Origin of the sequence: Hymenobacter segetis, assembly GCF_038448715.1 — a bacterium.
Taxonomy (GTDB): Bacteria; Bacteroidota; Bacteroidia; order Cytophagales; family Hymenobacteraceae; genus Hymenobacter; species Hymenobacter segetis.
Genome location: NZ_JBCEVZ010000030.1, coordinates 1 through 56,945, shown reverse-complemented (window position 1 = coordinate 56,945; position 56,945 = coordinate 1). Strand labels below are relative to the sequence as shown.

46 protein-coding genes (1 of these 46 running past the window's edge) are annotated in these 56,945 nt (G+C 62.3%); 21 read left to right on the top strand and 25 right to left on the bottom strand.

What is annotated here, in order from left to right:
* Positions 1-854 carry the 3' portion of a bifunctional heptose 7-phosphate kinase/heptose 1-phosphate adenyltransferase gene (locus AAFH49_RS13215; protein ID WP_342298806.1) on the top strand. The gene continues 145 nt to the left of window position 1, outside the view, so 854 of the gene's 999 nt are visible here — the last part of the coding sequence; the start codon falls outside the window, past its left edge; it ends in the stop codon at positions 852-854.
* 417 nt (positions 855-1,271) lie between these two features.
* Here AAFH49_RS13215 and AAFH49_RS13210 read toward each other — a convergent pair whose 3' ends face one another.
* The 3 genes from AAFH49_RS13210 to AAFH49_RS13200 all read right to left on the bottom strand — a co-directional run bounded on the left by AAFH49_RS13210 (position 1,272) and on the right by AAFH49_RS13200 (position 3,612).
* Positions 1,272-1,481, bottom strand: a complete 210-nt coding sequence (locus AAFH49_RS13210) for a zinc ribbon domain-containing protein YjdM (RefSeq protein WP_035567109.1) — start codon at positions 1,479-1,481, stop codon at positions 1,272-1,274.
* Positions 1,482-1,595: 114 nt separating this feature from the next.
* A complete protein-coding gene (gene hemE / locus AAFH49_RS13205; protein ID WP_342298801.1) occupies positions 1,596-2,621 on the bottom strand; it encodes a uroporphyrinogen decarboxylase in 1,026 nt (341 codons plus the stop codon).
* Positions 2,622-2,991: 370 nt separating this feature from the next.
* Positions 2,992-3,612, bottom strand: coding sequence for a MarC family protein (locus AAFH49_RS13200; protein WP_342298799.1), 621 nt, complete (start codon positions 3,610-3,612; stop codon positions 2,992-2,994).
* A gap of 126 nt (positions 3,613-3,738) precedes the next feature.
* On the opposite strand from AAFH49_RS13200, the gene purE reads away from it, so the two are divergent.
* Together purE and AAFH49_RS13190 are read left to right on the top strand one after the other, a co-directional pair.
* On the top strand, positions 3,739-4,308 hold the full coding sequence (purE, locus tag AAFH49_RS13195; RefSeq protein ID WP_425293332.1) for a 5-(carboxyamino)imidazole ribonucleotide mutase: 570 nt from the start codon (positions 3,739-3,741) through the stop codon (positions 4,306-4,308).
* Positions 4,309-4,485: 177 nt separating this feature from the next.
* Entirely contained in the window at positions 4,486-5,604 is a 1,119-nt protein-coding gene (locus tag AAFH49_RS13190; RefSeq protein WP_342298797.1) for an endonuclease/exonuclease/phosphatase family protein, read from the top strand.
* 161 nt (positions 5,605-5,765) lie between these two features.
* Here AAFH49_RS13190 and AAFH49_RS13185 read toward each other — a convergent pair whose 3' ends face one another.
* The 3 genes from AAFH49_RS13185 to dnaK all read right to left on the bottom strand — a co-directional run bounded on the left by AAFH49_RS13185 (position 5,766) and on the right by dnaK (position 9,270).
* On the bottom strand, positions 5,766-6,431 hold the full coding sequence (locus tag AAFH49_RS13185) for a hypothetical protein (protein ID WP_342298795.1): 666 nt from the start codon (positions 6,429-6,431) through the stop codon (positions 5,766-5,768).
* A 103-nt stretch (positions 6,432-6,534) separates the two neighbouring features.
* On the bottom strand, positions 6,535-7,197 hold the full coding sequence (locus AAFH49_RS13180; RefSeq protein WP_342298794.1) for a hypothetical protein: 663 nt from the start codon (positions 7,195-7,197) through the stop codon (positions 6,535-6,537).
* 129 nt (positions 7,198-7,326) lie between these two features.
* The gene (gene dnaK / locus AAFH49_RS13175) at positions 7,327-9,270 is read right to left on the bottom strand and encodes a molecular chaperone DnaK (RefSeq protein WP_342298792.1); all 1,944 of its coding nucleotides are present in this window, start codon (positions 9,268-9,270) and stop codon (positions 7,327-7,329) included.
* Positions 9,271-9,560: 290 nt separating this feature from the next.
* On the opposite strand from dnaK, the gene AAFH49_RS13170 reads away from it, so the two are divergent.
* Entirely contained in the window at positions 9,561-9,989 is a 429-nt protein-coding gene (locus AAFH49_RS13170) for a hypothetical protein (protein WP_342298790.1), read from the top strand.
* A gap of 120 nt (positions 9,990-10,109) precedes the next feature.
* On the opposite strand, the gene AAFH49_RS13165 is transcribed toward AAFH49_RS13170, so the two are convergent.
* The 4 genes from AAFH49_RS13165 to AAFH49_RS13150 form a co-directional block, all read right to left on the bottom strand.
* A complete protein-coding gene (locus tag AAFH49_RS13165; RefSeq protein WP_342298788.1) occupies positions 10,110-10,697 on the bottom strand; it encodes a pseudouridine synthase in 588 nt (195 codons plus the stop codon).
* A 90-nt stretch (positions 10,698-10,787) separates the two neighbouring features.
* The gene (locus AAFH49_RS13160) at positions 10,788-11,888 is read right to left on the bottom strand and encodes an MBL fold metallo-hydrolase (protein WP_342298787.1); all 1,101 of its coding nucleotides are present in this window, start codon (positions 11,886-11,888) and stop codon (positions 10,788-10,790) included.
* 33 nt (positions 11,889-11,921) lie between these two features.
* Positions 11,922-12,602, bottom strand: coding sequence for an NAD-dependent epimerase/dehydratase family protein (locus tag AAFH49_RS13155; RefSeq protein ID WP_342298784.1), 681 nt, complete (start codon positions 12,600-12,602; stop codon positions 11,922-11,924).
* Positions 12,603-12,706: 104 nt separating this feature from the next.
* On the bottom strand, positions 12,707-14,788 hold the full coding sequence (locus tag AAFH49_RS13150) for a VWA domain-containing protein (protein WP_342298783.1): 2,082 nt from the start codon (positions 14,786-14,788) through the stop codon (positions 12,707-12,709).
* Between the two features lie 763 nt (positions 14,789-15,551).
* Between AAFH49_RS13150 and AAFH49_RS13145 the strand changes: the two genes are divergently transcribed.
* A complete protein-coding gene (locus AAFH49_RS13145) occupies positions 15,552-18,800 on the top strand; it encodes an InlB B-repeat-containing protein (RefSeq protein ID WP_342298781.1) in 3,249 nt (1,082 codons plus the stop codon).
* A gap of 72 nt (positions 18,801-18,872) precedes the next feature.
* On the opposite strand, the gene fabG is transcribed toward AAFH49_RS13145, so the two are convergent.
* Positions 18,873-19,622, bottom strand: a complete 750-nt coding sequence (fabG, locus tag AAFH49_RS13140; protein WP_342298779.1) for a 3-oxoacyl-[acyl-carrier-protein] reductase — start codon at positions 19,620-19,622, stop codon at positions 18,873-18,875.
* A gap of 133 nt (positions 19,623-19,755) precedes the next feature.
* Here fabG and AAFH49_RS13135 point away from each other — a divergent pair, with 133 nt between their 5' ends.
* The gene (locus AAFH49_RS13135; RefSeq protein WP_342298778.1) at positions 19,756-20,997 is read left to right on the top strand and encodes an NAD(P)/FAD-dependent oxidoreductase; all 1,242 of its coding nucleotides are present in this window, start codon (positions 19,756-19,758) and stop codon (positions 20,995-20,997) included.
* 148 nt (positions 20,998-21,145) lie between these two features.
* Here the strand turns inward: AAFH49_RS13135 and AAFH49_RS13130 are convergent, their stop codons facing one another.
* On the bottom strand, positions 21,146-22,066 hold the full coding sequence (locus tag AAFH49_RS13130) for a tetratricopeptide repeat protein (protein WP_342298775.1): 921 nt from the start codon (positions 22,064-22,066) through the stop codon (positions 21,146-21,148).
* 220 nt (positions 22,067-22,286) lie between these two features.
* Here AAFH49_RS13130 and lpdA point away from each other — a divergent pair, with 220 nt between their 5' ends.
* Positions 22,287-23,681 (top strand): dihydrolipoyl dehydrogenase, encoded by a 1,395-nt coding sequence (gene lpdA, locus AAFH49_RS13125; protein WP_342298773.1) that lies wholly within the window; start codon positions 22,287-22,289, stop codon positions 23,679-23,681.
* Between the two features lie 78 nt (positions 23,682-23,759).
* Here the strand turns inward: lpdA and AAFH49_RS13120 are convergent, their stop codons facing one another.
* On the bottom strand, positions 23,760-25,652 hold the full coding sequence (locus AAFH49_RS13120; protein ID WP_342298771.1) for a chloride channel protein: 1,893 nt from the start codon (positions 25,650-25,652) through the stop codon (positions 23,760-23,762).
* Between the two features lie 295 nt (positions 25,653-25,947).
* Here AAFH49_RS13120 and AAFH49_RS13115 point away from each other — a divergent pair, with 295 nt between their 5' ends.
* From AAFH49_RS13115 to AAFH49_RS13105, 3 genes are all read left to right on the top strand, one after another.
* Positions 25,948-27,207 (top strand): exonuclease SbcCD subunit D C-terminal domain-containing protein, encoded by a 1,260-nt coding sequence (locus tag AAFH49_RS13115; protein ID WP_342298770.1) that lies wholly within the window; start codon positions 25,948-25,950, stop codon positions 27,205-27,207.
* 55 nt (positions 27,208-27,262) lie between these two features.
* Complete coding sequence (locus AAFH49_RS13110) at positions 27,263-27,721, top strand: hypothetical protein (protein WP_342298768.1); 459 nt, start codon at positions 27,263-27,265, stop codon at positions 27,719-27,721.
* 78 nt (positions 27,722-27,799) lie between these two features.
* On the top strand, positions 27,800-31,513 hold the full coding sequence (locus tag AAFH49_RS13105; protein ID WP_342298766.1) for an AAA family ATPase: 3,714 nt from the start codon (positions 27,800-27,802) through the stop codon (positions 31,511-31,513).
* 27 nt (positions 31,514-31,540) lie between these two features.
* On the opposite strand, the gene AAFH49_RS13100 is transcribed toward AAFH49_RS13105, so the two are convergent.
* Together AAFH49_RS13100 and AAFH49_RS13095 are read right to left on the bottom strand one after the other, a co-directional pair.
* Positions 31,541-32,599: a DUF6687 family protein gene (locus tag AAFH49_RS13100; protein ID WP_342298764.1), complete on the bottom strand. Its 1,059-nt coding sequence runs from the start codon at positions 32,597-32,599 to the stop codon at positions 31,541-31,543.
* A 42-nt stretch (positions 32,600-32,641) separates the two neighbouring features.
* A complete protein-coding gene (locus AAFH49_RS13095) occupies positions 32,642-32,881 on the bottom strand; it encodes an HNH endonuclease (protein WP_342298762.1) in 240 nt (79 codons plus the stop codon).
* 271 nt (positions 32,882-33,152) lie between these two features.
* Here AAFH49_RS13095 and AAFH49_RS13090 point away from each other — a divergent pair, with 271 nt between their 5' ends.
* From AAFH49_RS13090 to AAFH49_RS13070, 5 genes are all read left to right on the top strand, one after another.
* Entirely contained in the window at positions 33,153-33,602 is a 450-nt protein-coding gene (locus AAFH49_RS13090) for a hypothetical protein (RefSeq protein ID WP_342298760.1), read from the top strand.
* A 106-nt stretch (positions 33,603-33,708) separates the two neighbouring features.
* A complete protein-coding gene (trxA, locus tag AAFH49_RS13085; RefSeq protein ID WP_342298758.1) occupies positions 33,709-34,020 on the top strand; it encodes a thioredoxin in 312 nt (103 codons plus the stop codon).
* 86 nt (positions 34,021-34,106) lie between these two features.
* Positions 34,107-36,467 carry a TonB-dependent receptor gene (locus AAFH49_RS13080; protein WP_342298757.1) on the top strand — a complete coding sequence of 787 codons (2,361 nt, stop codon included), beginning with the start codon at positions 34,107-34,109 and terminating at the stop codon, positions 36,465-36,467.
* Positions 36,468-36,479: 12 nt separating this feature from the next.
* A complete protein-coding gene (locus tag AAFH49_RS13075; protein WP_342298754.1) occupies positions 36,480-37,349 on the top strand; it encodes a DUF4249 domain-containing protein in 870 nt (289 codons plus the stop codon).
* A 91-nt stretch (positions 37,350-37,440) separates the two neighbouring features.
* On the top strand, positions 37,441-37,872 hold the full coding sequence (locus tag AAFH49_RS13070) for a lipocalin family protein (RefSeq protein WP_342298752.1): 432 nt from the start codon (positions 37,441-37,443) through the stop codon (positions 37,870-37,872).
* 101 nt (positions 37,873-37,973) lie between these two features.
* Here AAFH49_RS13070 and AAFH49_RS13065 read toward each other — a convergent pair whose 3' ends face one another.
* Positions 37,974-38,792 carry a purine-nucleoside phosphorylase gene (locus AAFH49_RS13065; RefSeq protein ID WP_342298751.1) on the bottom strand — a complete coding sequence of 273 codons (819 nt, stop codon included), beginning with the start codon at positions 38,790-38,792 and terminating at the stop codon, positions 37,974-37,976.
* A 144-nt stretch (positions 38,793-38,936) separates the two neighbouring features.
* Between AAFH49_RS13065 and AAFH49_RS13060 the strand changes: the two genes are divergently transcribed.
* Positions 38,937-39,611, top strand: a complete 675-nt coding sequence (locus AAFH49_RS13060) for a PKD domain-containing protein (protein ID WP_342298750.1) — start codon at positions 38,937-38,939, stop codon at positions 39,609-39,611.
* 83 nt (positions 39,612-39,694) lie between these two features.
* Here the strand turns inward: AAFH49_RS13060 and sppA are convergent, their stop codons facing one another.
* A complete protein-coding gene (gene sppA, locus AAFH49_RS13055) occupies positions 39,695-41,470 on the bottom strand; it encodes a signal peptide peptidase SppA (protein ID WP_342298748.1) in 1,776 nt (591 codons plus the stop codon).
* A 613-nt stretch (positions 41,471-42,083) separates the two neighbouring features.
* Positions 42,084-43,412, bottom strand: a complete 1,329-nt coding sequence (locus AAFH49_RS13050; RefSeq protein WP_342298746.1) for a replication-associated recombination protein A — start codon at positions 43,410-43,412, stop codon at positions 42,084-42,086.
* Between the two features lie 124 nt (positions 43,413-43,536).
* Here AAFH49_RS13050 and AAFH49_RS13045 point away from each other — a divergent pair, with 124 nt between their 5' ends.
* Positions 43,537-44,469 (top strand): DMT family transporter, encoded by a 933-nt coding sequence (locus tag AAFH49_RS13045; protein WP_342298743.1) that lies wholly within the window; start codon positions 43,537-43,539, stop codon positions 44,467-44,469.
* An 88-nt stretch (positions 44,470-44,557) separates the two neighbouring features.
* Here AAFH49_RS13045 and AAFH49_RS13040 read toward each other — a convergent pair whose 3' ends face one another.
* On the bottom strand, positions 44,558-45,937 hold the full coding sequence (locus tag AAFH49_RS13040) for an MBL fold metallo-hydrolase (protein WP_342298741.1): 1,380 nt from the start codon (positions 45,935-45,937) through the stop codon (positions 44,558-44,560).
* 549 nt (positions 45,938-46,486) lie between these two features.
* On the opposite strand from AAFH49_RS13040, the gene AAFH49_RS13035 reads away from it, so the two are divergent.
* Positions 46,487-47,455, top strand: a complete 969-nt coding sequence (locus tag AAFH49_RS13035; protein ID WP_342298739.1) for a T9SS type A sorting domain-containing protein — start codon at positions 46,487-46,489, stop codon at positions 47,453-47,455.
* Between the two features lie 75 nt (positions 47,456-47,530).
* Here the strand turns inward: AAFH49_RS13035 and AAFH49_RS13030 are convergent, their stop codons facing one another.
* From AAFH49_RS13030 to AAFH49_RS13020, 3 genes are all read right to left on the bottom strand, one after another.
* The gene (locus AAFH49_RS13030) at positions 47,531-47,989 is read right to left on the bottom strand and encodes a hypothetical protein (protein WP_342298737.1); all 459 of its coding nucleotides are present in this window, start codon (positions 47,987-47,989) and stop codon (positions 47,531-47,533) included.
* Positions 47,990-48,160: 171 nt separating this feature from the next.
* Entirely contained in the window at positions 48,161-48,592 is a 432-nt protein-coding gene (locus tag AAFH49_RS13025) for a hypothetical protein (RefSeq protein WP_342298734.1), read from the bottom strand.
* A 40-nt stretch (positions 48,593-48,632) separates the two neighbouring features.
* A complete protein-coding gene (locus AAFH49_RS13020) occupies positions 48,633-49,064 on the bottom strand; it encodes a hypothetical protein (RefSeq protein WP_342298732.1) in 432 nt (143 codons plus the stop codon).
* 272 nt (positions 49,065-49,336) lie between these two features.
* On the opposite strand from AAFH49_RS13020, the gene AAFH49_RS13015 reads away from it, so the two are divergent.
* Both AAFH49_RS13015 and AAFH49_RS13010 read left to right on the top strand, forming a co-directional pair.
* Positions 49,337-50,920, top strand: a complete 1,584-nt coding sequence (locus tag AAFH49_RS13015; RefSeq protein ID WP_342298729.1) for an amino acid permease — start codon at positions 49,337-49,339, stop codon at positions 50,918-50,920.
* 128 nt (positions 50,921-51,048) lie between these two features.
* A complete protein-coding gene (locus tag AAFH49_RS13010; protein WP_342298726.1) occupies positions 51,049-51,585 on the top strand; it encodes a hypothetical protein in 537 nt (178 codons plus the stop codon).
* Here the strand turns inward: AAFH49_RS13010 and AAFH49_RS13005 are convergent.
* Positions 51,582-51,791, bottom strand: coding sequence for a hypervirulence associated TUDOR domain-containing protein (locus AAFH49_RS13005; RefSeq protein ID WP_342298724.1), 210 nt, complete (start codon positions 51,789-51,791; stop codon positions 51,582-51,584). The genes AAFH49_RS13010 and AAFH49_RS13005 overlap by 4 nt on opposite strands.
* A 189-nt stretch (positions 51,792-51,980) precedes the next feature.
* On the opposite strand from AAFH49_RS13005, the gene AAFH49_RS13000 reads away from it, so the two are divergent.
* Positions 51,981-54,029 (top strand): RICIN domain-containing protein, encoded by a 2,049-nt coding sequence (locus tag AAFH49_RS13000; RefSeq protein WP_342298722.1) that lies wholly within the window; start codon positions 51,981-51,983, stop codon positions 54,027-54,029.
* A gap of 27 nt (positions 54,030-54,056) precedes the next feature.
* Here AAFH49_RS13000 and AAFH49_RS12995 read toward each other — a convergent pair whose 3' ends face one another.
* On the bottom strand, positions 54,057-55,091 hold the full coding sequence (locus AAFH49_RS12995) for a hypothetical protein (protein ID WP_342298721.1): 1,035 nt from the start codon (positions 55,089-55,091) through the stop codon (positions 54,057-54,059).
* 149 nt (positions 55,092-55,240) lie between these two features.
* Entirely contained in the window at positions 55,241-56,875 is a 1,635-nt protein-coding gene (locus AAFH49_RS12990; RefSeq protein ID WP_342298719.1) for an FAD-binding protein, read from the bottom strand.
* Positions 56,876-56,945: the final 70 nt, after the last annotated feature.

Genomic DNA, 56,945 nt, shown 5'->3' with positions numbered 1-56,945 from the left:
CCCGCACCGAAAACCGTCTCGGCGGGGCCGCCAACGTGGCCCTGAACGTGCAGGCCCTCGGGGCCACGCCGCTGCTTTGCGCGGTGATTGGGAATGACGCGGGCGGCGACCAGCTGCTGGACCTGCTCCACGCCCACGACCTGCCGGCCGACGGGCTCATCCGTAGCGCGGCCCGGCCCACCACGGTGAAGCAGCGCATCCTGGCCCACGGCCAGCAACTGCTGCGCATCGACTCCGAAATTGAAACCGACCTCAACGCCGAGGAAGCCGCCCAGCTCCTGGCCGCCTACGACGACCTGCTGGCCCGCGCCGACGTGGTCATCTTTGAGGACTATGACAAAGGCGTGCTCAGCGAAAGCATCATTATCGAGTGCATTGCCCGCGCCCGGCAGCGCGGCATCCCCACGGTGGTGGACCCTAAGAAGAAGAATTTCCTGGCCTACCGCCACTGCACCCTCTTCAAACCCAACCTGAAAGAGCTGCGCGAGGGTCTGAAGCTGGAATTCGGCGAGCCTAATACCGACCGCGCCGGTTTCGAGGCCGCCGTGGCTCGGCTGCGGGAGGTGCTGACGCCCGAAATCGTGCTGGTCACGCTTTCCGAATACGGCGTATTTGCCCAGCAGGAAGCCGAAAAGACCTACCTGCCGGCCCACCTGCGCACCATTTCCGACGTGTCGGGCGCGGGCGATACCGTTATCAGCATTGCGGCGCTGTGCGTGGCGCTGGGCCAGCCGGCGGCCTTCACGGCGGCGCTGGCCAACTTGGGCGGCGGGCTGGTGTGCGAGCAGGTAGGCGTGGTGCCCGTAGAGAAACAGCGGCTGCTGGAAGAAGCGGGGGAGGCGGGACTGCGGTAGATAATGGCCTGGAGTGAAACTCCGCACAGTTATCTACTCAATCGCCAAATTAACGCCAGGGCAGAAAGAATTACTATAATCGCCAAGCACCCGAAAGAACGGGCTCTATCGTTACGACCGATTTTATTCAGATATGCTTTTGCGTTAGGTTCTGTCAAGAAGAATCCGCGCCAAGCATTATCAGGCTCTGAAAGCTGCCATGTAGTTCCACAGTTTTCACACTTGTAGGTTGAAAACGCGTGAAGCCTATCAATTTGGGTCTGCTTTACATAGCGCAAGCCTTTTGCAAGTTGTAATCCCTGAGTTAGCTGCAAATCAAATTCTTCAAAAGCCCAATAGCTGGGGAAGGAGAAAAATTCTTCTTTAAAGCAATTGCCGCACATTATCAGTGACTGTTGAAATGAGGGCAATGGCAAGCTAAGCCTTTTTCAGAAACTCGGTTTTCAGCACCATGGTGCTGCCGCCGGCGCGGCCTTCGATTTCGGCGGCGCTGTTGGTGAGGCGGATGTTTTTGACCACCGTGCCGCGCTTGAGCGTGAGCGAGGAGCCCTTCACTTTGAGGTCTTTGATGAGGGTGACCGAGTCGCCTTCGGCGAGCAGGGTGCCGTTGCTGTCTTTTACGTCCATAAATCGAGTTGTTTGAAGTAGGGTGCGGGGCTTGCCCCCGCCCGTGCGTTCGCACCGTTTCAACAATTCCGTTCAACGGCGGGCGGGGCAAGCCCCGCATCCTACATAGATAATCTATCCCCGCCAGGCCTTCACCGTTTCCACGAATACCCGCACGTTGTCGGGATTAGTATCGGGATACACGCCGTGGCCGAGGTTGGCGATGTGGGGGCCGCCGGCGAACTGACGGAGCATGGCTTCGGTAGCGGCTTTCACCTGCTCGGGGGTGCCGTAGAGGGCGCAGGGGTCGAGGTTGCCTTGCAGGGTTTTGTTGCCGGCTTCGAGGCGGACCTGGCTGGGGGTCTGGTTCCAGTCGAGGCCTATCGTGCGGCAGGGCATGGCGGCGAACTCGGGCACGGCCCACCAAGCCCCTTTGGCGAAGACGGTGACGGGCACGAGGGGGGCCAGGGCTTCGCAGATTTCGGCGATGTAGCGGGCCGAGAACTCGGTGTAGTGCGCGGGGGTGAGGATGCCGGCCCACGAATCGAACACCTGCACGACCTGCGCGCCGGCCGCCACCTGGGCTTGCAGGTAGGCGATGGTGGTGGCGGTGATTTTGGCGAGCAGGCGGTGGGCCAGAACGGGCTCTTTGTAGAGGAAGCCGCGGGCTTTGCTGAAGGTTTTGGAGCCGTGGCCTTCAATCATGTAGGCCAGGATGGTGAAGGGCGCGCCGGCGAAACCGATGAGCGGCACGCGGCCGTTGAGGGCTTTTTTAGTGATGCGCAGGGCTTCGAGCACGTAGCCGAGGCCTTCTTCGGGGTCGGGGATGCGGAGCTTGTCGATGTCCGCCGCCGTCTTGATGGTGGTGGGGAACAAGGGGCCGCGGGCTTCCACCATTTCGTAGGGCAGGCCCATGGCATCGGGCACCACGAGGATGTCGGAGAAGATGATGGCGGCGTCCACATCCAGCGCGTCGATGGGCTGGATGGTGACTTCGGCGGCCAGCTCGGGGGTTTCGACCAGCTCTTTGAAGCCGGAGAGGCGGGCGCGCAGGGCGCGGTATTCGGGCAGGATGCGGCCGGCCTGGCGCATGAGCCAGACGGGGGTGCGCTCGGTGGCTTCGCCCCGGGCGGCACGCAGGAAAAGGTCGTTTTTCAGCATAAGGAAGCGCAAAGGTACGGGCTGGGGACGCGGCGATAGGTGCCGTGGGCCGCAAATTCAGCGAACCACCTTTCCCCAGCCACTCACCACTCGTGAATGGCATGGGAAAGGGTTAGATATGCCCCTCACTAGTTGTGAGCGGCATATCTAACCCTTCGGCATGCCATTCACCAGTTGTGAGCGGCATGCCAAAGGGTTAGATATGCCGCTCACCAGTTGTGAACGGCATGTCGAAGGGTTCGGTATGCCCCTCACTAGTTGTGAGCGGCATGCCGAAGGATTCGGTATGCCCCTCACTAGTTGTGAGCGGCATGCCGAAGGGTTCGACATGCCCCTCACCAGTTGTGAATGGCCTGCCGAACCCTTTGCGCTACCGCGTGAGGCCGGGGAACAGCACCCCAATGGCCGAGGCCAGGAAATTGACCCCGATGGCCAGCGTGATGAAGCCCATGATGCGCGACATGGCCGCCATGCCGGGCTTGCCGAGCACGCGGGTGAGGCGCAGCGAAAAAATCAGGACAATGAAGGCGGCGAATGCTACCAGCACAAAGCCGGCCACGGTCATGGCCTTGTCGACGTAGGTGGGGCGGATGAGGCCGATGCAGATGGCCATCGAGCCCGGGCCGGAGAGCATGGGCATGGCCAGCGGGGTGAAGCTGATGTCGTCCTTCTGCTTGCTTTCTTCGAGGGCTTCGGGGCCCACCCGGTCGCGGTTGCCGCCGGGGGTGAGCAAATCGAACGCCGAGCGGATGAGCAGAATGCCGCCCGCGATGCGCAGATGCTGGATATTGATGCCGAAAAAATTCAGGATGTACTGCCCGCCAAAAAACGCTACCGTGAGCACGGCCACCATGTAAATGCAGGCCCGCAGGGCCGTGCGGGCGCGTTCGGAGGCGCGGTCGTCGGCGGTGAGGGTGAGGAAAACCGGCATCGCCCCGAACGGATTGACGATGGAAAAGAGGGTGGTGAAGGTGGCGAGCAGAATTTCCATAGGCAACAAAGGTAGGAGAAGGGGCGGGCCGGACAGAAAAGCCCTATTTTGCCGCCTCAACGGCGGCCTGTGTGTCGTCCGGTGCCGGCAGTGGCCGGTTTTACGCTCTTTTGTTTTCTCCGCCGAATGATTCCCGATACTACTGCTGCCGCTGCTTCGAGCGGTTCCGACGACCGCCCGACCACCGAAACGCCCCTGGTGGGCATTATCATGGGGTCGCGGTCGGATTTGAAAATTATGACGGCCGCCGCCGAGGTGTGCCGCCAGTTCGGGGTGCCGTATGAAATCACGCTGGTGTCGCCGCACCGCACGCCGCACCGCATGGTAGAGTATGCCGAAAGTGCCCGCAAGCGCGGCCTGCGCGTACTGATTGCGGGCGGGGGCGGGGCGGCGCACCTGCCGGGCATGGTGGCCGCGTTCACCATTTTGCCGGTGATTGGGGTGCCCATTAATAGCACCACGTCCATTCAGGGGCTCGATTCGGTGCTGAGCATGATTCAGATGCCGGCCGGGGTGCCGGTGGCCACGGTGGGCATCGACAGCGCCGCCAATGCGGCCGTGCTGGCCATTCAAATGCTGGCCATCGGCAACGCGCGGCTGGCCGATGCGCTGGAAAAATACCGCACCGCCCTCAAAGACCGGGTGATGCGCACGATTGAGGAGCTGCGCAAGGGCGGTTTTCAGGATGATGTGTAGGGGGCGGCACTGCTAATAGAGAACGTCATGCAGAGCGCCGCGCAGCATCTCGCTCGCCGCCACTAATCCCTTTCAACGATTGAATTACTACCCCAAGCGAGATGCTTCGCTACGCTCGGCATGACGTTCTTTTGGGTTCAATTGCCCTTTTAACAAATCCCACCCGCTTCCCTTTTGATGCCCACTCTTCTTTCTGCAATGCTGACCACCGGCCATTGGGCGGTATGGATAATCGGGGGCGCGGGCCTGCTCGTGACGCTGCTGCCCGTGTTCCGCCAAACCGCGTGGTGGATTCGCATCTGCGACTTTCCGCGCCTGCAAATCGTGGCGGCGCTGCTGCTGAGCCTAGGGGCGGCGCTGGCCTTGCCCACGCCGCGCAGCTTCGGCAATAGCTTGTTTGTGGCGAGCCTGGCGGTGGCGGTGGTGTACCAGTTCAGCCGCATCTGGCCCTACACGCCGCTGCACCGCAAGCAGGTGTCGGATGCCAGCCGGCCAGCCGATGACGATGCCCACCACCTGAGCATCATCGTGGCCAACGTGCTGATGTATAACCGGGATGCCTCGCGGCTGCTGGGCCACATCTCGCACCTGCGGCCCGATGTGGTGCTGGCCGTGGAAACCGACGACTGGTGGCTGAGCCAGCTCCAGCGCATCGAAAAAGACTACCCCTACACCTGCCACGCCCCGCTGCCCAACACCTATGGCATGCTGGTGTTCTCGCGCCTGCCGCTGGTGGAGCCGCAGATTCGCTACATTCTCGACCCCGATATTCCGTCGTTTCACGGCTGCGTGCGGCTGCCCAGCGGGGTCACCGTCAACATGCACTTTCTGCATCCCAAGCCGCCGGCTCCGCAGGAATCGAAAAACAGCGCCCGCCGCGATGCGGAGCTGCTGGTGGTGGGCAAGGTGATTCAGCACCATACCGGGCCGACCATCGTGGCCGGCGACCTCAACGACGTGGCGTGGTCGCACACGTCTGAGCTGTTCCGGCGGCTCTCGCGGCTGCTCGACCCGCGCATCGGGCGCGGCCTGCTGCCCACCTTCCACGCCGACTACAAGCTGCTGCGCTGGCCGCTGGACCACGTGTTTCACTCGGCCCATTTCCGCTTGCAGGACCTGCGCCGCCTCACCCACATCGGCTCCGACCATTACCCCATCTACATCCGCCTCAGCTACGAGCCCCAGGGCTGGCAGGAACAGGAAAATCTCCTCGAAGCTGCTGATTCGGATGACCACCAAGAGGCCGAGGAGAAGATTGAGGAGGGGGTGGAGGATGTGGCGGCTGGGAATGAGTAGGATTGAAATTGGCTAAAACCAGAACGTCATGCTGAGCGCAGTCGAGGCATCTCTACCGCACAACGCAATCCAATTATCAGGATTACTACTGCGGTAGAGATGCTTCGGCTGCGCTCAGCATGACGTGCTGGGCTGATGAACCTATTGAGCCCGAGGGCTTCTTACTTAGCTGCCGTCGCTTTTTTCTTCGTTACTAATTCTACGGTTTCAAAATCAGTAGGCGGCACCTGGCGGCCGTTGGCACCCACGTACATGGGGCGGATTTGCATGGTGAGGCGGCGATTGGCGGCGGTGAAATCGGTGAGGCCGGCGGCGAAGGCGGCCGGGGTGCTGCCCGCCAGCTGCGCGGGCTTCACGTTGAGGTCAACGGTGACGGGCAGGGTTTCGATGGCGCTGGATTCCAGCGTGGTGCCCGCGCCGGTGGTGCCGGCGGTCAGCTCCTTACCGTCGAGCAGCAGCTTGTAATCGAGCTGCTTGAGCTGGATGCTGGTGGTGGCGCTGGGGTTGCGGGCGTACACGCGCATTTTGAGGTGCAGGGGCAGGTTGCCTTTTTGCAGCGCGGTCTGGAGCTGGGCTTGCTGGGGCGAGGCGATGTCGGAGGCCTGGCGCACGAACAGGATGTCCTGGCCGCCGAGCGTGGCTTCGTCGATGAAATTGAGGCGGTACTGCATTAGGCTGTACGCCTCGTTTTCCAGGGCTTCAGCTGATGCGTTCTTGCCGGTGGGTTTGTCTTTTACTTGTTCGCTCACGCTGCACGAAGCGGCGGCAATCAGCAAAGTGCCCAAAGCCAGGGCGCGGGCGGGAAACAGAAGGGAAGAAACGTTCATAAAAAGAGGAGCAATAAGTCGAAACAGAAGGGGACCGGCCCTAAGCGCGTCCGTGGGCGTGCTTACGCGAAAGCGGGGCCGATGGCTGCAAAGGTAAGCCCGGCTATTGCGGCATCACCGCCACGCGCCACGCAAGCCAGAGGATGAGGCTGGCCGCGCCGAGCGTCATAATGCGCAGGCCGTGCACCCGGTCGCGGGCCGAATAGCCGGGGATTTGGCGGCCATCGTTCAGGGTTTTCTTGTGCGAGTACAGCTCCCAACCCATGAAAATGGCCCCGAAACCGCCGAGCAGCGCAAACAAATACCCCAGGCGAATGCGGCCGGTATTGTTCCGTTCCGGCTTGTTCTGTTCCACCACGCGGTGTTCGCGCAGCAGCCGAATGGTATCGGCCGATACATCGCGGCCCCGTTGCCGCAGCAGCTGCCCGGCCAGGCTCACGTCTAGCGGACTCCACTCTTCGGGCTTGGCCAGTAGCTCAAACAGCTCGGCATCGGAAAAGCTGAACAGATAATGGTCGGGGCTGAGCGTGGCCAGGGCTTCGCGGTTGGCATCTTCCTGCAAGCGGCGCACCCACTCAAAATCTGCCCCGTGCAGCTTTACCACGAAGGTGGCGTAGGTGTTATTGAAGGTGAAGGCCGGATTGAAAACGGGTTCGCCGGTATCGGTGGCGGTTTCGAAGGGAATCGCGCGCTGCCGCAGCATCGTCAGCAGCGGCTGTGCCGCCTCGGCCGATGGAAACGACTGGAAGGGTAGAAAGTCAAGCATAGAAAAGGAATTGCAGGTGCTGGATGTGGGCAACAAATAACGTAAAAAGGCCGGAAGCTCACGCCTCCGGCCTTTTTACTCAGTCACAAAATTCGTGGAATCCGAAAAATCCGAGCGAATCCGTGGTCCTTATTTATTGCCATCTACTTCTTCGTAGTCCACATCGGTGACGTGGTCGCCGGCCGGCTGGCCCTGGCCTTGGCCATCGCCGCCCTGGCCGTCGCCGCCGGGGAAACCACCACCGGGCTGGCCACCTTCGGCACCGCCAGCGGCGTACATCTCCTGCGAAGCAGCCTGCCAGGCGGCATTCATTGCCTCCATAGCAGTGTCAATACGGGCGAGGTCTTTGGCTTCATGCGCCGATTTGAGGTCGGCCAGCGCGCCTTCGATGGCCGTTTTGTTGCCACCGCTCAGCTTCTCACCGTATTCTTTCAGCTGCTTCTCGGTCTGGAAAATCATCGAGTCGGCGGCGTTCACTTTCGTGATGCGCTCGGTTTCGGCTTTGTCCGATTCGGCGTTGGCGGCGGCTTCGTCGCGCATGCGCTTGATGTCGGCTTCGGAGAGGCCCGAGCTGGCTTCGATGCGGATTTTCTGCTCTTTGCCGGTGCCTTTGTCCTTGGCGGTTACGTTCAGGATGCCGTTGGCGTCGATGTCGAAGATTACCTCAATTTGCGGCACGCCACGGGGTGCGGGCGGGATGCTGTCGAGGTGGAACTTGCCAATGGTGCGGTTCTGGCTGGCCAGCGGACGCTCGCCTTGCAGCACGTGGATTTCTACCGAAGGCTGGTTGTCCGAAGCCGTCGAGAAAGTTTCCGATTTCTTGGTCGGGATGGTCGTGTTCGACTCGATGAGCTTGGTCATCACGCCGCCCATCGTCTCGATGCCCAGCGAAAGCGGGGTCACGTCGAGCAGCAGCACGTCCTTCACTTCGCCGGTGAGTACACCGCCCTGGATGGCAGCGCCGATGGCTACCACTTCGTCGGGGTTCACGCCTTTCGAAGGCTTCTTGCCGAAGAATTTCTCCACTTCCTCCTGGATGCGGGGAATGCGGGTCGAGCCACCCACGAGGATAACCTCGTTGATGTCGGAGGTCGACAGGCCAGCGTCTTGCAGGGCCTTTTTCACGGGCTCCATCGAGCGGCGCACGAGGTCATCGGCGAGTTGCTCGAATTTGGCGCGGCTCAGTTTCACCACAAGGTGCTTGGGGCCCGAGGCCGTGGCGGTAATGTAGGGCAGGTTGATTTCGGTCTCGGTCGAGCTGGAAAGCTCCACTTTGGCTTTTTCAGCGGCTTCTTTCAGGCGCTGGAGGGCCATGGGGTCCTTGCGGAGGTCGAGGCCTTCGTTTTCGCTGCTGAACTGGTCGGCGAGGAAGTTGATGATAACCTGGTCGAAGTCGTCGCCACCGAGGTGGGTGTCACCGTTGGTGCTCAGTACTTCAAACACGCCATCGCCAAGCTCCAGGATGGAGATATCGAACGTACCACCGCCGAGGTCGTACACGGCGATTTTCTGGTCTTTGTGCTTCTTATCGAGGCCGTAAGCCAGGGCGGCGGCGGTGGGCTCGTTGATGATGCGCTTCACGTCGAGGCCGGCGATGGCACCTGCTTCTTTGGTGGCCTGGCGCTGGGCGTCGTTGAAGTAAGCGGGCACCGTGATAACGGCTTCGGTTACGGGCTGGCCGAGGTAATCCTCAGCGGTTTGCTTCATTTTCTGGAGCACCATGGCCGAGATTTCCTGCGGCGTGTAGTTGCGGTCGCCGATTTTCACGGCTACGGTGTTGTTGGCACCGGCCACTACTTGGTAGGAAACGTGCTTCTGCTCGGCGGTCACTTCGTTGAAGTGGCGGCCCATGAAGCGCTTGATGCTGGAAATCGTGTTCTGGGGGTTCGTCACGGCCTGGCGCTTGGCCGGGTCGCCCACTTTGCGCTCGCCCTTGCCCCCGTCGAGGAACGCGACGATGCTGGGGGTGGTGCGGCGGCCTTCGCTGTTGGGAATTACAACGGGTTCGTTGCCTTCCATTACGGACACGCACGAGTTGGTGGTGCCGAGGTCAATGCCGATTATTTTGCCCATGATAGGGGGTGTGTTGGGTTAAGAAGAGTGGAAGTTGTCAGGTTGAAAGCCGCGTTGCCGCCGCTACCGAGGGATTACAAGCAACGTACCAGCGTCGTTTTGGTGACAGATTGTCACCGAATGGCGGCTAGGGCCGGGGTTATGCGACGCGGTGGCTTGATTTGTTTCGGGCGGCGGGGGATTTCCTGACATGAGGGCGGAAACGGCATTTTGAAATGCTCACTCAGTCCTGCAAAACCAGTTATACTTGCGAGGAACTGTATAACTCAAGACACTAATTAGTAGCTGAAGTGATAAAATTCTTCTGTCTTCTACTCTTCGCTTCACTGTTCGGCGTCTTCAACCAGGATAGCCGAATGCATCTTGCTTGCCATAAGTGGAAGCAAGTAGGTATAAAGTCATTTGGCAAAAAATATCAAGCTGTAAGTGCTTCAGAGAAAGTGATGACTCTAGGCCGGAGTGGTAACTACGAAGAAATCCTTTATGGTCAAATGCAAATAAAGGGGCGTTGGAAATTCAATCAGGATTCAACTCGATTAGCTTTCGAAGTTTCCGAATACAATGGGGCGAAAGTACCTGGAGGGTATCTTGATAAAATGATTCCGACTGACTCGGTAATGAAGTTGACGAAGGATACGCTGATTTATGCCAGCCTTTCTTACTATGGACCGAAAAAGGTTTACGGCCATACGGATTGGTACTTTGTGCGAGAGAAATAAGCATCAGCGGCTTAAAAATGCCCACGTCTGCTACTCCCAATCGGTGGCGTAGCGCTTCCATTACTGTTCGTAGCCCACGCCGGGGTAAGTCGTGCCGGGCTTTGGAAACTTGCGCTTCAGCTAGAAACGGCGCATTACTCCGGCGGTCTGGCGCAACTCCGCCACTTCGGCTGCTGTCAAATCGCGCCACTCGCCGGGCTGCAACTCGCCCAGCCCCAACGGCCCGATGGCCGCCCGTACCAGCCGCAAACACGGCAAGCCCACGGCGGCGCACATCTTGCGCACCTGGCGGTTCATACCCTGCGAAATCTGGATTTCCAGCCAGCTGGTGGGGATGCTGGTGCGGTAGCGGATAGGAGGGTTGCGCGGCCAGAGGTGGGCAGGCTCAGGCAATGCGGTGGCTTCGCCGGGGGCGGTGAGGCCTTCTTTTATCTGCACGCCGCGCCGCAGCTGCTGCAACGCTGCTTCAGAAACAGTGCCTTCCACTTGTGCCCAGTAGGTTTTCGGGACTTTGAATTTGGGGTCGCTCAGGCGGTGCTGGAGCTGCTTATCGTCGGTGAGCAGGAGCAGGCCTTCGCTGTCGAAATCGAGGCGGCCGACGGGGTATACGTCGGGCACGGGCACGAAATCCTTGAGCGTGGCGCGGCCGTGCTCGTCGGTGAACTGGGTGAGGACTTCGTAGGGCTTGTTGAGGAGGATGTAGCGCATAGTAGCGCGGACTTTTAGTCCGCGAATAGGACCAGTGCGGGGATATGAGCAACTGAGAGGGACGGTGCAGTCGCGGACTAAAAGTCCGCGCTACTCCCACCACCGCGTCTGCGGTAATGCAGCCCCCAAAGTTACGGGCTCGCCCAGGTGGGGCGTGGTTATAACCTGCCCCAGGCGGGCGGCCTCGGCGGTGGCGCGGGTCACGGGCTCGTTCCAGGCGTGGAGCGATTCGGTGAAGGCGCCCCAGTGCACGGGCAGCATCACGGCGGCGCGCACATCACGGGCGGCCTGCACGCTTTGCTCGGGCTTCATGTGGATTTCGGCCCAGCTCTCGTTGTACTGCCCGCATTCGACCAACGCCAAATCAAACGGCCCGTATTGCCGGCCGATGGCGGCGAAGTGCGGCCCGTAGCCGCCATCGCCGGTGTAGAAAACCCGCTTGGCGGTGGCCTGCATCACCCAGGAGCACCAGAGCGTGGAGTTGCGGTTGCCCAGGCCGCGCCCCGAAAAGTGCCGGCTGGGCGTGCAGCGCAGCGTGAGGCCGGGGATTTTGGCGCTGTCGCCCCAGCTCATTTCGGTGATGCGCGCGGCCGGCACGCCCCAACGGCGCAGATGCGGGCCGATGCCCAGCGGCACGTAGAAATGACCCACTTTGTCCTTGATTTTCCGGATGGTTTCGTAATCGAGGTGGTCGTAGTGGTCGTGCGAAATGAGGACGGCGGCGATGGGCGGCAGCTTTTCGGGCGCGATGGCCAAGCTGCGGTTGTAGCGTTTGGGGGCGGCCCAGCTCACGGGGCCCATCTTGATGCTCAGCATGGGGTCGAGCAGGATGTTCTGGCCCGCGATTTCGACCAAGCTGGCCGAGTGGCCGAACCACGTCACGCGCACCATCTCGGGCGTTTTTTGGGTGATGGCGAGCGAATCGAGCGGCTGCGTGGGGAGCGGGCCGGGGGGCGCGGCCTGCGGCGATTTGCGGAACAGGAATTTCCACATCACGGCCGGCATGCTGCCGGCCGTGAGCTCCCGGGTCGGAATCAGGTTCACGAATTCTTCCTCCTTCTCGTTGTAGTGGCCCGACTTCGCGTAGGTCTGCCGCTCGGCTTTGGTGGGCTTGCCGCCCAGCTGCGGGCTGAGGCCGATGAAGCTGATGGCGGCCAGCAACACCACGCCAATCATACCGCTCGATGCCATTAGGGAGGTTTTTAGGAGTTTCCGCATTCTACATTAGGGGCGCGGGGCGGCTTGGCTGTGGGCCAGGGCCACGATGTCGCGCACTTCGAGCACGGGTTTGGTGTAGCCGAAATCGGCGGCGTTAATCATGGCCCGGCCCACCTCCTGCATGGTGCTCACGAAGTTCGGGGCCAGTTTGCGGGCCACCGGGTAGAGCCAGGCAATAGCCCCGTACCATTTCAGCACGTTGCGCTGGCCGGGCGTAATCTTCATAAAGCCCGGCCGGAACATGTAGGCCGCCTGGAAGGGCAGGGCCAGCAACTCGTTTTCGGTGCGGCCCTTCACGCGGGCCCAGTGCTGGCTGCTTTTTTCGGTGCCGTCGGTGCCCGCGCCGGATACGTAGATGAACGTCATTTCGGGGTTGAGGCGCACCAGTGTTTCGGCCACGGCCAGCGTCATGTCGTGGGTGATGCGCTCGTATTCTTCCTTCGAAATACCCACCGACGACACGCCCGCACAGAAAAAGCAGGCGTTGTAGCCCGTGAGCTGGCTTTCCGCGGCACTCAGGTTGGCCAGGTCGGGCACCAGCAGCTCGCGCATTTTGGCGTGGCTGCGGCCGGTGGGCTTGCGCGTGAGCACCAGCACGTGCTCCACAGTAGGGTTCTCCAGGCATTCGAGCAGAACGCCCTCGCCCACCATGCCGGTGGCCCCGGTCAGGATGACTCGTAGTTTCATATTGATGAGGTAAAGTAGGAGGGAGGACGCAGTGAGGGCGTTTCTACTTTACGCAGATGCCAAAAGAACGGTGTGGAGATGCGAAGGCTCGTAGCTCCCCGATGCTACACGCTGCCCGAATACTTCCGCACGGCCCACTCCACCGTCAAAAAGGCCAGAATCACGAAGAAAATCCACTTCAGGTTGATTAAGTCCTTCAGGTCTTCCTCGGCCGTAATCACGGGCTTGTAGTTGGCTTTGATGATGTCCTGGGCCAGCTTATCCAGTTGGGCCGGGTAGTACAGCCGCGCGCCGCTGCGGCGGGCGAGCTGGGCCAGCAGGTTGTGGTCGGCCTTCGATTCCAGGGCTTCGAGGGGCTGGGATTGCACCAGCAACTCGCCCGCGTCCTGCTGGGGCTGGCCGCCCAGCGTGGCCCGCGCCTGAATGCGGTAGAGGCCCGCCGGCAGCGGCCCCAGGTGCAGGGGTGAGCCATCCTCCGGGTTGGCGAAGGAGAAGCGGCGGGTTTGCTTTTTTTCGTCGGTTAAAACGAGGTCGATTTGCTGGTTGTAGAGGCGTTCGAAGACGGCGTTGTAGGTTTCGGCCCCGAGGGTCACGTCGTCTTGGGTGCCGAACACGTCCTGCGTGGGGTACACGTCGAGGCGCTTTTTGTTGGCGTTTTGGGTGAGGAGCTGGAGCGTGCGGATGATGAGGCGGTCGTAGGCTTCGGGCTTGTCGTCGTGGGCCACGGCTTCGCTCAGGCGCCATTGCCAGCTGCCATCAGTGAGCAGGGTGGCCTGACGGTGGTCGGTGGGGCCGCCAAAAACCAGCAACGGCTTCTGCGTCGCCACGCGGCCCACGCGCTGCCAGAGCGCGGCCTCGGCCCCCGGGCCCAGCCGCAGCTCGCCAAACGGCACCGGCGCGGGCGGGTACTGCGCAAAGCGGCGAGCCGATTCCTCGTCCGTCGCAAAGCGGGCGAAGCCGGGGTTGGGCAGCGGCGTCACCTCGTCCGTCTGCGCCCCGCGCGGCTGGATGGTGAGGCCCGCGCCGAGCTGATTATACGCCCCCAAATCGGACTGGGCCCCGATGATGTAGAGCGCGGGTGTTTTGCGGGCCTTCACCTGGGCCAGAATCTCATTGCCCAACCCGCCCTGCGCCGGCAGCTGGTGCAGGATGGCCACGTCGAAATCGGCGTTGGCTTTGAGCGGATTTACGCCGGGCAGGGCCAGGGTGAGGTCGAAGTTGTCGTTGGCGAGAATGGCGGCGCGCAGGGCTTTCAAATCCGGGTGCGGGGCGGCCCCGGCCAACAGCACGCGCAGCTTGCCCTTCACAATTTCGATGAAGGCCGTGCGGGCATTGTTCAGCGCCGTAAACTCGCCGGCCTGGGGCACGATGCGGACTTCGTAGCGGCGCTTGCCCGGCGCGGGCGCGGTGAGCTGGAACGTGGCGCGCACCCGCCGCCGGCCGGTGGGCAGGGCCACGCGGCGGCTGTCGAGCACCTTGTTTCCCTCGCGCAGTTCCACGGTGGCCGCGCCGCCCGCGTAGCCTTCGAAGCCTATTTCGGCCTCAATGGGGAATTTATTGCCGCTGAAGGCCACGCGGTTGTAGGTGAGGCCGGTCAGGCGCAGGTCGCGCTTGGGGATGGTGTCGCCCAGGGCCACGGTGTAAATCGGGAAGTTGAATTCGGCGGAGGCGGGGCTGCGGCCCCGGTTCACGAGGCCGTCGCTGAGGAGCACCACGCCGGCCAGGTTGCGGCCCTCGTAGGCGTCGCGGGTGCCGGCGAGCAGCTGGTCGAGGTCGGTGGTGGCGGCGGAAAAGCGGAGTGAATCGAGCCGGGCCGGGCGGGCGGGCGTGGACGTCAGGGTGCGGGTTTCCACGGTGAAGCCCTTGCCGCGCAGCGTTTCGGCCAGCTTCGTGAGGCCGTCGGTGGCTTGGCTGAGCACGTTTTTGGGCGTGAATAATTCCACCGACTGCGAGTTATCGACGGCCAGCACCAGCGCGGGGGCTTCGGTGTGCGTGGTGGTGGTGCGGATGACCGGGGCCAGCAGCAGGTAGCACAAAAAGCTCACCACCGCGAAGCGCAACGCCGCCAGCGCGTAGTTGCGCTGCTTGCTCCAGGGCGCTTGGGCCGAGTATTGCAGGGCTGCGTAGCCGGCCCCCACGGCCAGGCAGAGCAGGATAAACCAGGAAGAATATTGAGTGGTCAGCAAACGGAAATCGGATTGAATCAGCGCTAAAGGTCGGCCCGCGCCGCTAAAGTTGCAGCCGTCCGCTGCTTCAACGGCTGCGCACTGTGGGCCGTTCGGCACCGGGCACCCGGCTTGCCAACAAAACTACGCCCCCAGCGAGCTTGTGGAATGTGGTGAGAGCCGGTGGTGAGTGAGGAGGAATGAAGCCGAGTGGAAATACCTGAACGATGCGGAGACGCAATGATGCGTCTCCGCATCGTTCAGGCAACCCGAAAAATCAACTCTAACAGGAGCTTCGGAGTCTTTCTTAAAATGAAAGAATACGTGACTGATAGTATTAATACTGATAGGGTTAATGATTGAGTAAATTATTATTAATATTATCAAATAATTTGTTTTTTGAGAATTAGATATTCTATAAGTGTAACCAAGTGAAAGCCAATGACTATTCGTGAAGCTACATATTTTGCCCGTCGGGTTGAGGATGCTGAAATCCAGCATAAGCCAACGCCAGAGCCAGTCTAATTGCCGACTTCGAGGCGGGTAAGGCCGTATAAGCCCGTGCAAATGGCAGGCGTGTTCCCCACTCATTGCCAGCCCGACCCATGCACCACCGGCGGACAGGCCCCGCTAAGTCCCGGCCGCCGGCTTGCCCTTCTTCTACCGCCCACCAGTTTCGACCACTCACCCGCAGCTACAAGTGTGGGGCAAGGGGCGGGCTACTCATGTACTGTTTTTTACAACATAGAAACATGTAATTATAAATTAACCTGCTCGACGTGCCATGCTGATGCGTTATGCCCACTTCCGTGATTTGAAATGGCTGATTGCCACCTTGTGTACCGGTCTGGCCCTGCTGGCCCCGGCCGGGCCGGCGCTGTCCCAAACCCGCATTCTATTTGTGGGCAATAGTTTCACGCACGGCTACGTCGCGCCGGTGCTGAACTATAACGCGGCGGCCATTTTCGACGACAACTACGGACTGCCCGCCAACTCCCCCCGCCACGAAAGCGACGACTCGGGGCCGTGGGGCGGCGTGCCGGGCATTTTCAAGCGCTTCACCGACGAGGCGGGCCTGGCCTATGAGGTGCACATTGAAGCCATCAACGGGGTGGACCTGACCTACCACTACACCAACGCCCTCTCGGTTATCGGGCGGCCGGCGGGCTGGGACAAAGTGGTTTTGCAGGAGCTGAGCACCGGGCCCTTGCCCGCGAACAAAGGCGGCAACCAAGCTGACTTTTTCACCTATTCCACGCGGCTGGAACAGGCGGTGCATGCGGCAAACGCGGCGGCTAAGGTCTACCTCTACGAAACCTGGGCGCGCGCCGACCTCACGTATCCGGCCGGGCAGCCGTATTCGGGCCAGCCCATCACGGCCATGGGTACGGACCTGCACAATGGTTATGCCCAGGCCTTTGCGCAGAACGGGCATTTTGAAGCGGTGGCTCCGGTGGGCGATGCCTGGCAGCTGGCCATGCAAACGGGCGTGGCCATGCCCAACCCCTACAACCCCACGGCCGGGCAGCTCGACCTATGGTCCAACTATTTCCACGCCAGCAAATGGGGCTCGTATCTCAGTGCCTGCGTGCTGCTTTATCAAATCACGGGGGTTGACCCGCGCACCCTGGGGACCGGCGAAACCGCTGCCGCCGACCTGGGCATTGCGCCGGCCGATGCCGTGGCCTTGCAGCAGGTGGCCTACAACCAGGTAAGTGGCGCGACCAGTCCCGCCACGTATTCGCTGACGGTGACGGCTACGGGCAGCGGCACGGTGGCCAAAAGCCCGGACCAGGCCACGTATGCCAGCGGCGCTACGGTGAGCCTGACCGCCACGCCAGCAGCGGGCTTCACCTTCAGCGGCTGGAGCGGCGATGCCACGGGCACGACTAATCCCTTGACCGTGACGATGACGGCCAATAAAAGCATCACGGCTACCTTCACGGCCGTGCCCCCGACCAGCTACACGCTGACGACCAGCACCAGCGGCAGCGGCGCGGTAACGAAAAATCCGAATCAGGCCAGCTACGCCAGCGGCAGCAGCGTTGCGCTGACGGCCACACCGGCAGCTGGCTTCACCTTCACGGGGTGGAGCGGCGACGCGACGGGCACCACTAATCCGCTGACCGTGACGATGACGGCCAATAAGGCCATTACGGCCACCTTCACGGCTACCGGCCAAAGCGTGGTGAGCTATATTTTGGTTAATGCCGATAGCAACACGGATATTCAAGGGATTGCGGCGGGCGCGACGCTCAACCTGGCCACCTTGCCCACCCGCAACCTGAACATCCGGGCCACAACCAGCCCGGCTACCGTGGGCAGCGTCGTCTTCGCCCTCAGCGGAACGCAAACCCGAAACCAGACCGAATCGGTGGCCCCTTACGCGCTGTTTGGGGACAATGGCGCGGGCAAATACAATTCCTGGACGCCGGCAGTCGGCAACTATTCGCTCACGGCCACTCCTTACACGGCGGGCAATGGCAATGGTACGGCCGGCACGCCGCTCAGCATCAGCTTCAGCGTATCGAACCAGGCCACCCCGGCCAGCTATACCCTCACCGCTACTACCGTTGGCAGTGGTACGGTGACCAAAAATCCGGACCAGACCAGCTACCCCAGCGGCACCAACGTGACCCTGACGGCGACCCCAGCGGCGGGCTTCACCTTCACGGGCTGGAGTGGCAGCGCCACCGGCAGCACCAACCCGCTCACGGTGGCCATGACGGCCAACAAGACCATTACCGCCACCTTCACCGCCGTGGCCCCAACGACGTACACACTGACCACCAATACGGTAGGCACGGGCACGGTGACGAAGAACCCGAACACCGCTACTTACGCCAGCGGCAGCAGCGTGATGCTCACGGCTACGCCCGGCACGGGCTACACGTTCACGGGCTGGAGCGGCGATGCCAGCGGCAGCACCAATCCGCTGACCGTGACGATGACGGCCAACAAAAGCATCACCGCCACTTTCACGGCGGTAGCCCCGACTACCTACACCTTGACCACGGCCACCACCGGCAGCGGCACAGTCGTTAAAAACCCCAATCAGACCAGTTACGCCAGTGGCAGCAGCGTCACGCTCACGGCCACGCCCGCCGCCGGTTACCAGTTCAACGGCTGGAGCGGCGATGCCACGGGCACCACCAATCCGCTGACCGTGACGATGACCACCAACAAGGCCATTACGGCTACTTTCACGGCCACCAGCGGCACTGGCCTGACGTTTTATCGCGCCCTGAACATCAACGGCAACGCCTTGGTGCTGGACGGCCAGAACTGGGAAGCCGCCACCGGCGCGGCCAACTTCACCGTGACGGGGACGCGGTTTGCGAATCAGAATATCACTCTGAACCCGGCCACCGATGCCCTGCGGGCCAGCATGATTCGCTCGTCGGTGTACGGCCCCAGCATTGATGCGACGCTGCGCAACGTGCCGGCCGGCACCTACGCCGTGTACGCCTACGTGTGGGAAGACAACAGCCCGGAAATCTTCGATGTGCGCGTGCAGGGCCAGGTAGTGCTGGCCAACTACAACAGCGGACCCGCCGGGCATTGGGACCGGCTGGGACCGTACCCCGCCACCGTTACCGGCACGGGCACGCTGGTGCTGAGCACCGCCGGCGGCTACGCCAACCTATCCGGAGTGGAGGTGTGGCGGCAGAATGCCGGCGCGGCCCGAACCGCCCTGGCCGCGGATTTTAGCAGTTCCATGTCGTCGGCTCCGTCAGCCAGCATCAGCAGCCCGGACGCGGCCCGATTGAGCGGCTCCGCCGGCATCGCCACGCCCCAGGCCTACCCCAACCCAACCGGCGACGGCCGGCTGTGGGTGCTGCTGCCCGATGATTTCCAGGGGCCGGTAGCCTACTCGCTGGTATCGGTGCTGGGGGCTAAGCTGGCGAGCGGCCAATTGACAGAAGCAGCCCAGCTGCTTGATTTCTCACACGAGCTAACCACTTCTGGCTTGTACTACCTGCTGCTGAAAGGCCGGAACCAGCGCGCCCAAATCAAGCTGGTGCGGCCGTGAAGTGCAGAAACCAAAAGGAGCACCGTGCAAAAGTGCTGCGGTGCCCCTTCAGTCTTAAATGGGCTGAATTTCCTACGTCAGCATCCCGCCATCCACCTGCAGCACCTGGCCGGTGATGTAGGCCGAATCATCCGACGCCAGAAATGCGGTGGCTTTCGCCACATCCTCGGGCCGGCCGCCACGCTTGAGCGGAATAGCCTTGCGCCACTCGTCCACCTGCTTGGGGTCGAGGGCATCGGTCATTTCGGTTTCGATGAAGCCGGGGGCCACGGCGTTGCAGCGGATGTTGCGCGAGCCCAGCTCCAGCGCCACCGATTTGGTGAAGCCGATGATGCCGGCCTTGCTGGCGGCGTAGTTGGCCTGCCCGGCGTTGCCCTTGATGCCCACCACGCTGGTCATGTTGATGATGGAGCCGGCTTTGGCGCGCATCATGGGCTTGGTGGCCGCTTTGGTGAGGTTGAACACCGATTTTAGGTTTACGGTGAGTACGTTGTCCCACTGCTGCTCGGACATGCGCATCAGCAGGCCGTCCTGCGTGATGCCGGCGTTGTTGACGAGGATGTCGAGCTTGCCAAAATCGGCCACCACGTCCTCAATCAGCTTTTCGGCCTGGGCGTAGTCGGAGGCGTCGGAGCGGTAGCCTTTCACTTTCGTGCCGTTGGCCGAAAGCTCGGTTTCGAGGGCTTGGCCCTTCTCCACTGAGGATAAATACGTGAAGGCGACATCGGCGCCGAGCTGGGCAAAATGCGCCGCGATGGCGCGGCCAATTCCTTTGGAAGCGCCCGTCACGAGGGCCACTTTTCCGGTGAGTGTGTTGGTCATGGGGCGAAGGTAAGGCCGCCCGTCATTCCGAACGAAGTGAGGAATCTGAATTGTGTAGCGTCCTTTGTGCCACATTATCTCAGATTCCTCGACCTTGCTTGATGCGCAACATGCTCGGAATGACACCTTCGGAATGACAACCTACGACATCTGCATTCTGGGCGCGGGCCCCGGCGGGGCCGCCGCCGCCCTGCACCTCGCCAACGCCGGCCAGCCTTGCCTGCTGCTGGACCGCGCCGCGTTCCCGCGCGACAAAACCTGCGGCGACGCCCTCAGCGGCAAGGTCATCAATGAGTTGAAGCGCATCGAGCCCGGCCTGCACGCCAAGCTGGCCGCCTCGCCCATCCAGATTCCCAGCTGGGGCATCGACTTCATCGCGCCCAACGGCCGCAAGCTCGCCATCCCCTTCAAGCCCCAGTTCGACAAGGCCACCGACCACACCGCCGGCCACGTCGCCAAGCGCATTGATTTCGATAATTTCCTGGTGGAAGAAGTGCGGCAGCGCCCTGAAATCGACTTCCGCGAAAACGTGGACGTGGCCCGCACCGAGCGCACGCCCGAGGGCTGGCAATTATTCGACAAAGCCGGCCAGGAAATCGCCACCTGCCGCCTACTGCTCGTGGCCAACGGTGCGCAGTCCGAATTTGCCCGCAAAGTGGCTGGCCACGCCCTGGAGCCCGACCACCACTGCGCCGGCCTGCGCACCTACTATGACGGCGTGAGCGGCCTCAGCCCCGATAACTTCATCGAGCTGCACTTCATCAAGGACTTCCTGCCCGGCTACCTCTGGGTGTTCCCGCTCCCCAACGGCCAGGCCAACGTGGGCGTGGGCATGCTCTCCAAAACCGTAGCCGCCAAAAAAATCAACCTGCGCCAGCGCCTCGATGAGATTCTGGCCACGCACCCCACGCTGGCCCCGCGCTTCGCCGGGGCCACGCGGCTGGGGCCGGTCAAAGGCTTCGGCCTGCCGCTGGGCTCGAAGCGGCGGGCGCTGTCCGGCGCGGGTTATTTCCTGCTCGGCGATGCCGGTTCGCTCATCGACCCATTCTCCGGCGAAGGCATTTCGCACGCCATGGTGAGCGGCCGGCACGCCGCCATCTGGGCCGTGGAGGCGGTGAAAAAAGCCGATTTCAGCTCCGATTTCCTCAAAAACTACGACAAAGCCGTCTACAACCGCCTCGGCCAGGAGCTGCGCCTGAGCCGCGTGATGCAGCGGCTACTCAACTTCCCCAGCCTGTTCAACATCGTGGCCAACCGTGCCGTGAACAACCCCACGCTGGCCGAAACCCTGTCCATGATGTTCATGGATTTGGACCTGCGCGAGCGGCTGCGCAAGCCCAGTTTTTATTTCAAACTGTTTTTCGGCGGGAAGTAGGGGTGAGGAAGGGATAAAACAAGAACGTCATGCTGAGCAGAGCCGAAGCATCTCTACCGCGCAACTAATTTAATTTAGTAATGCGGTAGAGATGCTTCGGCTCCGCTCAGCATGACGTTCTCTTATTCGTCAGCTGAAGCTTTCCGGCCTAGTGCTGGCCGGGCTTGGGGTGCACGCCACCCGTGCGCGCCGCAGGAGCCGGCTTGATGGGCGCTTTGCCCTCATCATTGCCCACATAGCGGCGCAGGCTCTTGGCGGCTTCGGGGTTCAACTTAGCGGCCTTTTCGAGGTCGCGGCGGGCTTCGGAGAGCTTATCAAATGACGAATAGCTGATGCCGCGATATTCCCAAGCGTCGGCGTAGGTCGAATCGAGCTGGATGGCTTTAGTAAAATCGGCCACGGCGGGCTTGTACTGGTACATCTGCATCTTGGCCACGCCCCGGCCGAAGTATGATTCCTTGTCATCGGGTCGGTACTTGATGGCTCCCGAAAAGTCAGTCGAAGCGGCTTTGTACTGCTTCATCATCAGGCGGTTTACGCCCCGGTTGTAGTACGCATCGGGGTTGTTGCGCTGGTACTTGATGGCCGTGGCGTAGTCAGGCAGAGCCTCTGCGTAGTTCTTGAGGTAGCTTTTGGCCTTGGCCCGCTGCAGGTAAGCCGCCGAATTTTTGGGCTCTACTTTCAGGATGGCATCAGCGTTGGCCAGCATGTTGCGGTAGTCGAGGACCGTCATTTTTTTCTCCTTCTCGCGCTCGGCCGAAGCCGCCGTGGCCGATAGCGCGTTCGGGTCGGGCCGGTCGGCGGCCAGCGCGGCAGCCGAGGCCGCATCCGAAGCCACGGCGGTGGCGGGCGTGGCGGCAATGCCGTTGGCCTCGCTAGTGGTGCGGGCATCGGGAGCTGAAATGGCCGCGCCGGTCGAGTCCGGTCGGCGGGCATCAGACACGGGCGGCATGGTCATGAGCTGGCTGGTATTGCCCGGCTTCTCTTTTTCAGTAACAGTAGTGGCGCAGTTGGTGAGGAAAGCGAGCAACCCGAGGGCCGCCATAGGAGCGCGAAAATGTGGTTTCATGGAATGCAGAAATGTGTAGCCACGGCAAGCTGCGCCGTAACCGGGCCTTATACGGGAAAATTCAAAAATTGGCTGCTGGCCCAGACCGCGCCAAAATCTTGTTGGCAAGATAACCCACCGGCAACTACAATCCCGACGCGGCGCGGCGGCTATCTTTACGGCTCGTAATGGGTGGGCCCCCCAGCCGGGCCCGGTTTACTTTTTTCTTTCGCAGCATTCTATGGCATTGCAATTTGATTTGGTCGTGGTCGGCAGCGGCCCCGGCGGGTACGTAGCCGCCATTCGGGCGTCGCAACTGGGTTTGAAAGTGGGCGTTATCGAGCGCGAGTCGCTGGGTGGCATTTGCCTCAACTGGGGCTGCATCCCCACCAAAGCCCTGCTCAAGTCGGCGCAGGTGTTTGAGTACCTCAACCACGCCGCCGACTATGGCCTGAAGGCCGAAGGCATCGGCTACGACTTCGGTGCGGTGATTTCGCGCAGCCGGGGCGTGGCCGACGGCATGAGCAAGGGCATCAACTTCCTGTTCAAAAAAAATAAAATCGAAGCCGTGATGGGCACCGGCAAGGTGGTGGCCCCCGGCAAAGTGGAGGTAACCAAGGCCGACGGCAGCAAGGAAACGGTGGAAGCCAAATCCATCATTCTGGCCACCGGCGCCCGCTCGCGCGAGCTGCCCACGATGCCGGTTGACAACAAAAAAATCATCGGCTACCGCAAGGCCATGAGCATGGAGCAGCTGCCCAAGCGCCTCGTGGTGGTAGGTTCCGGTGCCATCGGTGTCGAGTTTGCCTACTTCTACCGCACCATGGGTTCGGAGGTGACGGTGGTGGAGTTCCTGCCCCGCATCGTGCCCGTGGAGGACGAGGAAGTGTCGCGCCAGATGGAGAAGTCGTTCCGCAAAATCGGCGTGAACGTGCTCACCAGCGCCGAAGTAACTAAAGTGGACACCAGCGGCGAAGGCTGCAAAGTGACTATCAAAACCGCCAAAGGCGAGCAGCAGATTGACTGCGACGTGGTGCTGAGCGCCGTGGGCGTGACCACCAACCTCGAAAACATCGGCATCGAAGAGCTGGGCATCAAGGTAGAGCGTGGCCGTGTGCTGGTCGATGATTTCTACCAGACCAACGTGCCCGGCATCTACGCCATCGGCGACATTGTGCCCGGCCCCGCGCTGGCCCACGTCGCCTCGGCCGAAGGCATCATCTGCGTTGAGAAAATCGCCGGCCACCACCCCGAGCCGCTCAACTACCAGAATATCCCTGGCTGCACCTACGCCTCGCCCGAAATTGCCAGTGTGGGCTACACCGAAGCCGAAGCCAAAGCCAAAGGCTACGACGTGCTGGTGGGCAAATTCCCCTTCTCAGCCTCGGGCAAAGCCAGCGCCGCCGGTGCCAAAGACGGCTTCGTGAAAGTCATTTTCGACAAGAAATACGGCGAGTGGCTCGGCGCCCACATGATTGGCATGAACGTGACCGAAATGATTGCCGAGGTAGTGGTGGCCCGCAAGTTGGAAACCACCGGCATGGAAATCATCAAGGCCGTGCACCCACACCCAACGATGTCGGAAGCCATTATGGAAGCTGCCGCGGCGGCATATGGCGAGGTGATTCACCTGTAAGGGTCTGTTCTAATCCATTAAAAAAAAGCCTCTTGCAAATAGCAAGAGGCTTTTTTGTGTGTCATGAGCTACGAATAATTACTCAATCTCCGATTTCTGCTTTTGAAACATGGCCTGGCCGCGCAGCAGCACGCGCAGGCTTTTGCGCTTGAGCGAAATATTCGGGGTGGTGCTGTCGTCATCTTCGAGGCGGTTTTTGTAGGCCGTCAGGATGTCGCGGTAGGAGATTACGCCGCTGACCAAAGCCTTGCTGCCGGGGCCCAGCACGGGCAGCACGTCCACATTCTCGCGGGCCATGCGCTCTACGGCGGTGCGGAGGCTGTCGGTGGCCAGCAGGGTAGAGGAGCGGGGCTGGAGCAGGGCGCTGATGGGCGCGTTTTCGTCGGCGTGCCAGCCGGCCAGGGCCACCGTGCTCACGATGCCCGCGAACGCCCCGTCGGGGTTCACCACTACTAAGTGCGGGCCGGTATGTTCGGCTTCGCGCTCGGTCCACTCGCGCACTTCGCCGATGGTATTGTCGGTACTGATGGCCAGCATGCCGTTTTGCAGCACGCGGCCCACGTTCACTTTGTCGAGCAGGTCGGGTTCGTAGTCGACTGGCGTTTTCACCCCGCGCCGGGCAATTTTCTCGGTCATAATGGTATTGCCCATCAGCAGAAACGACACCAGGTAGGCCGCCGTGCAGGCGCCCAGCAGTGGCAGCAGCGCCTGGGCCTGGCCCGTCGATTCCACCGCAAACACGATGGACGTGAGCAGCGCCCGCGACGCCCCCGCAAACATGGCCGCCATGCCCACCAGCGCCGCCAGCGGCAGCACAATATCTGAAGCCGGAAAGAAGTATTTAATAGCCACGCCCAGCAGCGCGCCCGTGGCCCCGCCGATGGTGAGCAGCGGCGCCAGCGTGCCGCCCGACGTGCCGCTGCCCAGCGAAATGGCCCACGAGGCAAACTTCAACAAACACAGCGTCAGCAGCAAACTCAGCGAGGCGTTGCCCGACAGCACCTCGGTGATATTTTCATAACCCACGCCCAGCGTGCGCGGCGCGAAGTAGCCAATGCCACCCACGGCCAGCCCGCCCAGTGCCGGCCACCACGCCCAGTGAATGGGCAGTTCTTCGAACAAGTCCTCAATGAAATACACGATTTTGGTGATGGCCACCGAGGCCAGTCCCACCAGCAGCCCGATAGCGCTGTAGGTTGCCAGCGCACCGTTGCTAGGGGCCAGCAGCGCGGGCATGGGAAACGCCGGACCTTGCTCAAACAGCAAGTGATGCCCCGCCGCTCCCGTGATGCAGGCCAGCGCCACCGGCAGCAGTGAGCGCGGCGAAAACTCAAACAGCAGCAGCTCGATAGCCAGAAAAACCGCCGCGATAGGCGTACCGAAAATGGCCGACATGCCCGCCGTAGCGCCCGCCGCCAGCAGCACCTTGCGCTCGTGGTGGGTGATTTTGATGAGCTGGCCCAGTGTGGAGCCCAGTGCCCCGCCGGTGGCAATAATCGGCCCCTCGGCCCCAAACGGCCCGCCCGTACCAATCGAAATAGCCGCCGACAACGGCTTCAGATACATGATGGAGGGCTTGATGCGGCTCTGGTTGGTCAGAATCTGCTCCATGGCCTCGGGGATGCCGTGGCCGCGAATGGCTTTCGAGCCATAGATGGCCATCAGGCTGACCAGCAGGCCGCCCAGTGCCGGCATGAGGATAACCCACAGGCCAAGGTGGTTATCGGCCGGGCTGTGGTATTCCAGTGAGGCACTGCCGTGGAAAACCAGATTGGTCACCAAATTGATGAGGTAGACCAGCAGGCGGGCCACGAAGCTGATGACCACGGCCACCAGCACCGCCAAGGCCGAAATACGTACCAGGCGCTGCTTGTCGGGGGCCACGCGGGGCCGCACGCCGTCATCGGCCAGGGTAGAATCGAGGGAGGGAGCAATGGGAATGCCGGCCTGGGCCAGCGGCGAGTGTTTCATAGGGAATGGGAAAGTGTGAAGCGTCGGCCAATGAATTGGCGGTGCATATTAGTAGCAACCTCATGAAAGCGGGATGAGTGCCCCGTTACTTGGGTAGCCGTCGGAATAACGGGTTGCACCTTTGTCCGGTTGTAAGTAGTTGGTCTTGCGCATTTGGCTGGTTTTATTGAATGAGCCATTGTTATGAGGCGAACTCATCTATGGACTTTGACCGAACTTTGCAGGTGAATTTTCTGCCTCGATTATCGTTTCAGCAGTTCCCCGCCTTCCTTAATACCCGCTACCTATCCCCTAAATGCGCGTCCTTCACACCGCCGACTGGCACCTTGGCCAGCACTTCCTCACCGGCCAGGAGCGCACCACCGAGCAGCAGGCTTTCCTCGACTGGCTGCTGCTGACGGTGCAGGCCCAGCAGATAGAGGTGCTGGTAGTGGCCGGCGATATTTTCGATACCCAAACGCCGTCCTACACGGCGCAGGAGCTGTATTATACGTTTTTGGTGAAGATGCAAGCCACCGGCTGCCGCGACATTGTGGTGGTGGGCGGCAACCACGACTCGCCCACCATGCTCAACGCCTCGCGGCAGCTGCTGCGGCAGCTGCGCATCCACGTAGTGGGCGGCGTGCCTACCGACCCCACCGAGCAAATTCTCAATCTCAACGGAGCCGATGGCCGCCCGGGGCTGGTGGTGTGTGCCGTGCCCTTCCTGCGCGACCGCGACATCCGCCTGGCCGTGGCCGGCGAAACCCCCGACGACCGCCAACTCCGCATCCGCCAGAGCATTGCCGGCCACTACGCCGCCCTGGCCGACCACGAATCCGTGCGGCGCCAGCGCGAGCAGGACGTGCCCGTGCTGGCCACCGGCCACCTCTACGCGGCCGGCGGCGAAGCTCGCGAAGGGGCCGAGCGCGACGTGCACATCGGCGGGCTGGGTTTGATTGGGGCCGAGCATTTCCCCGCCGCGTTCGACTACGTGGCCCTGGGCCACCTGCACCGCCCGCAGGTGGTGGGCGGGCGGGCGCACATCCGCTACTCGGGCTCGCCGGTGCCGCTGTCCTTCACCGAAGCCGATGACAAGCAACAAGTGCTGCTACTGGAATTCAATGGGGCCGGCGCGCCCACCATTACCAGTTTGCCCGTGCCGGTCACGCGGCGCTTGCAGCGCTTTCACGGCACGCTGGAGGAGGTGGAGGCCGACATTCTGGCCTTCGATAATTCCGCGTTTCAATTCGTGGCTTGGGCCGATGTGCTGGTGCGCTCCGACGAAACGCCCGCCGAAGTGCAGCGCCGCGTGCAGGCCGTGTTGCAGCTGCAAAAAGCCCAGGTGCTGGCTCCGCGTGGCGTGCGCCACCAGCGCGCCACCGAAGCCGCTGACCTGGCCGAAAGCACGATGCCGCTGGCCCTGCTGCACGAATTGACCGTGGACGAAGTGTTCAGCCGCCGCGTAGCCAGCCTGCCGCCCGAGCGGGCGGCCGCCCTCTCCGCCACCTTCGGCGAGCTGCGCCAGCTGCTGGCCGAAGCCGACCCGTTGGCCTGGGGCGGAACGGACGGATAAAACTGGTTACAGTGGATTTTCGGCGGTAGTTTTGACTTCCATATTCGTTCTACTCATGAAAAAATTAATACTGCCTATCGCTGCCCTCGCTTTTTTGCTGGGCACGGCCACCGAAGCCTGCGCTCAGGCCTACCTCATAAACGGTATTGTGGGCGGCATTCGGCTGGCTAGCCGGGCTGCCAATAAAAAAGGAGCCCCTGCCACACCGGCTGCCGCCACAGGCACTTACCGGGGCCAAACGTTCCCGATGCAGCGCACGCCGGCCGAGCTGCTGCCCAAGAAAGGTGCCGAGCAGGTGACGGCCATGGAAACCCAGCTCGACCGCTTCCACACCGCCCTGCTTGCTGATTCGACCAGTGCGCTATGCACGCCCGAGCAGCGCACTGCCATCCAGACGGCCATGGTGAACCTGGCCCGGGCCCAATCGAGCTGGGACCTCCAGCCATACCAGAAAGAAGCCACTTTCTATCTGGCCGAAGATGCCCGTCGCCAGAAGGCTGCCACCTCCAAATAACCTGCCTTTCGGCTTGGCCTGGTTCTTCGCCCGCCGCCGCCAGCCTGATGCTGGTAGCGGCGGGCGTAATTTTATCCTATGAAAATTATCAGCGTCCGCTTCGCTAACCTGAACTCGCTGCCCGGGCCGTTTCTGATTCGCTTCGATGAAACGCCGCTGGCCGACACGGGGCTTTTTGCCATCACCGGCCCCACCGGCGCGGGCAAAAGCACGCTGCTGGATGCCATTGCGGTGGGACTCTACGGCCGCGTGCCGCGCCACGACCGCCAGGTGGGCGAGATGGTGAGCCGCCACGCCAAAGACGCTTTTTCGGAAGTAGAATTCGAGGTGCACGAAACCAACCCCGACACCGGCGTGGTGGACCGCGTGCGCTACCGCTCGCGCTGGGAAGTGAAGCGCAAAGTGCGCGGCGAAGACAAAGGCGCGCTGAATGCCGATGCCATGACGCTGGTAATGAGCCCATCCAACGTGGCCGTTATCAGCGGCAAGGAGGCAGTACCGAAGCGGGTGGGGGAGTTGTCGGGGCTCGATTTCGGGCAGTTTGAGCAGTCGGTGCTGCTGAGCCAGGGCAAGTTTGCGCGCTTCCTGCACGCGCCCGAGAAGGAGCGGAGCGCCCTGCTGGAAAAGATGACTAACGTGGGCATCTACTCGCGGCTGAGCGTGGCCGCGTTTGAGAAGGCCAAGGAAGAGGAGCTGAAAACCAGGCTGCTGCGTGCCAAGCTAGATGCCACCCGGCTGCTGTCGGACGACGAGCGGGCGGAGCTGGAGGCCCAGCTCGACGTGCTGCACCAGCAAGCGGAATGGCACCACTTGGAGCAGCAGGACCTAACTGTTTTCTTGGTATGGCGCACTGAATTGGACCAGTTAAATAAGCAGTTGAGCGACACGGCCCGCGAAGTGGAGCGCCTGCGCCGCGATGACGAAACCCTGCAACCCGATATTGCCCGGCTAGATGGCCACGCACGCGCCGCTGCCGTTGATAAGCCACTGGAACTGGCCGCGGCCGCTGAAAAGGAAGTCAATAGCGACGAAACGCAGCTACGCGAACTAGCCGAAGCCCTGCCCCGCCTGCGCTTGGCCGCCGATGCTGCCGCCACTGCCCACACCGCCGCCACCACCGCCCACGCCACCGCCCTGGCCGACGAAAACCGCCTGCGCCCCCTGCTCAGCAAAGCGCAGCAGCAGGATGCCGAGATTGCCGCCGCCCGGCAGCAGCTCAACTTAAAGCACGCGGCCCACGAGCAAAGCCAGAAGGCTTATGCCCAGGCCGAAGCCGACCTAAACCGCGAGACACAGCAGATTGAAGCCCTGCAAACCCGCAACGCGGCCCTGGACCGCTGGCTCATCGAGCACAGCGCCGAGATTAAACTTGATAAGCAACTCGACCAGATAAGTCGTGAAATCATCGACCTGCAAAACGCGCAAAAGGAAATAGCCACCCGCGAGGCCAGCCGCGCCGAACTGCGCAAAGCCCAGGACCAAACCACCACCGACCTGCGCCGTCAGCACGGCCTCGAAACCGACGCCCTAGCCCGCCAGCGAGCCATCAAGGACGAAGGCCAGCCCTGCCGCACCGAGCGCGACGCTCTTCTGGCCGGCACGTCGGCCGCCGCCCTCGTCCAGCGCGCCGACGACCTCACCGCCCACCGGCAGGCCCTGCAACAGCTGCTGCCCAAAGCCGAAGCAGCCCACGAGCACCAGACCCGCGCCGCTGCCCTGGCCGCTGAAATCGACCAACAGGCCCCGGCTCTGGTCACGGCCGAAGCGGCTGCAAATCACCTCGAAACCCGCCGCGCCGACGGCCAGAAGCTGCTCGACAGCTACCGCCGCGAACTGCGCGTCCAGCAAGCCCTGGCCGACCTCAACACCCACCGCCAGCACCTAGAGGCCGGCCAGCCCTGCCCGCTGTGTGGCGCGCTGGAACATGCCTTCGGCCCCGATTTTACGGCCGAAGCCGATGCACAGGAACTGCGCGTGACCCAGCAGGAGCGGGCTCTGGCCGCGCTCGATGAGGAATTTCGGCAAGCCACTACCGCCCTCACCCGTCACCAGACCGAGCAGCGCCAGCGCCAGCAGCTCCGTAGGGAAGCAGCTGATGCTGCCGAAACGGCCCGTCAGCAAGCCGCCGACCTCGCAGCGGCACTGGTGCCCGCGCCCGCCGAACCGGCCAACCCCGCCGCCGTTCGTGCGCTGCTGGAAGCGGCGGCCGGTGAGCAAGCTGCGGCCGTCGCCGCCCGTCGCCGCCTGGCCGAGCTTGATGAAAAGCTGGGCGCGCTGCGCGAAAAATACCTGCAGGCCGGTGAGGCCATCACCGCCGCGCAACGCGAGATTCCACGCCTGCTGGACCGGCAGACAACCATCGAAGCCGACCTGGCTCGCCTCGCCGATGAGCTGGTGCATTGGCAGGAACAGGCCGAGATTTTCCAAAGCTCGCTTCGGGATTTCCTCCAGCCGCATAAGCTGGAACTGCCCGCCCGGCCGCCCTACGACGGCCTGCTGGCCACGCTGCGGGAGCGAGCCGACCATTACGAAACCCAGGTGACCACGCTCAGTGAGCTGGGAAAACAGCTGCTGGAAAAAACCAGCCAGCGCAATGCCCATCAGCAGGCCTTGACGCAGCAGGAAGCCCAACTTGCCGCTGCCGTCGCTATTTTGGCGGCCGACGAGGAAGCGCTACGCCAGCAGCAGCAGGCTCGCCAGGCAGCTTACGCTGGCCCCAATCCCGCCGCCGAAGCCGAGCAGTCTCGTCAAGCTACCCTGCGCCTGGCCAATGCCCAGCAGCTCAGCCAAAGCCAACTAGCCGACCAGCAGAAAGCCCTCGAAATCCAGCAAAACCGCCGCGACGACCTGCAAACCCAGCTTGCCGCGCACAGTGCGGCCTATGCCCAGCGGCAGGCTGAGCTAACCAGGGCCTTGGAAACCGCAGGCCTCGCCAGCGCCGCCGAGGCCCGCGCCCTGCTGCTACCCGCCGCCGAAGCCCAGCGCCTCCAGCAGCTTCGCCAGGAACACCTTACTAACCAAACCGCCGCCGCCCGCCGCCTCACCGACCTCACCGCCGAGCTCAGCCACCACGCCGAGGCCGGCCTAACGCCGCACTCGGCCCCCGAGCTAACGGCCCAGCTCAATACCCTCTCAGCCGCCGATGACATTCTGCAGCAGAAGCTGGGGGCCGTGGGCAATCAGCTGAAATTGGACGACGATGCCCGCACCCAGCAGGCGGCTGGCTTGCAGGAACTGCTGCTGCGCCAGCTGGAAGAGCAGCGCTGGCAGGACCTGAGCGACCAAATTGGCTCGGCGCGGGGCGACAAGTTCAGCCAGTTTGCGCAAGGCCTCACGCTCACCCACCTCGCCCGACTGGCCAATCTGCGCCTGCGCCAGCTCACCGGCCGCTACACCATCCTCAAAACCCCGCACCGCAACCTGGAGCTGCAAATCATCGACCACGACCAGGCCGATACCGTGCGCCCCATGGCTTCGCTCTCGGGTGGCGAAAGCTTCCTGGTAAGCCTGGCACTGGCTTTGGGCCTGAGTGAGCTGGCTGGCCACAAGGCCCGTATCGAGTCGTTATTCATTGATGAAGGCTTCGGCACGCTCGACCCCGAGGCGCTGAACACCGCTCTAGATGCGCTGGAGCGTCTGCAACACTCAGGCAAAATGATTGGCATCATCTCCCACGTTTCCGACCTCAAAGACCGCATTGGCACCCAGATTCGGGTACGGCCGGGCGCGGGCGGCAACAGTTCAGTGCACTTGGTAGACGTGCGCGGCGAAGAAACCGACTGCGCGGTGTAGCTGTAGCGTGGAATCTGCGAGTCCGCGTTACATCCCGGCCGCCTTCACCTCCGGCCAGGTCCAGTATTTCTTCGGCTCAATCCCAGCGTAGCCGGCCCGAAAAAACGCCAACACTTGCCGTTCAATATCCTCCGGCGCAATGGACGACGGATAAATCGGCCGGCCGTCGGGGTCGGCGTAGCGCTCGGCTTTGGTTAGCTTCTTGCCGGTCAGGCGCAGGAGCGGGCCGGTGTCGGTGATGCCGTCGGCGGTCCAGGTGCGGCCGCTGTTTTCCAGCGCGTTGAGGCGGGCTGTGAGTGGGGCCAGCGCCAGGCGCGGCAGGGTAGGGCGGCTGGCCAGGTCAATCCACGTCGTGTATTTGTATTCTAGCTCGTATCGGTTGCCTTCGTACTGGCTCAGCACGATATCATAGCCTGCCGTGGGGCCGAAAAGGGCGTAGTATGGCAGTGGCGCGGGTGTATGCACCACCGCCAGGCCGATTTCTGGGTAGTGCCGCCGCGTGGTTTGGGGGCTTTGGATGATGGCCGCCGCCCGTTGCACCAGGTCGTATTCGGGCTGCCAGGCGGCGCGGCCGTTCTCCGGGTTTTGGAGCAATTCGGCAAAGCGTGGCAGAAACCAGTCGAACTTTTCGGCCGAGGCCTCGTCCTCGCGCCGCCGCCGGATGGGCGCGCCGAAGGGTTCGTAGAACCGGGCTTTTTCCTCGGCATTCAGCCAACACACCAGCTTCAGCGCGTCATTGGCCAGCGGGTGGGTCAGGTCGATTTCCCGGAAATCGCCCAGCACGGCCACCAGACGCAGCAGTGCTTCGTGCTCCAAAGCCAGTGCCGGATTCAGTAAACTCCACACGCCGATAAAGCCGTCAATATCAAAATGATTGGCCGTGACGGCCGCTGCGTCCAGGCCCGGCGTGGTGGTCTGGTGCAGCGCCCGCAGCGCCGAGCCTGCGCTCGTATCGTCGCGCAGGGCCGTGGGCGTGGCCGCCCCGCGCCAGTGCGCCAGCGTGAGCACGGCCCCCAGGCCCACGCTATCCACCACAATAGTAGGCTGCTGCCGAAGCTGCGCGAAAGGCACGAAATAGCGGTTCATCCGGCAAAGCTCCGTTAAAAATACCAGGCGGCGCAAGCCTGCTCAGCGTCGGCCGCGCCGGTTGCTGATGCGCTCCACGCGCTGCCTCCGAATCCAGCGCAGGTAGGTTTGCAATTCATCGGCTTCCCGCAGGGCTTCCACGGAAGCATACTGCCTGGCCAGGGCGCGGTTGCTCAGGAAGCGGTGCACGCTGCTGTGACAGGGCTGGCAGAGGTCGACGGTGGGGCCATATTTGCCGCCTTCTTCGCGGGGTACCAGGTGGTGGCGGGAGGTGGCCTGCACCTCCCGTTCGCAAAGGCCGCAGCGGGGGCCGGCAAGGGTCGGCGAAGGATTATCGGACGGCCATGAAACAGACCGCGAGCGTTGCCTGGGCATTACGCAAATAGTAGTCGGACAGGAACAATTTGACTGAAACCTTAACAGACTTCGCTTGCTGCAAGTTGCGGATTTGTTATCAACGTACTATCTTGGCCAGTAATGTGCGGATTTCTCGCATTTTATCTCTCTTTCTGGCTAACTGCATTTCACCCTTTTTCTCTCCTTTTTAACCGTGATGATAACTGTACCTGCTTTTTTAAAGCCCAAACAGTGGCCCCTGGCCGGCTGGCTGACCGGGGCACTGATGATGATATTGCTACTGGGCTCGGCCCCCGAAGCCCACGCGCAAACCTGGATGGTGAGCACCACCGCCCAAATCAAGCTGGGCATCCTGGATAAATATGGCCAGCTCGGCCCTTACACGGCTATCTTCATCGTGCACAGCGAGAAAACCGGCAAAGACTACCTACTGGTGAAAGAGCTGGCCAAAGGCCAGACCGGCGTCGACGTGCTTTTTCCCACCGACCCCTCCGACCCCGAATACTTCAAGGCCGAAACCGGCGAAGCGGCCAGCGCCATCCCCGGCCGCTACACTTGGGAGTGCCGCGTGAAAGGTGTGAAAGCCGTGGGCGGGCGCTTTACGCTGCCCGAAGTAGCCAACGACGTGACAATTATCAACAAGTAGCGAAGCCGATTGCGGCCGCAAAAACCAAAAAGCCCGGCCACGCGCCGGGCTTTTTGCGTTATATATGGTTCAAAGCCCTTGACTTCTCGCTTAACCACCCTTCGCCATGCCTCGCAAGTCTTTCCCCGAACTCATCAACAGCCCTGGAATGCCGGTGCTGGTTGACTTTTACGCCACCTGGTGCGGCCCCTGTAAAACCATGGCCCCTATTCTGGAGCAGGTGGCGGCCCAGCACGGCGGCAAGGTGCGCGTCGTCAAAATCGACGTGGACCGTAACCAGGCCGTGGCCCAGCAATACCGCGTGCAGAGCATTCCCACGCTGATTCTGTTCCATCAGGGGCAGCCGGTGTGGCGGCAGGCGGGCGTAGTGCCGGCCGCCCAGATTGCGCAGGTTTTGCAGTCCTACGTGGGCAAATAACCCGCCCCGGCACGGGCGCTAAACTATCCGGTGCAGGCCGGCGTTGGGGAGGACGCTACCTTTGCGTCTTCCTCGACTGCTACCGTATGATTTTTAGTGCTGCCCGGCGTTACTACTTGTTGTTGTTTATGTTGGGGCTGGGATGGCCGCAGACCGGCCGGGCCCAGACGGTGGCGCGGTTCACCATCAGCGGCACGGTGCGCGGCGGGCGCGGCGAAACCCTGCCCGGGGCCAGCGTGGCCGTGCCCGCCCTCAATACCGGCACGGCGGCCGACTCGCTCGGGCACTATTCGCTGAGCCTGCCCGCGGGGCATCACCAGCTGGTCATCGCCTTCATCGGCTATCAGCAAATCACCCGCGAGGTGAACCTGAAAAAAAACGAGCGCCTGAGCCTCAACATGGAAGAAAGTGGCAATGAGTTGGGCGAAGTGGTGGTGGAAGGCTCCGTGACGCTGGAGCAAAAGCTCAAAACCACCCAAATGGGCGTCGAGCACCTCAGCATTAAGGAAGCCAAGCTGCTGCCGGCCCTTTTTGGCGAGGTCGATATCCTGAAAACGTTGCAGCTAAAGCCCGGCGTGCAGAGTGGGGGCGAGGGCACCAGCGGCCTGTTTGTGCGCGGCGGCTCGGCCGACCAGAACCTGGTGCTGCTGGATAACACGGTGGTGTATAATCCTAACCACTTGTTCGGGTTGTTCTCGGTGTTCAACTCCGATGCCGTGCAGAGCGTGGACCTGTACAAGTCGGGCTTCCCGGCGCAGTTTGGCGGGCGGCTGTCGTCGGTGGTCGATGTGAAATTGCGCGAGGGTGACCGCCAGCACTACGTGGCCACCGGCGGCGTGGGCCTTATTTCGTCGCGCCTCACCTACGAAGGGCCGATAAACAAGGGCAAGGGCTCATTCATCGTGAGCGGCCGGCGCACGTATTTTGACATTTTCACCCGGGCGCTCAACAAGGCCAACGAGGGCAAGGAGGACTACAGCCCCATTCCCGACTACTATTTCTACGATTTCAACGCCAAGGCCAACTACACGCTCGGCGAGAAGGACCAGGTGTTTCTGACCGGCTACCTGGGCCGCGATATTTTCGGTTTCAGCAGTCCGAACGGGTTCAAGTTCAGCTTCCAGTGGGGCAATACCATTGGCTCGCTGCGCTGGAACCACACGTTTTCGCCCAAGCTATTCGTGAATACCACCGTGTCGGTGTCGGACTATAAATACACGCTGACCAACCAGCTGGCCAACGTGTTCAATTTCAACCTGGGCTCGCAAATCACGGACTACACCGGGCGCACCGATTTTGAATACACGCCCAACGACCGCCACCAAATCAAGTTAGGGGCCATGCTCACGCAGCACCGCTTCGGCGTGGGCCGCCTCAGCGCCAGCACCGGCGACGGCCGCCTCGACATCGGTTCCGATGTGCATTACTACGGCCTCGACGGCGGTGTGTACGCCTCCGACAACTACAAGGCCACCGACAAGCTCCAACTAGAAGGCGGCCTGCGCCTGACCGGTTTCCGTAGCGGCACCGACCAGTACGGCGGCCTGGAGCCCCGCGCCGCCGCCCGCTACGCTCTGAACGATAAGACCTCGTTCAAGCTCAACTACGCCATGATGTACCAGTACGTGCATTTGGTCACGAACTCGGGCGCGTCGCTGCCCACCGATATCTGGTACCCCTCGCGGCTGTCGGTGAAGCCGCAGCAGTCGCAGCAGGTGAGCGGCGGGGCCAGCTTCCTGCTGGGCGGCGGGAAATATTTGCTCACCAATGAGCTGTACTACAAATGGGGCCGCAATCAGGTCGATTTTCGCGACGGCGCGCAGCTGTTTGTGAATCCCGATTTGGACCAGGAGTTCATTTTCGGCAAGAGTTGGGCTTATGGTAACGAGCTTTACTTAGAGAAGAAAACCGGCAAAACCACCGGCTGGATTGGCTACACGCTGGCCTGGAGCTGGCGCAATTTCCAGCCCCAGAACGGCACCAACGGCGTGAACGGCGGCCGCGATTTCCATCCCAACTACGACCGCCGCCACAACCTGACCGTGGTGGTGCTGCACCAACTCAATACCCGCATCAATCTCACGGCCAGCTTCATTTACACCTCGGGCAACCTCACCACGCTGCCGCTGGGCCGGTTTGGGGTGCAGGATATTCCGGGTTCCAGCGTGGGCATCGACCCGCGCCCGGTGCCCGTGTACCCCGACCGCAATTCCTACCGCCTCATCCCGTACCACCGCCTCGACCTCGGCGTGGTGTACAAAATCGGGGTCCGGCGCGACCAGGACCTCACCCTGAGCATCTACAACGCCTACAACCGCCGCAACGCCTACTTCGTGTTCTTCGATACCGTGCGCGACAAGGCCACCGGCCGCACCACCGGCTTCCAGGCCAAGCAGGTGTCGCTGTTCCCGGTCATCCCGTCGCTGACGTACAATTTCCGCTTCTAAACCATGGGTTTTATGTCGATTTCAATCAACAGAAGCACGTTTGGGGCGCTGGCGATAATTGGGCTGGCGCTGGCCGGCTGCGGCAAGCTGCAAAACGACATCAACGTGCCGCTGCCGGCCTTCTCCTCCGATTTGGTGGTGGAATGCTATCTGCAGCCGGGCAAGGTGCCGGAGCTGGCCGTCACCACATCGGTGCCGTACATCAGCGCCGTGCTGCCGCAGGTGCCCACCGATGTCACCGTCACGCTCACCATGCCCAACGGCACGCTGGTGCCGCTGGCCTTCAACCCCAATTACCGGGCGTTGATTGATACCACTTCGGGCGTGAAATTCCACTCCCACATCGGCCGCGACCCGCTGGTGGCCAAGGCCGGCGACGTGTTCAAGCTCGACGTGGTAGACACCAAAGGCCGCCACGCCACCGCCACCACCACCATGCTGGCCCCCGTGCCCATCGATTCGGTGAGCTACCAGTTCAACGACAAAACCGGCTCCGAGCGCAAGGCGCTTTTCCTCACCAGCTTCCGTGACCCGGCCCCGCTCGATGACTGCTACCGCCTGCAGCTGCACAAGGGCAACCCAGCCAAGGGCGCGCTCCTCAAAAGCCCGGAACAGGATATGTCGGTAGAGGACCGGCTGCTCAACGGCCAGGAATTTGTGCTGGGCACCAGCTACCGCTTCTATCCCGGCGATACCGTCACGGCCACGCTCTACCATACTGAGCGGGCCATGTTCCGCTTCCGGCAGTCGGTGCGCGATGCGCGGCAGGCCAACGGCAACCCTTTCGCCCAGCCCTCCGCCATCTACGGCAACGTGCAGGGCGGCATCGGTATTTTTGGGGTGCTGAGCGGTACCACGGCCCAGAAGATTATCTCGAAGTAAGGAGCCAGGAAAAAATAGAAACTGTCCCAGGCAACCATTCAGACCGGGGCATCATCTACTGTTCATTCCTAACCCAATTTCCTTTCTTCTCATGCACAAGCTCCGTTACCCCGTTCTCGCCCTGGCCCTGCTTACCCTGAGCCTCGGCAGCTGCAAAAAAGACTCGGCCACCACGCCGCAGCCCACCGCCACCGCCTCTACCCAGCAGCTGACCACCGGCAGTTGGCGCCTCGACCAAATCAAACAAGCCGGTCAGGTCACCGGCACTGGCTCGGGCATCAAGGACCAGTACTCGCTCACCTTCCGCACCGACGGCACCTACACCCAGAAGCTATTGGCCGACGGCACCACCTACCCCGGCACCTGGATGCTGATGACCAACAACACCGTGCTGCACCTCACCGACAACAAGGGCACCAGCAACGAATATGCCGTGGCCGCCCTCACGGCCACTGAGCTGCGCTACACCTTCACGAATAAAACCGGCGCGGTTGAAGAGCGCACGTTCTCGGCCCAGCCGTAAGTGTAAGCTGCTTCATAAGTGATATCTCAAACAACGAGGCCCGGATATACCATCCGGGCCTCGTTGTTTTTTGCCTGGCACTGCACAAGCTAAAGCATGTGCTACAAGCCTGCCACCACCGCCTTTATCAGCGCCGTGAGCCGGGGCTCGGCTGCGGCGGCGGCGGCGAAGATATCGGCCAGCACTACGGGCTTGAGGTGGCCGGGTGCGCAGAGGTCGGTGATGACCGACACCGCCAGCACCGGCAGGCCCAGGTGGCGGGCGGCAATTACTTCCGGCACCGTGCTCATGCCCACGGCATCGGCCCCGATGGTGCGCAGGTAGCGGTATTCGGCCGGGGTTTCGAGCATGGGGCCGGGCACGCTGGCGTACACGCCGCGCCGGGTGGTGCCGGCCTGGCCCAGCGCCTGGGCAGCGGCTTCGGCCCGGCGGAGCAGGTCGGCGTCGTAGGGCGCGAACATATCCGGGAAGCGCGGGCCCATTTCGTCCAGGTTGGCCCCGATTAGCGGGTTGGTGGGCTGCAGGTTGATGTGGTCGTCAATCAACATCAAATCCGCAATGTTGAAATCGGGGTTCAGGCCGCCAGCGGCGTTACTCACCAGCAGGCGGGCAATGCCGAGCAGCTTGAGCACGCGCACAGGCATGGCCACCTGCTGCATGGTGTAGCCCTCGTAGTAGTGGAAACGGCCTTGCAGCACCGCCACTTTCTTACCGCCCATGCGGCCCAGCAGTAGCCGGCCGGCGTGGCTTTCTACGGTGCTAAGGGGGAAGTGCGGAATGTCGGCGTAGTTGATTTCGTATTCGACATCGACCTCCTTGGCCAGCGCGCCCAGCCCGGTGCCGAGGATGATGCCCGTTTCGGGCTGGAAGGCCTGGGAGTTGGCGTTGATGTAGGTGGCGGCTTCGCGGAGGTGTTGCATGCGATGGGGTAAGGGAAGTATCGGGTAATTACGAAAAGCAAAATTCGTTCATGAGCAGCGAAGCTATATTACTTTCGACTTGGTGCTCGTTTACCACGTTAGACCTAACCACTTCCTTTCTTTCCAATGAAACAAATCTTTCCAATGAAACAAATAAACTACAGCTTACTGCTGCTTGCGTTGCTGGCCGGCTCTTGCAAAAAAGACACTACGGCCGCCAAGCCCGTGGCCCGCTTCAGCGCCCCGGCTTCAATCGGCGCGAACGTCTCGTTGCAGGTCACCAACCAGTCGACCGATGCGACGGATTTTTTGTGGACCTGGGGCGACGGCACGACTTCCACAGGCGCGACCCCATCGCACGCGTTCGATACCTACAGCAAAAAAGTCCGGATTCGCCTGGCCGCATCCTCGGCCGAAGGCACCGATACTACCAGCCAGGTAGTGGAGATAACCGCTGGCGGGGCTCCGGCCAGTGTGATGTCATCGGCGGTGGGCAACTACCGGGGCCGGCTCTACCGGATGAACTATTCCGGCAACAACTTTACCACCGTGGTTAGGGACACAACCATGCCCCTGACGGTGGTGAGCCCGAGCCGACTGCACCTGTTCAACGGTGATTTTGACTATCAGCTGGGTAGCTATACTTCTCCCCGGGCTTGGATGGGCCACGCGCCCGAACGAAAAAACGCCTCGTTTTTCTCTCTTCGAAACGCGCTACAGCTGGAAACCTCGGGCGACAGCATCTACTGCTACGTGTACTCGGGCGGCGTGGTGCAGGCGGGCACCATCTGGAAATTCTACGGCAAAAAGCAGCCGTAGAGCAGGGCTGAAGCCTGAAATAAAAAAGGCTTGCCCCAACGGGCAAGCCTTTTTTGATGGATGGTCGCTAGCGGCTGGCCGTGCTACTGGATATCCAGCGTGTACGGCAGGCGGGCCTGTACGCCGCGCATCTGCATGAGCTGCTGGTACTGGGCGTAGGCGGGGTACAGCGGCCCCAGCTCGGCCTTGATGGCGCGGGTTTTGGCGGCATCATCGTCGTCGGTGAACGTGGAGATGAAGTCCTCCAGCGCCGATTTCTGGCGGGGCAGGCGCTGCACGCGGTAGTCGTCGGGCTGGAGGTGGGCGCGGGCGGCGGCAATTTTCAGCGCGTCCTGGTAGTCGCCGAGCACGTCCACGAGGCCGTTGTTTTTGGCTTCGATACCGCTCCAGACGCGGCCCGAGGCCAGGCGACGCAGGCGCTCCACGGGCATGTGACGGCCTTTGGCGGCTTTGCTGGTGAAGTCGGCGTAGATGCGATTTACTTCTTCCTGCAAGGTGCGTTTTTCAAATTCCGTGAGCGGGCGGGTGATGGTGGGCAGGTCCGAAAACTTGCCCGTCGTCACGCGGTCCACGGTGATACCGAGCTTGTCGGCCAGCATGGGCTGGATGTTGGGCAGCACGCCAAACACGCCAATGGAGCCCGTGATGGTGTTCGGATGGGCCACGATGGTATCACAGGCCATGGCAATGTAGTAGCCGCCGGAAGCCGCCACGTCGCTCATGCTGGCGATAATCGGCTTTACTTTCTTGGTTAGCAGCACCTCGCGGTAGATGATGTCGGAGGCCAGCGAGGAGCCGCCCGGCGAGTTGATGCGCAGCACCACGGCCTTCACCCGGTCGTCGAGCCGGGCCTTGCGGATGGCTTCGGCGAACTTGGTGCTGCCGATGTTGTCGTCGGAGCCCTTGCCGGTCACGATGTCGCCCTCGGCGTAAATCACGGCGATGCGGCGGCCGCTGGTTTTGCCTTCGCGCTCGTCCACGCCGTTGTCGTGGTCGGTGTAGTCGGACAGGCTTACCAGGCTGGGTTTTTTGTTTTTGGCCAGGTCCAGCTTGCGGCGCATGTAGTCCTGCACCTCATCGAAGTAGCCGAGTTTGGTGACGAGGTGCAGGCGCAGGGCATCGGGGGCGTTGTGCACCAGCATCGAGTCCGAAATTACCTTGAGGCGAGCCGGGTTGATGCCCCGGGTTTTGGCCACCTCGCCAATCATGTAGCCGTTGATGGAGTTCAGGAACGACACCGTCTGGTAGCGGGCCGAATCAGAGAAATTCTCCCGAAAAAACGGCTCCACGGCACTTTTGAAGGAGCCCACCCGGAAAATGTAGGGCTGAATGCCGGCCTTATCGAAAAGGCGCTTATAAAACAGCACCTCCGAGCTCAGGCCGTTGAATTCGAGCGTGCCCTGGGGGTTGAGGTAGATTTCATTGGCCATCGAAGAGAGGTAGAAGCTCTTTTCGGACGCGATTTCGTGGTAGGCCACCACGAATTTGCCGCTCTTTTTGAAGTCGAGCAACGCGTTGCGCACTTCCTCCAGCGAGGCCATGCCGCCCTGCACGATGCCCAAATTCAGCAGAATGCCCTTGATGTCGTCGTCGCCCTTGGCCCGGTGAATGGCCTCTTTCAACTCGACCAGCCCCGTACTGCCGCCCCCGCCAAAGCCGCCGAAGCGCCCTTCGCGCCCGCGCTCATTGAGCGGCTCGTTGAGCTTGAGCTCCAGCACCGAGTTGGCCACGGTTTCCTTGGGGCCGTTGGCGCTGCTCACCGTGGCCCCGATGAAGATGGCCAGCAGGAAAAATCCGAGGAAGGCGAAGGTCACAAGCCCCACGATGGTGGCGAGGACGTATTTAAGAAACTGACGCATGGTTGCAGACTAGGTGAGAGCAAGCAAAAGTAGGCGGCGCGGGCCGTTTGGCTTTCCCCCGGGGTTTCGCACCGCTCCCCCGCGCTTTCCCACCGGTGGGAAGACACGGGGGAACGATGCGAAGGCCCGGGGGAACGATGCGAAAACGCGGGGGAGCGATGAAAAGTCCCGGGGGAGCCGTGCGGAACCGCCGGGGGCCGGTGCGCCGCCGCCGGGGAGGGGTGCGCAGGGGCAAGGGCGCGGTGCAATGGGCCGGGGGAGCGTTTCGAACGGTCTTGCCGCCGTTACGAACAGTCTTGCCGACCTCGGCAAAGGTGTTCGTAACGGCGGCAAGACCGTTCGAAAGGTCGGGAAAGGTGTTCGTAACGGCGGCGAAGGTGTTCGAAGCCGCGGCTCGACCGTTCGTAAGGCCGGGGGAGGTGTTTGAAGCGCCGGAAAGGGCGTTCGAAGGACCGGGCAGACTGTTTGTAAGGGCGGGAAAGGTGTTTGAAGTATCGGGGCCGGCGTGCGAAGCGTGGCCGGTCGGACCGCCTAGGGCGGTCTGACCGGTTGAAGTACCACCGATACCCGAGCTACCCCAACGACAACCGGTCGGACCGGGGCATTCGAAACCCTAATACCCGTATTTCTCGCCCCACCAGCCGCGCAGGCGCTCCTGGATTTTGGCCTCGCTGGCGTTGTGGCCCGGCGCGTAGAAGCGGGTGCCGCTCAGGGCATCGGGCAGAAACTCCTGCTCCTCAAAATTGCCCTCGCCGTTGTGCGAGTAGGCGTACTCTTTGCCGTAGCCGAGCTGTTTCATGAGGCGGGTGGGGGCGTTGCGCAGGGGCACCGGCACGGGGTACACGCCGTTGGCCTTCACTTCGGCCTGGGCGGCGCGGATGGCCATGTAGGCAGCGTTGCTTTTGGGCGATGTGGCGAGGTAGATGACGGTCTGGGCCAGAATCAAATCCGATTCGGGCAGGCCGATGACGGTGCAGGCCTGGAAGCAGCTCGTGGCCAGCATCAGGGCGTTGGGGTTGGCATTGCCGATGTCTTCGGAGGCCAGAATGAGCATGCGGCGGGCGATGAACTTCACGTCTTCGCCGCCTTCCAGCATCACGGCCAGGTAGTAAAGGGCGGCGTTGGGGTCCGAGCCGCGCATGGATTTGATGAAGGCCGAAATCACGTCGTAGTGCATTTCGCCGCCCTTGTCGTAGCGGGCCAGGGGGCGCTGGGCCACGGTTTGCACCACCGCATCGGTGATTTCGATGACGCCTTTTTTGTCAGGCGGCGTGCTTTGCACCACGATTTCGAGCAGGTTGAGCAGCTTGCGGGCGTCGCCACCGGAGAGGGCCAGCAGGGCGTGGTCTTCCTTTAGCTTCACCTTTTTTTGCTTCAGGGCAGCGTCCTCGGTCAGGGCTTTTTGCACCAGCCCGCGCAGGGTGTCCGCGCTCAATGCCTCCAGCACATACACCTGGCAGCGCGAGAGCAAAGCCGGGATGACCTCAAAGGATGGATTCTCCGTCGTCGCCCCAATGAGCGTGACGGTGCCGTGCTCCACCGCGCCCAGCAGCGCATCCTGCTGGGCCTTGCTAAAGCGGTGGATTTCATCAATAAACAACACCGTGCCGCGTTGGCGCTTGGCTTTTTCAATCACGTCGCGCACGTCCTTCACGCCGGCATTAATGGCGGAGAGGGCCGAAAACGGCTGCTTCAGCTCCGAGGCCAGCAGGTGGGCCAGGGTAGTTTTGCCCACGCCGGGCGGCCCCCAGAGGATGAGGCTGGGCAGTCGGCCCGAGTTGAGGTAGCGGCGCAACACGCCGGTTTCGCCCACCAGGTGCTGCTGGCCGGCGTAGTCGGCCAGGCGGCGGGGGCGCTGGCGCTCGGCGAGGGGGGCGTCGGCGCTGGGCGCGGCGGCGGGGGTGAAGGCGGCGGGTTCGTCGTCGGGAAAGAGGGAGGACATGGGGGAGCGAAGTAGCGCGGAAGTAGCGCGAACTTTGTAGTTCGCGTTTTAGAACGATTCCCGCCCGTCGTGGTTCAGACGGCGCGAAACGCGAACTACAAAGTTCGCGCTACTCTTCCCGGTTATGCCCAATCAATTCCGCGTCCACGCGGCCCTCTTCGTCGTCACAGTCATCTACGCGGCCAACTATTCGCTTTCCAAAGACGTGATGCCGCTCTACATGACGCCGTTTGGCATCGTGACGCTACGGGTGCTGGGGGCCTCCAGCTTCTTTGCGCTGGTGAAATACTTCGTGGCCCCGCAGGACAAAATCATCGGCTGGGCCGATAACCGGCGGTCCATCATCTGTGGCATCTGTGGGATTGGAGTCAATCAGTTGCTGTTTTTTTCGGGGCTGAACCTGACTTCGCCCATCAGCGCCTCGCTGCTGCAAACCATCGCGCCCATCGTGGTGGTCATCGCCTCAGCTATTTTATTGAGCGAGAAGATTACGCTGCCGCGCGTGCTGGGCATTGCCGTGGGCGCGGCGGGTGCGGCCTCGCTCATCCTCAGCCGCAACGCGCAGGCGGCCATCTACCCGCACGCCACGCTGGGCAACCTGTTCATCCTGGCCAATGCCACCGTGTTTGGCCTCTACCTGGTGCTGGTGCAGCCGCTCATGCGCAAGTACCACGCGTTTACGGTGCTGGCGCGGGTGTTTCTGGTGGGGGCCATCGTGGCCGTGCCCTTCGGCTGGCGCGAGGCGCTGACGGCCAACTACGCCAGCTTCCCCCTCAAAATCTGGCTCGAAATCGGCTACATGGTGGTGTTCCTCACCATCCTGGCCTACCTGCTCAATAACTGGGCGCTGAAATACGCCTCGCCGGCCCTGCTGGGCGTGTATATCTACCTGCAGCCGGTGCTGGCCGTGCTCATCGCCGTGGCCCTGGGCAAAGACCATTTCACGCTGGCCAAGGCCGGGCAGGCGGCGCTCATTTTCCTGGGCGTGTGGCTGGTGAGCCAGAAGCCGAAAGCCGCGCCGGTGGCGGAAGTGCCGGAGGAAGCGGTGGTGGACTGAGGGCGGTTGGGTGAGTCCCATGAAAAGTAGAACGTCATGCTTCCACTGCGCTCAGCATGACGTTCTTTTTACACAAGGCCAGCGGTTACTAATGCGCTGCCTGCTTCTGGAAATCCGTAATCGCCTCGCCCAAATCCAGCACCTCTACACCTGGCAAAGCCTGCTGCACAATGCTGGCCCCGGCCGCCGAGCGGTAGCCGCCCGCGCAGTGAATGAGGATGGGCTTATCGGTCGGAATCTCGTGGGCGCGCTCGCGCAGCTCGGGCAGCGGGATGACCAGCGCGTTGTCGAATACCGGCGTTTTGGCCTCCGTCCGGTTGCGGATATCCACGATGGTGAAGGCTTCGGGGTGCTCGCGCACCGCGGCTACGTCCACGGCGGGGGAGGTGGCGGGCAGGGCCGTGGGGGCCAGTAGCGCGCCTTTGATGTTGCCCTCGTAGCCGATTTTGGCGGTTTTGCGGATGACAGTGTCCAGCGCGATTTTGGAATCGGCCAGCAGGTAGAAGGGCTCTTTGGGGCCCACTACCGAGCCCAGCCAGGTTTCAAACTTGCCGCCATCCTGCAGGTTGATGGCCCCCGGTAGGTGACCGGCCCGGAATTTTGCCGCCGGCCGCGTGTCGATGAGTAGCACGCCGGGCTCCAGCGCCGCGTCGCTGCCCGGGTGCGGCACCGCCCGAATGCTGTCCTCAAAGCTGGGCGCGCCCTGCTTGTTCAGGGCCACGTCGTGGCCGAAATACTTGGGCACGAAGGGCTGGTCTTCGAGCAGGACTTTGATGAATTCGTCCTGCGACATGGGTTGCAGGGCGTAGTTAGTTTTCAGCTCCTTGGCAATGGTGGAGTCAAGGTCTAGGCTGGTGGTTTTGCCGCAGAGCGAGCCGGGGCCGTGGGCGGGGTACACCTTGGTGCTGCCGGGCAGGGTCATGAGCTTGTTGCGGGTGCTTTTATACATCTGCGCAGCCAGTTCCTCGCGCTTGTGGCCGCCCACGGCCTCGTCTTCGCGCAGGTCGGGCCGGCCCACGTCGCCCACAAACAGCGTGTCGCCGGTGAATACGGCGCGGCTCTGGGCCAGCTCATCCATGAGCAGGACGCTGATGCTGTCGGGCGAGTGGCCGGGCGTGTTGATGGCGTGCAGCTCGTAGCTGCCCAGCTTGATGCGGTCGCCGTCGTCGAAATTCTTGTGCGGGTATTTGGCCCCCACCAGCTTGCTGCAGTAGATGGTGGCCTCGGTTTCTTCGGCAATTTCCAGGTGCGACGACACGAAATCGGCGTGCGGGTGCGTCTCAATCACGGCGATGATGCGGGCCTCGTGCTCGTCGGCGAAATCGTAGTAGGGCTGGGGGTCGCGGGCCGGGTCGATGATGGCGACTTGGCGGCCGCAGCGCACAGCGTAGCTGGCGTGGGCCAGGCCCTTGTCGTAAAACTGCTGGATTTGCACGGCCGAGGCCGTGCTACTGGGGAGGGGAGGCATGGGGTGGGGTGGTTTGGAAGCCGGGTGGTTTGGTCAAATATAAGCAAGCGGCCGAATAGCAGCGGGCAGGCCCGCCCAGATAAAGCACCAAAAAAGCACCAGCCAGATGGGAAGGGAACTCCAGTTTTTTCAATACTTTTGGAATAATTATTTCCACATTTCCTGCGATTTATGATGAAGTTTCTACGGATACCCGCAACGGGTATATGCCTGCTTTTGGGCCTGTCAGCCCAAGCCCAAAACGGCTGGACACTGCCCAGTATGCCCTGGGTTGCGTACGCCATACCGGAAAGCACTATACTACGTGTACCTGTGGCGGGCGCAGTGTGGGGCGTGAGAACGTATTTGTCCGGGGGGTTTGGGTATCTTACCACTACCTCGGAGCTTTACACCACGCCTGACAATGGGCTGACGTGGCAGCATCAGGTAGTGGCATCTTATACTAGCAATGGAGTAGGCGGAACATCTGTTTGGGATGTGTGGGCCGTAGATGCCCAACATGCCTGGCTCTTGATAGGTAATCCGACAGCCGCTAATCCGAATATCCTCGTGACCTCGCTGCTGCGTACGACAACAGGCAGCGCCGCCCTGACCGTGCTGCCGCCTAATGCAGTGTCGGAAAATCTGCGCTTTGTCCGGTTTTTCAACTCAACCACTGGGGTTGGAATCACTTTTTCCGGGACTTCGAACACCTTGCCGCTATATCATACCACCGATGGTGGCAGCAGCTGGCAGCCCCTTGTGGGCGCCCCAACACTAGCCGCCGGCGATTATGCTCTAGATTGTGTTTTGTTAGGTAACAACGTCTGGATACCAACCCACTTGGGCAGCATCCTGCGCAGCACCGACGCCGGCCATACCTGGAGTGCGGCGACAGTGGGTTTGCCCATCCGCGGCGTTAGCTTTTCGGACCCTCTACATGGCCTGGCTTACGCGGGCAACGGAAATCAGGTATCCGTGACTGCCGACGGGGGCCAGACGTGGACCTTGACTACTCCCAGCGGCCCCATGCGCTACGGCGTGATTCAGGCGTTGCCCGGGGTGCTGGGGGCGTATTTGAGCGTCGGTCCATCCAGCCACACTTATAGCCCAACCGACCCCAGAGGCAGCGCCGTAAGCACCGATAACGGCGCTACCTGGCGGACAATCGAGAATGTTAATTATCACGATGCCCTAGTAATTCAAAGCCCAACAAATATTTGGGCAGGCGGCTACTACACCGCTAATAATGCAACGGCCCGCTTCACGGGAACCTTACTGGCCAGCCAGTCTAACCAGCCAGTGAAAAGTGGCCTAGCTGTGTACCCCAACCCCACGGCGGGACGGGTAACCATTTCATCGGTGCTGCCGGTGCAGCGGGTGAAGGTGTACAATGCCCTGGGCCAGCTGCAGCTCCAGGTAGAGTTGCCGGCCAACGCCCCTTCCGTTGACCTGAGCCACTTGCCGGTGGGTGTATATCAGGTAGTGGCAGAGGGGAAAGCGGGGAGCCAGTCCCAACGGCTAGCCGTGGTACGGTAATCAATTTTGTCAGTAAGCAAAAAGCCCCGCTCAATTTGAGCGGGGCTTTTTGCTTACTGACGAGGCAGAAAATAATTAGGCTTTGGCCTTCATTTTCATTTTGCCGCCGTCGTGGCCTTTGCCATGACCGCCGTGGTGCTCGGCTTTCATCTTGTCCATCTTGGCGTATTGCTCCGGCGTGAGGATGGTTTTGAGCTGGGCCTCGTAGCGGTCGTGGGCGGCTTTCATTTCGGTGCGGCCGGCGTTTCGGTCGGTGCCGTACTTGGTTTTGAGGGCCGTCATTTCCTGCTGGCGGGCCAGCATCAATTGCTCTACTTTGGCCTCTTGGTCGGCATTGAGGCCGAGCTCTTTGGCCATTTTGCCGGCTTTGTGGTCGGCCATCTTGGCGGGGTCTTTCGGGCCCTGCTTGCCTTTGGCGTAGTGGCGGGCAGTCTGATTGGCGTCGGTGCCGGTGGTTTTCACGGCCGTTTGGGCAAAGCTGGTGCCGGCGGTAGCGAAAGCGAGGGCGGCGAGCAGCAACAGGTTCTTTTTCATGATTAGCGTAAAGAATGAAGAGGGTGGTTGCGGGGAAAGCTACTGGCAGCACAGGCCGCTTTAGTTGCTTGCCAGGGTAATTGCAAGCGGTGTGCCACGAAAGGCCAAGCGCCCAAAAGGCCCCGCATCAATCGATGAACAGGCGCTTTTTGTGTACGGAACCGGCCGAATTTACCGGGCGGTAGGCATTGCCATGCCCTGTTCAGCGAGATGCTTCATTACCTTGTTGCGCTCCGCATCCTGCATCCTGGTGTACTTGGTATACTGGCCGGGGGTGAGGACGCCCTTAATCTGGGTGTCGTACTTAGCGAGGGTAGCTTTCAAATCCGGGCCCATACCGGGCCGGAGGCGGCCGGTCTGCGCCTTGGAGCGCATGGCCAGCAGGGCTTGGTTCTGGTCCCGCATAATGGGCTCCAACCTGGCCTGCTGGGTGGCCGAAAGGCCCAGCTCCTTGGTGAGGTACTGGGTGGCGCGCTTGGCCGTCTGGGCCGGCGTTTCCGGGAGGCCGGCGCGGGTGGGCATCTTTTGGGCGGCGGGGGCTTGGGCGAAGCCAAGACCGGCGGTGGCGGCTACCGTAGCAAGCAGCAAAAGGAGCTTTCTCATGGTGGGGATAAGCAAAATTGGGTGGTGAGAAGGCGCTGCCTTATTCGGACTGGCCGGCCGGGGCGTTGGCACCGGCGGCGCGGTGCTCGCGCATTTTCTCGCGCTGCTCGTCGCGCATCTGCGCAAACTTGGTGAATTGCTCCGGGGTGAGCACCGTTTTAATCTGCTCATCGGTGCGGGCTTCGTTGGCTTTCAGGTCTTGGGCGGTGCCCAGCTTGCGGCCGCCGGTGGTGCGCTGCTCGCGCAGCAGCTGCAGCTGCTGGCGCTGGGCCATGAGGATGGGGGCCAGGCGGGTTTGCTGGTCGGCTGTGAGGCCGAGCTCTTTGCCCAGGTACTGGGCGCGGCGCTGGGCCAGCTGGTCGGGGGCGGCGGTGCCGGCCTGGGCCAGGCCGGTAGCGGCAGCAGGGGCCTGTGCAAAGGCGGTGCCGGCGGTGGCCGTGCTGGCGGCGAGGATAAGGAGGAGCTTTTTCATGGTAGTTGGAGAGATTTGCTGATAGGGGAGCGAAAGTAGTGCCAGCAGGTTGGATGTACCGTGTCGGACTAGGTTTAAGGACGGGATTTTGGGCGCGGGCCGGGGCGCAAAACCGGCGCGGCGCAGGGCCAGCGCCCCGGCGGTGGCAAAATGCTGCCTATATTTCGGCTCCGCCACAAGCGCTTGGGAGCATTTTCATTGCTCAATGGGCCGGACGGGGATTTTTAATTCCTTCATTTATTTCAAACTTCTTCCCTCTTTACACCTAACACATGGCAAGTATTTTCGCCAAAAAACCCCTGTCTGTGCTGCTGGGCGAGGCCAACTCGACCGGGCACGGCACGCTGCAACGGACGCTGGGCGCGGGCAACCTCGTGGCCCTGGGCGTGGGCGCCATCATCGGGGCGGGCCTGTTTGTGCGCACCGCCGCCGCCGCCGCTCAGGCCTCCGGCCCGGGCGTGACGCTGGCTTTCATCGTGGCCGCCATCGGCTGCGTGTTTGCCGGCTTGTGCTACGCCGAGTTCGCGGCCATGATTCCCATTGCCGGCTCGGCCTACACCTACGCCTACACCACCATGGGCGAATTTGTGGCCTGGGTTATCGGCTGGGCGCTGATTATGGAATACGCGCTGGGCGCGGCCACCGTCAGCATTGCCTGGAGCGAATACCTGAACAAGCTTTTGCAGGTGTTTGGGACCAGTATGCCGTATAATCTCAGCCACTCGCCCTTCGAAAGCGCGGTGGTGAACGGCACGCTGGAGCACGGCCTCATCAACCTACCGGCCCTGTTCATCATCGTGATGCTGTCGCTGCTGCTCATCAAGGGCACGCAGGAATCGGCCATGTTCAATGCTGTAGTGGTGGTGCTGAAAGTGGCCATCGTGCTGGTGTTCATCGCTGTGGGTTGGCAGTTCATCAACCCCGCCAACCACACGCCCTACCTGATTCCCGAAAACGCTCCGCCCGTTAAAAACGCCGCTGGCGTTATCGTGCGCGAGTATACTGCCTGGAACAAGCACGGCTGGGGCGGTATCCTCGGCGGTGCGGCCATTGTGTTCTTTGCCTTCATCGGGTTCGATGCCGTGAGCACGGCTGCGCAGGAAGCCAAAAACCCCAAGCGCGACATGCCCATCGGTATCCTGGGCTCGCTGGCGGTGTGCACGGTGCTCTACATCCTGTTCGGCCACGTGCTGACGGGGGTGGCCAACTGGCGCGAATTTGCCGACCCGGCTCTGGGCGGCGAGGCTTCGGTGACCTATGCCATCAAGGCGCACATGCCCGGCTACGAGTGGCTCGGCACGGCCGTGACGGTGGCCATTCTGCTCGGCTTCTCCTCCGTAATTCTGGTGATGCTCATGGGTCAGAGCCGCGTGTTCTTCTCCATGGCGAAGGACGGCCTCATGCCCAAAGCCTTCTCCGACCTGCACCCCCGCTTCAACACCCCCTACAAATCGAACCTGGCGCTGCTGGTGTTCGTGGGCGCGTTCGCAGCCTTCGTGCCCGGCTCGGTAGCCGGCGATTTGACCTCGTTCGGCACGCTGCTGGCCTTCGTGCTAGTGAGCATCGGCGTGTGGCTCATGCGCAAGTCGGACCCGGACCAGCCCCGGCCGTTCCGCTCGCCGCTCTCGTCGGCTAGCTTCCCGCTGGTGCCCATCCTGGGCGCGGCCATCTGCACGCTCATGATTCTGGCCCTCGACTCGAACACCCTGAAACTGGCCCTGGGCTGGATGCTGCTCGGCTTTATCGTATACTTCCTCTACGGCAAGAAAAACTCCATGCTCCAGAAGGGCGTGGTGGTGGTGCCTACCGAGATGGAGGAAGAAGCCTTCATCAAACCCGATGTGCACAACCGGTAGGCCAGCGGCTTACTGCTAAAGTGAAAAGTCCCGCCGGTGCGAATCGGCGGGACTTTTTTGTACACCTTTGGCAACCCCGCCAGTCGTTTGGCGGTCACCTTCGCAACTCCTACTCAGTTTGCTTTGCCATGAACATTCGTTTCGCTACTTATACCGGTATCATTCCGCTATTGGCTGCCTTGGGCGGGTGCGGCGAAAAGTGCGAGGGCGTGGACTGCCCCCCGTGCAGTCCCTTTACGGATGACATCGTGGTGGTTTTTGACCGCGACAGCTTGCAGGCTGGGTTTCGCAAGGCCGAAATCGACGGAGGATACGCGGTGCGCTTTGCCGCCCCCGGCTTCAATGCCCCCACCGATACGGTGCGGCAAACGCGCGACGGACTTAATTTCTACCGGGGCCTCATCAGCCTGCGTACGCTGGCCGGGCTTGGAAGGCCGCCCGGCGCTTCCCAGACTGCTTTGGCAGCGTCCAACTACCGCTTTGTGCTGCCGGCCCTCAACCGCACGTACGACCTCGGCAACATAGAGCTGCAAACCGGTCCGAGCGACGCCGGAGACTGCTGCAACTGCGGCAAAAACGTGCGCCGCCGCTTCACGCTCAATGGCGTGCCCGTTGTGCTGGATGGCAATGCCAATAACGAGCACCCCGGTGTGTTGCGACGCTAGCTGGCGACTTTCACTTCGCTTTTGAGCTTGAGCACCCGGTCGCCATTTTCCTGCACGATGACGAAAGCGGGGTCCGTAGCCGAGCCATTGCGGTGGATGACACTGCCCTTGATGGTGCGACTGATGGGCTCTTTATGCACCGATTCAATTTTGCCGGTGGCCGAGCCGGTGCCGTATTTCCAGGAAACTTGGGTGCCTTTGCGCATAAAAAACGGGAGCAAGCGGGGGAATTCAGCCGCTGAAATGAGTTTGAAGTACGTGTACTGCCAACGGCGGTCCATCGTTGTCGGGATAGGCAGGGCGGCGGTAGCGCAGGCGGCGGGCCGCCATACTCCGCCGTTTCGCCGTTCTTTTGCGTAGTTCAACCATGCGTGCTGCTTTTATGCGCGCCCCCCATGATGTTCCGATTTCTGTCGCTGCTGTTCCTGCTGCCCCTTTTCGCCTCCGCCCAAACGCCGTTCGTGCCCGATGAGCGGGCCTACTACGGGCTGATTGACCGGGGCAGCGGGCGTTGCCTCGACATTGCCAGCGCCAGCACGGCCAGCGGCGCAGCAGCAGTACAGTGGGAATTCACGCACGCCAACAGCCAGCAGTGGCGCTTCGTGCCCATCCGGGCCGGTAGCGAATATTACCGCATCGAAGCCCGCCACAGCTCCCAGTGCCTCACCGTGGATAAGCCCGGCGAAAATATGGGCCTGGTGCAACGCCCCTTCCAGGGTAGCGAGCAGCAGCAGTGGCGGCTGGTGCCGGCCGGCCCGGCGGGCAGCTTTCAGCTCGAAAACCGCAGCGAAGCCCGTTGCGCCGCGCTGGCGGCTTCGGATAAATTCAACGGCACGCCCGTGGTGGCCCAAAAGAATAACGGCCGCGCCAGCCAGCAGTGGCACCTGTTCCGGCTGCGCCTGAACGTGCTGGAAGGGCCGTCGCCCTTCGGCCCGCCGCAGCCGCTGGCGGGAAGCGTGAACTCGCCCGGCAACGAGGTGCACCCCGTGCTCAGCCCCGATGGCAAGACACTGTACTTCGCCCGCACCAAGTTTGCCGGCAACACCGAAGGCAACACCGACTCCGGCGATGCCTGGCTGAGCCAGAGCCCCGACCAGGGCAAAACCTGGGGCGCACCCACCCGCCTCGACGGCCTGAACACCCCCCAGAACAACGCCGTGGAAGCCACCACCGGCACGGGCGGCCAGATACTCATCGTGCGCGGCATCTACGAGCGCGACGGCACCTTCCGTGACGAGGGCCTGAGCCGGGTGGCGCAGGCTGCCGCCGTGGCCCCCGGCGCTACCCCCAAAACCACCCGCCCCGAGGCCCTGCGCATTGCCAATTTCTACTCGGCGGTGACGGGCACGGGCTTTTTCATGTCGGCCGATGGACAGACGCTGCTGCTCTCCCTGGAGCGCGGCGACTCCGAAGGCGGCAACGATATTTACCTGAGCCGTCCCGACGGCAGCGGCAGCTACACCGAGCCCAAAAGCCTGGGCCCGGTGCTGAACTCGCCCGGTTTCGACTTTGCGCCTTGGCTCACGCCCGATGGCAAAACGCTGTATTTCGCGTCCTACGGGCACATGGGCTACGGCTCGGCCGATATGTTCGTGAGCCAGCGGCTCGATGACAGCTGGAGCAAGTGGAGCGAACCGCGCAACCTCGGCCCGGCCCTGAATGGCCCCGGCTTTAACGCCTACCTGAGCCTCACACCGGATGGCAAAACGGCATACTACTCGTCCTCAACCACGCCCAACGGCACCAAGGATATCTGGCGCACGGGCCGCGCCGTGCCCGCCGACTCACTGCCCAAGCCCGCCGTGGTGGCCGAGGCCAACGAGAACTCCGGCCGGGCTTTCCTGAGCGGGCGGGTGCTGGATTCGCGCACCAAGCAGCCGGTGCCGGGGGCGCTGGTGAAGGCCAACCTGCTGGGCACCAGCAAAACCAGCCCGCAATTTCTGGCCACCAGCACGGCCGACAATCAGGGCAACTACCAGATGTCGCTGCTGCCGGGTAAATACTACCTCTCGGCCAACGGCGCGGGCCTGCTCACGATGGGCGACACGCTGGTAGCCGCCGGCTCGCCCCGGCGCGACATCCTGCTGCTGCCTGCCGCCGTGGGGGCCAAGGTGGACCTGCCCAGCATCATTTTCACCCAGGGCAAGGCCACCCTGCTCGGCTCAGCCTACACTGAGCTCAACCGCCTCGCCATTGCCCTGCAAGCCGCACCCGCCACCGAAGTGCGCCTCGAGGGCCACACTGACAACGTGGGCCCGGCCGATAAAAACCAGCAGCTTTCCGAAGACCGGGTGGCCGAGGTGAAGCGCTACCTCGTGGGCCGCGGCGTGGCCGAAAGTCGCATCACCACCGTGGGTTTCGGCGGCTCGAAACCAAAATACGGCAACGACCGCGAAGAAACCCGCCGCCTCAATCGCCGCGTGGAATTGGTAATTGTGAAGTAGCCGTAGCTTGGACTCGCAGAGTCCAAGCTACTTCTGTCGACGCCAGATAAACCCATCCAGCACGTAGTGCGTGGACTGCGGCAGCGCCAGCAGCGGCACCAGCCACATCAGCTGCGCGGGGCTGGCAATGGTGGGCAAGTGCTGAAACCAGCCGAACACCGCGCCGTGCTCGCGCCATACCAGCCCATCCCAAAGGCCTTCTTCGAGAAAAGCGAAAAGCACCACGGCCCCAATGAAAACGGCCAGGCCGTAACGCCCGGCCCAGGCACCACGGCGCGGCGCGGGCGTTGCCTGGGAGGGTTTTGGCCCGCCTGCCCACACTAGCGCCAAGTAGGGAATGCCGTGCGAAACCACGTTGAGCAGCGTGAAAACCAGGTCGCCATTGAAGAGCACAATGCCCACGTACCACGACACCAGCGTGCCGCCCAGCAACAGGTTGCGGGGCACATTGAAAGTGCGGGTGCGCCACCAGCGCCAGCTTTCGCGGGCCGCGTAAGCCGTAATCAACCCCCCATAAAGCACCGTGGCGATGGTACGGCCAAGAGGCCAGTCGATTTGGATAAAATCCCCCTCGACAAACCAGTTGAAATTGCGCCCCGGCGAGAAGTGCCAGTACAGCAGCGGGTAAATGGTGGCGTAATAAATCAGGGCCGTGGCCAGCCAGCGGCCCGGCGCGGGCGCATCGTGCCGGCTATAAATCCGCAGAAACCCATACTGCTGTCGGATGAAGTGAAACACCGCCAGATACGCCAGCGCCCGCCAGAACACCAGCCCGCCCAGGCTGTGCAGGGCCACGCCCGCCGCGTAGCAGGCCATCGGCACCACCCACAGCAGCGTGCACCGCTGCCGCCGCCGCACGGGGTCGAAGTAGGTCTGGAACAGCGTGCCGTAGACGTGGGCCACATCAATGAGCACCACCAGCGCCACCCAGGCCAGCAGCGGCATAGCGGCCGAGTGGCGGTAGGAAGCGGGCAGCCCAAGCACCACCAGCAGCGCCAGAAACGGCGGCGCGAGGATGAGCAGGCCATCGTAGCGCGGGGAGCGAATCCAGGGTTGGGGCATGCGGTAAGGGCGAGGTAGCTGAGGATAATAGGCCGTCATGCAGAGCGCAGCGAAGCATCTTGCCCGCAGTCACTAACTTAATCGTTGGGTAAAAGAATACTGGTGGCGGGCAAGATGCTTCGCTGCGCTCTGCATGACGTGCTTTTTAATCAAACGGACCCTGCCGCCAGCATCTCCCGCGCCGCCCGAATCCCCTGATAAAACCCCTCCTCAAAAATCGAAATCCCGCTAAAATCCGTGTGGGCGAAAAATACCCTCCCGCGCACCGGCTGCATGGCCGCCGCCCGCGCCGCGCCCCAGAGCAGGCCCGGCGTGGGGGCCACCATGCCGTGGCCCCACACCCAAAGGTCGGCCTGCTGTAGGTAGGGCGTCACGCCGGGGTGGTAGGTTTCGAGCTCGGCCACCATGCGGGGCAGCCACTCGGCGTAGCTGGTTTGGTAGGCGCGGCGGCGTGCGGGGCCGGGGGCTTCATCGGTGAGGGGCCAGTAGAGCGTGATGACTTTGGGGCCGCCATCGTCCTGTTTCAGCGACTGCTGGGTGGCGTTGATGTAGCCCAGTGAGGCGCTGCCGTAGCGCACGTTGTCCCAGCTCAAGGGGCGGCCGGGGCCTTGCGGCAGGCCGGCCACCGTGAGGTTGGCGACGAGCCAGGGCGCGTGGTGCAGGCTGCCGGGCGGCGGCAACTGGTGGCCCGGCACGGCGGCCAGCAGGTGGTGGGCAATATGCTGCGGCGTGGCCAGCAGCACCTGCCGGGCGCGCACGCGGGTGCTCTGGCGCGTAGCCACGCTGTAAACCAGAGCCTCAATGCCGGTGGCGGTTTCGCGCAGGTCGTAGGCCAGGGTTTGGGTCTGGATGGGGGCGCTGGCCTGGCGGCGCAGGTTTTCCGTCAGAAAGTGGTTACCCTCGGGCCAGGTCAGCACGTCGGCGCCGGTAGCGTTGTGGGCCAGGCCCTTGCGGCTGGCGAAGTAGTGCAGCCCGGCCCAGGCCGATACCTGCGCGGCGGTAGCGCCGTAGTCGTCGCGGCAGGCATAGTTCAGGTACCAGCGCAGGGCGGGCGCGGTGAAGCCTTCGCGGTCGAGGTAGGCGGCGAAGGAAATTTTGTCCAGTGCCCGGTAGGCTTCGTCGGTCGAGGACTGGTCGAGCGGGATGCGGAACACGTCGCGGCCATCGCACCCCACGGTGGTTTTCAGCGCTTCGGTCAGCTTGAAAAAACGGGCTACCTGGGCTTGGTCGGCGGTGCTCAGGCCCAGAGCGGGCACCAGGCCTTCCTGCCAGTGGCCTTCGATGTTGAGGCGCTCCTCGGGGTCGTGGCAGAGGTGGTAGTCGTTGTAGATGGGCTGGCCATCGGGGGCGTAGCCGGTGAGGGTGCCGGCGGCTTGCAAAAATTCCAGCAGCTCGGTGTTGCGCACATCGGGCACGGGTAGGTAGTGCGCGCCCCAGGGGTAGGCCGAGGCGGCGTTGCGGCCGGCGCTGGCGTTGCCGCCGGTTCCGGGGGCCAACTCCACCAGCAGCGTATTGGTTTGGCCGTGCCGATGCAGCCAGCGCCGGGCCGAAAGCCCCGCCACCCCGCCACCGATGATGAGCACGTCGGTTTCAACGGTGCTGGTGGGCGCGGGCAGCTTGCCAAGGTCGCGCAGCAGGTGCCCGGTAGCGGCATCCTGGCCCATCATCTGGCCTTTGATGTGGGCCAGCGGGTTGGTGGGCGCACAGCCGGGGAGGGCCGGCAGCAGCAGCGCCCCGGTGAGGGCCGCCCCGCTTTGGGCCAGGAAGGAGCGACGGGTGGGCATGGATAGAGAATGGAAGAGAAAGCAAATTAGAAAAGACCGTCATGCTGAGCGCAGCCGAAGCATCTCTACC

What these genes read in the sequence shown, in the direction of transcription:
- AAFH49_RS13210 (WP_035567109.1), bottom strand. Translation starts at nt 1,481, where the DNA reads ATGGACGTAAAAGACAGCAACGGCACCCTGCTCGCCGAAGGCGACTCG.
- hemE (WP_342298801.1), bottom strand. Translation starts at nt 2,621, where the DNA reads ATGCTGAAAAACGACCTTTTCCTGCGTGCCGCCCGGGGCGAAGCCACC.
- AAFH49_RS13200 (WP_342298799.1), bottom strand. Translation starts at nt 3,612, where the DNA reads ATGGAAATTCTGCTCGCCACCTTCACCACCCTCTTTTCCATCGTCAAT.
- purE (WP_425293332.1), top strand. Translation starts at nt 3,739, where the DNA reads ATGATTCCCGATACTACTGCTGCCGCTGCTTCGAGCGGTTCCGACGAC.
- AAFH49_RS13190 (WP_342298797.1), top strand. Translation starts at nt 4,486, where the DNA reads ATGCCCACTCTTCTTTCTGCAATGCTGACCACCGGCCATTGGGCGGTA.
- AAFH49_RS13185 (WP_342298795.1), bottom strand. Translation starts at nt 6,431, where the DNA reads ATGAACGTTTCTTCCCTTCTGTTTCCCGCCCGCGCCCTGGCTTTGGGC.
- AAFH49_RS13180 (WP_342298794.1), bottom strand. Translation starts at nt 7,197, where the DNA reads ATGCTTGACTTTCTACCCTTCCAGTCGTTTCCATCGGCCGAGGCGGCA.
- dnaK (WP_342298792.1), bottom strand. Translation starts at nt 9,270, where the DNA reads ATGGGCAAAATAATCGGCATTGACCTCGGCACCACCAACTCGTGCGTG.
- AAFH49_RS13165 (WP_342298788.1), bottom strand. Translation starts at nt 10,697, where the DNA reads ATGCGCTACATCCTCCTCAACAAGCCCTACGAAGTCCTCACCCAGTTC.
- AAFH49_RS13160 (WP_342298787.1), bottom strand. Translation starts at nt 11,888, where the DNA reads ATGGCATCGAGCGGTATGATTGGCGTGGTGTTGCTGGCCGCCATCAGC.
- AAFH49_RS13155 (WP_342298784.1), bottom strand. Translation starts at nt 12,602, where the DNA reads ATGAAACTACGAGTCATCCTGACCGGGGCCACCGGCATGGTGGGCGAG.
- AAFH49_RS13145 (WP_342298781.1), top strand. Translation starts at nt 15,552, where the DNA reads ATGCTGATGCGTTATGCCCACTTCCGTGATTTGAAATGGCTGATTGCC.
- fabG (WP_342298779.1), bottom strand. Translation starts at nt 19,622, where the DNA reads ATGACCAACACACTCACCGGAAAAGTGGCCCTCGTGACGGGCGCTTCC.
- AAFH49_RS13135 (WP_342298778.1), top strand. Translation starts at nt 19,756, where the DNA reads ATGACAACCTACGACATCTGCATTCTGGGCGCGGGCCCCGGCGGGGCC.
- AAFH49_RS13130 (WP_342298775.1), bottom strand. Translation starts at nt 22,066, where the DNA reads ATGAAACCACATTTTCGCGCTCCTATGGCGGCCCTCGGGTTGCTCGCT.
- lpdA (WP_342298773.1), top strand. Translation starts at nt 22,287, where the DNA reads ATGGCATTGCAATTTGATTTGGTCGTGGTCGGCAGCGGCCCCGGCGGG.
- AAFH49_RS13120 (WP_342298771.1), bottom strand. Translation starts at nt 25,652, where the DNA reads ATGAAACACTCGCCGCTGGCCCAGGCCGGCATTCCCATTGCTCCCTCC.
- AAFH49_RS13115 (WP_342298770.1), top strand. Translation starts at nt 25,948, where the DNA reads ATGCGCGTCCTTCACACCGCCGACTGGCACCTTGGCCAGCACTTCCTC.
- AAFH49_RS13110 (WP_342298768.1), top strand. Translation starts at nt 27,263, where the DNA reads ATGAAAAAATTAATACTGCCTATCGCTGCCCTCGCTTTTTTGCTGGGC.
- AAFH49_RS13105 (WP_342298766.1), top strand. Translation starts at nt 27,800, where the DNA reads ATGAAAATTATCAGCGTCCGCTTCGCTAACCTGAACTCGCTGCCCGGG.
- AAFH49_RS13100 (WP_342298764.1), bottom strand. Translation starts at nt 32,599, where the DNA reads ATGAACCGCTATTTCGTGCCTTTCGCGCAGCTTCGGCAGCAGCCTACT.
- AAFH49_RS13090 (WP_342298760.1), top strand. Translation starts at nt 33,153, where the DNA reads ATGATAACTGTACCTGCTTTTTTAAAGCCCAAACAGTGGCCCCTGGCC.
- trxA (WP_342298758.1), top strand. Translation starts at nt 33,709, where the DNA reads ATGCCTCGCAAGTCTTTCCCCGAACTCATCAACAGCCCTGGAATGCCG.
- AAFH49_RS13080 (WP_342298757.1), top strand. Translation starts at nt 34,107, where the DNA reads ATGATTTTTAGTGCTGCCCGGCGTTACTACTTGTTGTTGTTTATGTTG.
- AAFH49_RS13075 (WP_342298754.1), top strand. Translation starts at nt 36,480, where the DNA reads ATGTCGATTTCAATCAACAGAAGCACGTTTGGGGCGCTGGCGATAATT.
- AAFH49_RS13070 (WP_342298752.1), top strand. Translation starts at nt 37,441, where the DNA reads ATGCACAAGCTCCGTTACCCCGTTCTCGCCCTGGCCCTGCTTACCCTG.
- AAFH49_RS13065 (WP_342298751.1), bottom strand. Translation starts at nt 38,792, where the DNA reads ATGCAACACCTCCGCGAAGCCGCCACCTACATCAACGCCAACTCCCAG.
- AAFH49_RS13060 (WP_342298750.1), top strand. Translation starts at nt 38,937, where the DNA reads ATGAAACAAATAAACTACAGCTTACTGCTGCTTGCGTTGCTGGCCGGC.
- sppA (WP_342298748.1), bottom strand. Translation starts at nt 41,470, where the DNA reads ATGCGTCAGTTTCTTAAATACGTCCTCGCCACCATCGTGGGGCTTGTG.
- AAFH49_RS13050 (WP_342298746.1), bottom strand. Translation starts at nt 43,412, where the DNA reads ATGTCCTCCCTCTTTCCCGACGACGAACCCGCCGCCTTCACCCCCGCC.
- AAFH49_RS13045 (WP_342298743.1), top strand. Translation starts at nt 43,537, where the DNA reads ATGCCCAATCAATTCCGCGTCCACGCGGCCCTCTTCGTCGTCACAGTC.
- AAFH49_RS13040 (WP_342298741.1), bottom strand. Translation starts at nt 45,937, where the DNA reads ATGCCTCCCCTCCCCAGTAGCACGGCCTCGGCCGTGCAAATCCAGCAG.
- AAFH49_RS13030 (WP_342298737.1), bottom strand. Translation starts at nt 47,989, where the DNA reads ATGAAAAAGAACCTGTTGCTGCTCGCCGCCCTCGCTTTCGCTACCGCC.
- AAFH49_RS13025 (WP_342298734.1), bottom strand. Translation starts at nt 48,592, where the DNA reads ATGAGAAAGCTCCTTTTGCTGCTTGCTACGGTAGCCGCCACCGCCGGT.
- AAFH49_RS13020 (WP_342298732.1), bottom strand. Translation starts at nt 49,064, where the DNA reads ATGAAAAAGCTCCTCCTTATCCTCGCCGCCAGCACGGCCACCGCCGGC.
- AAFH49_RS13015 (WP_342298729.1), top strand. Translation starts at nt 49,337, where the DNA reads ATGGCAAGTATTTTCGCCAAAAAACCCCTGTCTGTGCTGCTGGGCGAG.
- AAFH49_RS13010 (WP_342298726.1), top strand. Translation starts at nt 51,049, where the DNA reads ATGAACATTCGTTTCGCTACTTATACCGGTATCATTCCGCTATTGGCT.
- AAFH49_RS13005 (WP_342298724.1), bottom strand. Translation starts at nt 51,791, where the DNA reads ATGCGCAAAGGCACCCAAGTTTCCTGGAAATACGGCACCGGCTCGGCC.
- AAFH49_RS13000 (WP_342298722.1), top strand. Translation starts at nt 51,981, where the DNA reads ATGATGTTCCGATTTCTGTCGCTGCTGTTCCTGCTGCCCCTTTTCGCC.
- AAFH49_RS12995 (WP_342298721.1), bottom strand. Translation starts at nt 55,091, where the DNA reads ATGCCCCAACCCTGGATTCGCTCCCCGCGCTACGATGGCCTGCTCATC.
- AAFH49_RS12990 (WP_342298719.1), bottom strand. Translation starts at nt 56,875, where the DNA reads ATGCCCACCCGTCGCTCCTTCCTGGCCCAAAGCGGGGCGGCCCTCACC.